General features: G+C 70.0%; 53 protein-coding genes and 1 pseudogene (1 of these 54 running past the window's edge). 16 read left to right on the top strand and 38 right to left on the bottom strand.

The window, feature by feature from the left end:
• Positions 1 to 145 carry the 5' end (the start) of an AfsR/SARP family transcriptional regulator gene (locus IE172_RS27225; RefSeq protein WP_190099958.1) on the bottom strand. It extends 1,925 nt beyond the left edge of the window, so the window shows 145 of its 2,070 coding nt (coding positions 1-145); it begins with the start codon at positions 143 to 145; its stop codon lies beyond the left edge, outside the window.
• Positions 146 to 307: 162 nt separating this feature from the next.
• Between IE172_RS27225 and IE172_RS27220 the strand changes: the two genes are divergently transcribed.
• The 4 genes from IE172_RS27220 (at position 308) to IE172_RS27205 (ending at position 5,716) form a co-directional block, all read left to right on the top strand.
• Positions 308 to 1,189 carry an alpha/beta hydrolase gene (locus IE172_RS27220; protein WP_190099957.1) on the top strand — a complete coding sequence of 294 codons (882 nt, stop codon included), beginning with the start codon at positions 308 to 310 and terminating at the stop codon, positions 1,187 to 1,189.
• Between the two features lie 288 nt (positions 1,190 to 1,477).
• Positions 1,478 to 3,946: an aminopeptidase N gene (pepN, locus tag IE172_RS27215; RefSeq protein ID WP_190099956.1), complete on the top strand. Its 2,469-nt coding sequence runs from the start codon at positions 1,478 to 1,480 to the stop codon at positions 3,944 to 3,946.
• Positions 3,947 to 4,208: 262 nt separating this feature from the next.
• Positions 4,209 to 4,409: a hypothetical protein gene (locus IE172_RS27210; protein WP_190099955.1), complete on the top strand. Its 201-nt coding sequence runs from the start codon at positions 4,209 to 4,211 to the stop codon at positions 4,407 to 4,409.
• Positions 4,410 to 4,411: 2 nt separating this feature from the next.
• A complete protein-coding gene (locus IE172_RS27205; RefSeq protein WP_190099954.1) occupies positions 4,412 to 5,716 on the top strand; it encodes an MFS transporter in 1,305 nt (434 codons plus the stop codon).
• A gap of 98 nt (positions 5,717 to 5,814) precedes the next feature.
• Here the strand turns inward: IE172_RS27205 and IE172_RS27200 are convergent, their stop codons facing one another.
• The 9 genes from IE172_RS27200 to IE172_RS27160 all read right to left on the bottom strand — a co-directional run bounded on the left by IE172_RS27200 (position 5,815) and on the right by IE172_RS27160 (position 16,035).
• The gene (locus IE172_RS27200; RefSeq protein WP_190099953.1) at positions 5,815 to 6,327 is read right to left on the bottom strand and encodes a hypothetical protein; all 513 of its coding nucleotides are present in this window, start codon (positions 6,325 to 6,327) and stop codon (positions 5,815 to 5,817) included.
• Positions 6,328 to 6,510: 183 nt separating this feature from the next.
• Entirely contained in the window at positions 6,511 to 7,128 is a 618-nt protein-coding gene (locus IE172_RS27195) for a dirigent protein (protein ID WP_190099952.1), read from the bottom strand.
• A gap of 243 nt (positions 7,129 to 7,371) precedes the next feature.
• Positions 7,372 to 9,714: a glycoside hydrolase family 84 protein gene (locus IE172_RS27190; RefSeq protein ID WP_229886463.1), complete on the bottom strand. Its 2,343-nt coding sequence runs from the start codon at positions 9,712 to 9,714 to the stop codon at positions 7,372 to 7,374.
• A gap of 230 nt (positions 9,715 to 9,944) precedes the next feature.
• On the bottom strand, positions 9,945 to 10,787 hold the full coding sequence (locus tag IE172_RS27185; protein ID WP_190099951.1) for a class II fructose-bisphosphate aldolase: 843 nt from the start codon (positions 10,785 to 10,787) through the stop codon (positions 9,945 to 9,947).
• Positions 10,768 to 11,700 (bottom strand): 1-phosphofructokinase family hexose kinase, encoded by a 933-nt coding sequence (locus IE172_RS27180; RefSeq protein ID WP_190099950.1) that lies wholly within the window; start codon positions 11,698 to 11,700, stop codon positions 10,768 to 10,770. The genes IE172_RS27185 and IE172_RS27180 overlap by 20 nt, the downstream gene beginning before the upstream one ends.
• Positions 11,701 to 11,886: 186 nt before the next feature.
• Positions 11,887 to 12,837, bottom strand: coding sequence for an SIS domain-containing protein (locus IE172_RS27175; protein ID WP_190099949.1), 951 nt, complete (start codon positions 12,835 to 12,837; stop codon positions 11,887 to 11,889).
• 55 nt (positions 12,838 to 12,892) lie between these two features.
• Positions 12,893 to 13,801: a carbohydrate ABC transporter permease gene (locus IE172_RS27170; protein WP_229886461.1), complete on the bottom strand. Its 909-nt coding sequence runs from the start codon at positions 13,799 to 13,801 to the stop codon at positions 12,893 to 12,895.
• On the bottom strand, positions 13,801 to 14,736 hold the full coding sequence (locus IE172_RS27165) for a carbohydrate ABC transporter permease (protein WP_190099948.1): 936 nt from the start codon (positions 14,734 to 14,736) through the stop codon (positions 13,801 to 13,803). The genes IE172_RS27170 and IE172_RS27165 overlap by 1 nt, the downstream gene beginning before the upstream one ends.
• 33 nt (positions 14,737 to 14,769) lie before the next feature.
• Entirely contained in the window at positions 14,770 to 16,035 is a 1,266-nt protein-coding gene (locus IE172_RS27160; RefSeq protein ID WP_190099947.1) for an ABC transporter substrate-binding protein, read from the bottom strand.
• A 305-nt stretch (positions 16,036 to 16,340) separates the two neighbouring features.
• On the opposite strand from IE172_RS27160, the gene IE172_RS27155 reads away from it, so the two are divergent.
• Positions 16,341 to 17,153: a DeoR/GlpR family DNA-binding transcription regulator gene (locus IE172_RS27155; RefSeq protein ID WP_190099946.1), complete on the top strand. Its 813-nt coding sequence runs from the start codon at positions 16,341 to 16,343 to the stop codon at positions 17,151 to 17,153.
• Between the two features lie 67 nt (positions 17,154 to 17,220).
• Here IE172_RS27155 and IE172_RS27150 read toward each other — a convergent pair whose 3' ends face one another.
• Together IE172_RS27150 and IE172_RS27145 are read right to left on the bottom strand one after the other, a co-directional pair.
• Entirely contained in the window at positions 17,221 to 18,219 is a 999-nt protein-coding gene (locus IE172_RS27150; RefSeq protein ID WP_190099945.1) for a beta-sandwich domain-containing protein, read from the bottom strand.
• 35 nt (positions 18,220 to 18,254) lie between these two features.
• The gene (locus IE172_RS27145) at positions 18,255 to 19,691 is read right to left on the bottom strand and encodes a Gfo/Idh/MocA family protein (RefSeq protein ID WP_190099944.1); all 1,437 of its coding nucleotides are present in this window, start codon (positions 19,689 to 19,691) and stop codon (positions 18,255 to 18,257) included.
• 389 nt (positions 19,692 to 20,080) lie between these two features.
• Here IE172_RS27145 and IE172_RS27140 point away from each other — a divergent pair.
• The 3 genes and pseudogenes from IE172_RS27140 to IE172_RS27135 form a co-directional block, all read left to right on the top strand.
• Positions 20,081 to 21,562 (top strand): annotated as a pseudogene (locus IE172_RS27140) (exo-alpha-sialidase); the annotation flags it as partial.
• Positions 21,560 to 21,925 (top strand): CLIPPER-2 domain-containing protein, encoded by a 366-nt coding sequence (locus IE172_RS35525; protein ID WP_435844378.1) that lies wholly within the window; start codon positions 21,560 to 21,562, stop codon positions 21,923 to 21,925. The pseudogene IE172_RS27140 and the gene IE172_RS35525, both read left to right, overlap by 3 nt.
• A 458-nt stretch (positions 21,926 to 22,383) precedes the next feature.
• Positions 22,384 to 23,886 (top strand): cryptochrome/photolyase family protein, encoded by a 1,503-nt coding sequence (locus tag IE172_RS27135; protein ID WP_190099942.1) that lies wholly within the window; start codon positions 22,384 to 22,386, stop codon positions 23,884 to 23,886.
• Positions 23,887 to 24,007: 121 nt separating this feature from the next.
• Here IE172_RS27135 and IE172_RS27130 read toward each other — a convergent pair whose 3' ends face one another.
• From IE172_RS27130 to IE172_RS35520, 11 genes are all read right to left on the bottom strand, one after another.
• Entirely contained in the window at positions 24,008 to 24,244 is a 237-nt protein-coding gene (locus IE172_RS27130) for a metallothionein (protein WP_189556849.1), read from the bottom strand.
• Between the two features lie 50 nt (positions 24,245 to 24,294).
• Positions 24,295 to 24,687 (bottom strand): SAV_915 family protein, encoded by a 393-nt coding sequence (locus tag IE172_RS27125; RefSeq protein ID WP_229886459.1) that lies wholly within the window; start codon positions 24,685 to 24,687, stop codon positions 24,295 to 24,297.
• Between the two features lie 27 nt (positions 24,688 to 24,714).
• The gene (gene thpD / locus IE172_RS27120; RefSeq protein WP_190099941.1) at positions 24,715 to 25,620 is read right to left on the bottom strand and encodes an ectoine hydroxylase; all 906 of its coding nucleotides are present in this window, start codon (positions 25,618 to 25,620) and stop codon (positions 24,715 to 24,717) included.
• 55 nt (positions 25,621 to 25,675) lie between these two features.
• Entirely contained in the window at positions 25,676 to 26,074 is a 399-nt protein-coding gene (locus IE172_RS27115; protein WP_190099940.1) for an ectoine synthase, read from the bottom strand.
• Positions 26,075 to 26,139: 65 nt separating this feature from the next.
• The gene (gene ectB / locus IE172_RS27110; RefSeq protein WP_190099939.1) at positions 26,140 to 27,435 is read right to left on the bottom strand and encodes a diaminobutyrate--2-oxoglutarate transaminase; all 1,296 of its coding nucleotides are present in this window, start codon (positions 27,433 to 27,435) and stop codon (positions 26,140 to 26,142) included.
• Positions 27,436 to 27,495: 60 nt separating this feature from the next.
• Entirely contained in the window at positions 27,496 to 27,987 is a 492-nt protein-coding gene (gene ectA / locus IE172_RS27105) for a diaminobutyrate acetyltransferase (RefSeq protein ID WP_190099938.1), read from the bottom strand.
• A gap of 338 nt (positions 27,988 to 28,325) precedes the next feature.
• The gene (locus IE172_RS27100; protein ID WP_190099937.1) at positions 28,326 to 29,591 is read right to left on the bottom strand and encodes a DUF6357 family protein; all 1,266 of its coding nucleotides are present in this window, start codon (positions 29,589 to 29,591) and stop codon (positions 28,326 to 28,328) included.
• Positions 29,592 to 29,691: 100 nt separating this feature from the next.
• Positions 29,692 to 30,345 carry a DUF6357 family protein gene (locus IE172_RS27095; protein WP_190099936.1) on the bottom strand — a complete coding sequence of 218 codons (654 nt, stop codon included), beginning with the start codon at positions 30,343 to 30,345 and terminating at the stop codon, positions 29,692 to 29,694.
• 313 nt (positions 30,346 to 30,658) lie between these two features.
• Entirely contained in the window at positions 30,659 to 31,033 is a 375-nt protein-coding gene (locus tag IE172_RS27090) for a hypothetical protein (RefSeq protein ID WP_190099935.1), read from the bottom strand.
• 377 nt (positions 31,034 to 31,410) lie between these two features.
• Positions 31,411 to 32,016, bottom strand: coding sequence for a dihydrofolate reductase family protein (locus IE172_RS27085; RefSeq protein WP_190099934.1), 606 nt, complete (start codon positions 32,014 to 32,016; stop codon positions 31,411 to 31,413).
• A 218-nt stretch (positions 32,017 to 32,234) separates the two neighbouring features.
• Complete coding sequence (locus IE172_RS35520; RefSeq protein WP_190099933.1) at positions 32,235 to 33,032, bottom strand: DUF427 domain-containing protein; 798 nt, start codon at positions 33,030 to 33,032, stop codon at positions 32,235 to 32,237.
• 374 nt (positions 33,033 to 33,406) lie between these two features.
• Between IE172_RS35520 and IE172_RS27075 the strand changes: the two genes are divergently transcribed.
• Complete coding sequence (locus tag IE172_RS27075; RefSeq protein ID WP_190099932.1) at positions 33,407 to 34,396, top strand: aldo/keto reductase; 990 nt, start codon at positions 33,407 to 33,409, stop codon at positions 34,394 to 34,396.
• A 93-nt stretch (positions 34,397 to 34,489) separates the two neighbouring features.
• Here IE172_RS27075 and IE172_RS27070 read toward each other — a convergent pair whose 3' ends face one another.
• The 3 genes from IE172_RS27070 to IE172_RS27060 all read right to left on the bottom strand — a co-directional run bounded on the left by IE172_RS27070 (position 34,490) and on the right by IE172_RS27060 (position 37,900).
• On the bottom strand, positions 34,490 to 37,030 hold the full coding sequence (locus IE172_RS27070; RefSeq protein WP_190099931.1) for a DEAD/DEAH box helicase: 2,541 nt from the start codon (positions 37,028 to 37,030) through the stop codon (positions 34,490 to 34,492).
• Between the two features lie 212 nt (positions 37,031 to 37,242).
• Positions 37,243 to 37,443: a hypothetical protein gene (locus IE172_RS27065; RefSeq protein WP_190099930.1), complete on the bottom strand. Its 201-nt coding sequence runs from the start codon at positions 37,441 to 37,443 to the stop codon at positions 37,243 to 37,245.
• 79 nt (positions 37,444 to 37,522) lie between these two features.
• Positions 37,523 to 37,900 carry a DUF6233 domain-containing protein gene (locus IE172_RS27060; RefSeq protein ID WP_190099929.1) on the bottom strand — a complete coding sequence of 126 codons (378 nt, stop codon included), beginning with the start codon at positions 37,898 to 37,900 and terminating at the stop codon, positions 37,523 to 37,525.
• Positions 37,901 to 37,989: 89 nt separating this feature from the next.
• On the opposite strand from IE172_RS27060, the gene IE172_RS27055 reads away from it, so the two are divergent.
• Positions 37,990 to 38,997, top strand: coding sequence for a DNA polymerase Y family protein (locus IE172_RS27055; protein ID WP_190099928.1), 1,008 nt, complete (start codon positions 37,990 to 37,992; stop codon positions 38,995 to 38,997).
• Between the two features lie 145 nt (positions 38,998 to 39,142).
• Here IE172_RS27055 and IE172_RS27050 read toward each other — a convergent pair whose 3' ends face one another.
• The 4 genes from IE172_RS27050 to IE172_RS35585 all read right to left on the bottom strand — a co-directional run bounded on the left by IE172_RS27050 (position 39,143) and on the right by IE172_RS35585 (position 41,505).
• Positions 39,143 to 39,613, bottom strand: coding sequence for a hemerythrin domain-containing protein (locus IE172_RS27050; RefSeq protein ID WP_190099927.1), 471 nt, complete (start codon positions 39,611 to 39,613; stop codon positions 39,143 to 39,145).
• Between the two features lie 350 nt (positions 39,614 to 39,963).
• On the bottom strand, positions 39,964 to 40,398 hold the full coding sequence (locus tag IE172_RS34855; RefSeq protein WP_229886457.1) for a hypothetical protein: 435 nt from the start codon (positions 40,396 to 40,398) through the stop codon (positions 39,964 to 39,966).
• A gap of 308 nt (positions 40,399 to 40,706) precedes the next feature.
• Positions 40,707 to 41,072: a hypothetical protein gene (locus tag IE172_RS27045; protein WP_190099926.1), complete on the bottom strand. Its 366-nt coding sequence runs from the start codon at positions 41,070 to 41,072 to the stop codon at positions 40,707 to 40,709.
• 109 nt (positions 41,073 to 41,181) lie between these two features.
• Positions 41,182 to 41,505: an alpha-amylase inhibitor gene (locus IE172_RS35585; RefSeq protein ID WP_355929165.1), complete on the bottom strand. Its 324-nt coding sequence runs from the start codon at positions 41,503 to 41,505 to the stop codon at positions 41,182 to 41,184.
• 108 nt (positions 41,506 to 41,613) lie between these two features.
• On the opposite strand from IE172_RS35585, the gene IE172_RS27035 reads away from it, so the two are divergent.
• Positions 41,614 to 42,630, top strand: a complete 1,017-nt coding sequence (locus IE172_RS27035; RefSeq protein ID WP_229886454.1) for an ArsR/SmtB family transcription factor — start codon at positions 41,614 to 41,616, stop codon at positions 42,628 to 42,630.
• A gap of 42 nt (positions 42,631 to 42,672) precedes the next feature.
• On the opposite strand, the gene IE172_RS27030 is transcribed toward IE172_RS27035, so the two are convergent.
• Together IE172_RS27030 and IE172_RS27025 are read right to left on the bottom strand one after the other, a co-directional pair.
• Positions 42,673 to 43,098 (bottom strand): hypothetical protein, encoded by a 426-nt coding sequence (locus IE172_RS27030; protein WP_190099924.1) that lies wholly within the window; start codon positions 43,096 to 43,098, stop codon positions 42,673 to 42,675.
• 193 nt (positions 43,099 to 43,291) lie between these two features.
• The gene (locus tag IE172_RS27025) at positions 43,292 to 43,747 is read right to left on the bottom strand and encodes a MarR family winged helix-turn-helix transcriptional regulator (RefSeq protein WP_190099923.1); all 456 of its coding nucleotides are present in this window, start codon (positions 43,745 to 43,747) and stop codon (positions 43,292 to 43,294) included.
• 64 nt (positions 43,748 to 43,811) lie between these two features.
• Between IE172_RS27025 and IE172_RS27020 the strand changes: the two genes are divergently transcribed.
• On the top strand, positions 43,812 to 44,642 hold the full coding sequence (locus IE172_RS27020; protein WP_190099922.1) for an alpha/beta fold hydrolase: 831 nt from the start codon (positions 43,812 to 43,814) through the stop codon (positions 44,640 to 44,642).
• A gap of 127 nt (positions 44,643 to 44,769) precedes the next feature.
• On the opposite strand, the gene IE172_RS27015 is transcribed toward IE172_RS27020, so the two are convergent.
• Complete coding sequence (locus IE172_RS27015) at positions 44,770 to 45,348, bottom strand: DoxX family protein (protein ID WP_229886452.1); 579 nt, start codon at positions 45,346 to 45,348, stop codon at positions 44,770 to 44,772.
• A gap of 103 nt (positions 45,349 to 45,451) precedes the next feature.
• Positions 45,452 to 46,327: a VOC family protein gene (locus IE172_RS27010; protein WP_190099921.1), complete on the bottom strand. Its 876-nt coding sequence runs from the start codon at positions 46,325 to 46,327 to the stop codon at positions 45,452 to 45,454.
• Between the two features lie 85 nt (positions 46,328 to 46,412).
• Between IE172_RS27010 and IE172_RS27005 the strand changes: the two genes are divergently transcribed.
• The gene (locus tag IE172_RS27005; RefSeq protein WP_190099920.1) at positions 46,413 to 47,363 is read left to right on the top strand and encodes an Lrp/AsnC family transcriptional regulator; all 951 of its coding nucleotides are present in this window, start codon (positions 46,413 to 46,415) and stop codon (positions 47,361 to 47,363) included.
• A 253-nt stretch (positions 47,364 to 47,616) separates the two neighbouring features.
• Here IE172_RS27005 and IE172_RS27000 read toward each other — a convergent pair whose 3' ends face one another.
• Positions 47,617 to 48,024 (bottom strand): hypothetical protein, encoded by a 408-nt coding sequence (locus IE172_RS27000; RefSeq protein ID WP_190099919.1) that lies wholly within the window; start codon positions 48,022 to 48,024, stop codon positions 47,617 to 47,619.
• 483 nt (positions 48,025 to 48,507) lie between these two features.
• Between IE172_RS27000 and IE172_RS26995 the strand changes: the two genes are divergently transcribed.
• Positions 48,508 to 48,729, top strand: a complete 222-nt coding sequence (locus IE172_RS26995) for a hypothetical protein (RefSeq protein WP_229886450.1) — start codon at positions 48,508 to 48,510, stop codon at positions 48,727 to 48,729.
• Positions 48,730 to 49,303: 574 nt separating this feature from the next.
• On the opposite strand, the gene IE172_RS26990 is transcribed toward IE172_RS26995, so the two are convergent.
• The 3 genes from IE172_RS26990 to IE172_RS26980 form a co-directional block, all read right to left on the bottom strand.
• Positions 49,304 to 49,657 (bottom strand): hypothetical protein, encoded by a 354-nt coding sequence (locus tag IE172_RS26990; protein WP_190099917.1) that lies wholly within the window; start codon positions 49,655 to 49,657, stop codon positions 49,304 to 49,306.
• A gap of 334 nt (positions 49,658 to 49,991) precedes the next feature.
• Positions 49,992 to 51,476 (bottom strand): carboxylesterase/lipase family protein, encoded by a 1,485-nt coding sequence (locus tag IE172_RS26985; RefSeq protein WP_190099916.1) that lies wholly within the window; start codon positions 51,474 to 51,476, stop codon positions 49,992 to 49,994.
• A 24-nt stretch (positions 51,477 to 51,500) separates the two neighbouring features.
• On the bottom strand, positions 51,501 to 52,415 hold the full coding sequence (locus tag IE172_RS26980; protein ID WP_190099915.1) for an MBL fold metallo-hydrolase: 915 nt from the start codon (positions 52,413 to 52,415) through the stop codon (positions 51,501 to 51,503).
• Between the two features lie 180 nt (positions 52,416 to 52,595).
• Here IE172_RS26980 and IE172_RS26975 point away from each other — a divergent pair, with 180 nt between their 5' ends.
• Positions 52,596 to 55,421 (top strand): helix-turn-helix transcriptional regulator, encoded by a 2,826-nt coding sequence (locus IE172_RS26975; protein WP_190099914.1) that lies wholly within the window; start codon positions 52,596 to 52,598, stop codon positions 55,419 to 55,421.
• A gap of 513 nt (positions 55,422 to 55,934) precedes the next feature.
• Positions 55,935 to 56,138 carry a cold-shock protein gene (locus IE172_RS26970; RefSeq protein WP_009192932.1) on the top strand — a complete coding sequence of 68 codons (204 nt, stop codon included), beginning with the start codon at positions 55,935 to 55,937 and terminating at the stop codon, positions 56,136 to 56,138.
• The last annotated feature ends 42 nt before the right edge of the window (positions 56,139 to 56,180 follow it).

Below are 56,180 nucleotides of genomic sequence, written 5' to 3'. Positions count from 1 at the left end.
CCAGCCGGCCGACCGGCACCACCCGGCCCCGGGCGATCAGCAGCCGCCCGAGCACCTCCCGGTGGCGGGGCGCACCGAGCGGGAGCGGCGACCCGTCGGCGTCCCACGCGGCCACCGGACCCAGCAGTCCGAACTCCACACCCACGTCGGGGTCCTTTCGCGGGCGGCCCGTCGCCCGCGGGTACCGCATGTCCACTCATCGATCGCTGATCCGGGGCCCGCACCCTGGGTGACGTCCCCGGACGACCCGGACCACCGAGGCCGGAGGTCCGGAGCATCCACTCTGTCACGAACCACAGGAGTCACTGTGACAACCCCGCGCATCCCCGGATTCACCGAGCACCGCGTGACCGTCGACGACGGCGTCACCCTGAACGCCGCCGTCGGCGGTGCGGGCGCCCCGGTCGTCCTGCTGCACGGCTTCCCGCAGACCCATCTGATGTGGCGGCACGTCGCCGTCGACCTTGCCGCCGACCACACCGTCATCTGCCCCGACCTGCGCGGCTACGGCGCCAGCGACAAGCCGGCCGAGACCGGCCCCGACGTCTACTCCAAGCGGACCATGGCCCGGGACGTCGTACGCCTCGCCGCCGGACTGGGCCACGACCACTTCACCCTGGCCGGCCACGATCGCGGCGCCCTGGTCGCCTTCCGCGCCGCCATGGACCACCCGGACACCGTCACCCGGGCCCTCTTCCTCGACGTCCTGCCGACCCTCGACATGTGGGACGCGCTGCGCGGAGTGAACGGCGCGGTCGGCTTTCACCTCTACCTGATGGCCCAGGCCCCCGGCCTGCCCGAGGAGATGATCCAGGCAGCCGCCGACAGCTTCTTCGGCTACTTCCTCGACGCCTGGACCGAGGACCCGGCTGCCATCCCCTCCGACATCCGCGCCCACTACCTCGCCGCCTCCGCGGCGGCTGTACCCTCCATCGTCGCCGACTACCGCGCCTCGGCCGGCGTGGACGTCGACCACGACACCGCCGACCGGGACGCGGGCAACACGCTGGCCATGCCGGTGACCGTCCTCCAGCAGGACTGGGGCGCCGCCCTCGGCTACCACGCCCAGGGCCTGTGGAGCGCCTGGACCGATGATCTGGAGCACCGCACGGTGTCCTGCGGCCACTTCATGGCCGAGGAGGATCCCCAGCTGATCGCCGACGAGATCAGGGCGCTCGCCCCCCGCTGAACGGATCCGCCGACGCACCTCTCCCCGCCGTTGCGCGAGGCCCGGACGGAGGGAGAGGAGCGCGCGGACGAGGAGGCGGGGCTGCCGCAGGAAGGCCGCCCACCGCCCGCGAGACCCGTGGCCGCCGGCGGACCCGCCCGGCATGACCGGCGGCGCCTTCACGGGCCCGGCGGCCGCTGTCGACATCGTGACCGCTCGGAAAACCGGAAGCCGTCCCGCTCGCGTCCTCCTACGCTGTGGTCTTTCGTGTCCCGGCACGCCGGGTGCGCCAAGAACGCAGGAGGATCGATGAGTGTCCGCAGTCTCACCCATGCCGAGGCGCAGGAGCGAGCCGCGCTGCTGACGGTGGAACGCTACGACGTGGCCGTCGACTTCACGGACCTGCCGGAGGGCCACGACGTGCGGTGCGTGTCCACCATCGCGTTCTCCTGCGCCGAGCCGGGCGCCGCGACGTTCGTCGACTGCGCGGCGACGGTGGTCTCCGCCACGCTCAACGGCACCGCGCTGCCCCCCGCCGTCGAGGGGCGCATCGCGCTGCGCGGCCTGGCCGCCCACAACACGCTGCGCGTGGAGACCGTCCAGTCGGACACGACCCACGGGCCGGGCGTGCACAAGGCCGTCGATCCCTCCGACGGCGAGGTGTACGTATGGACGTCGTTCGAGCCGGACGAGGCGCGTTTCGTGTGGGCCTGTTTCGACCAGCCCGACCTGAAGGCCCAGCACGCCTTCACCGTCACCGCCCCGGCCGGGTGGACCGTCACCAGCAACGCGGGGGCCGCTCGCACCGAGGCGTGCGACGGCGGGCGCCGGTGGGTCTTCCCCGACACCCCGCCGCTGTCCCCGTACAACACGGTCGTCAACGCGGGCCCCTTCCACGAGGTCCGCCGGGAGGTCGACGGGTACGACCTCGGCCTGTACGTCCGCCGGTCCCTCGCCGGTGTGCTGGAGCGCGACGCGCACGAGATCCTCACCCTCACCGCCCAGGGCCTGGCCTTCTACGCGCGCGTCTTCGCCATGCCGTTCCCGCAGCGCCGATACGACCAGGTCTTCGTGCCGGAGTTCGGCGGGGCCATGGAGAACTACGGCTGCGTCACCTGGTCCGACACCTTCCTGCGCCGCTCCGACCCGACGCCGGCCGAGCGGGAACTGCTCGCCAAGGTGCTGCTGCACGAGATGGCGCACATGTGGTTCGGCAACATCGTCACCATGCGCTGGTGGGACGACCTCTGGCTCAACGAGGCGTTCGCGGAGTTCGCCTGCCACTGGGCGGCCACCCGCGCCACCGCCTACAGGGACGCCTGGGCCGGGCACCTCGCCGGCGGCAAACTGAAGGCGTACCTCGCCGACCAGGGGCCGGCCTCGCACCCGATCCGCCAGCCCGTGCACGACGTCGCCGAGGCCGCCGCCGCCTTCGACGACATCACCTACCCCAAGGGCGCCTCCGTCCTCCAGCAGCTCATGACCTACGTGGGAGAGGACACCTTCAGCGCGGGCATGAGCGACTACTTCGCCCGGCACGCCTGGGGAAACACCACGCTGCAGGACCTCATCGACGCGCTCGGCCGGGCCTCGGGGCGGGACCTCGACACCTGGCGGGCCGGATGGCTGGACACCGCGGGCACCGACCGGCTGACCCTCGAACACGGGCCCGGCGGCGCGGTGCTGCACGCGGCCGGCCCGTCCGGCTCCGCGCCCCGCCCGCAGGTCCTGGCCGTGGGCGCCTACCGCCGCACGGCCACCGGCCTGGAACGCGCCGCCCGCGCCACCGTCGAGGTCCGCGGTCCCCGCACGCCGGTCGACCTGCCCTCCGGCGCGGACCTGTACCTGGTGAACGACGACGATCTGACCTTCGCCACCGTCCGGCCGGACCCGGCCTCCCGGGACGCCCTGCTGCGGCACGCCGCCGACCTGCCCGGCGCGCTGTCGCGTGGCGTCGCCGTGGCCACCATGTGGGACATGCTGGTCACCGGGCAGGCCACCGCGGCCGACGTCGCCCGCGGCACCGGCGCCGTCCTGGAGGCCGAGACCTGCGACGCGGCCGTCGAGCCGTACCTCACGCTCGCCGGGGACGTCGCCGAGCTGTGGGCGCCGCAGGACGAGCGGGCCGCACTGACCGCGGCGTTCGCCGCGACCTGCCGCCGGCTCGCCGATCGGGCCCGGCACCCCGCGAGGCGGCGCGTCGCTCTGCGTGCCCTGGCCCGCGCCGCGAGCGGCAGCGAGCTGGAGCGGCTGCGGGCCGAGGCGGAGGCGGGTGACGACCACGACCTGCGGTGGCGTGCCCTGGCCCGGGCCGTCGAGCTGGGCGAGGCCGCCGTGTCGGACGCGGCCCGCCTGCTGGCGTCCGATCCCGACCCGGACGCCTGGGTCCAGGAGCTCTGCGTGCGCGCCGGCGCGCCGGACGCCGGGACGAAGGAGGCGGTCTGGCACGTGCTGGCCGACGAACGGGCCGTGCCCGTCTCGTGGGTGGGCAGGGTGGCCACCGCGTTCTGGCGGCCCGGACAGGACGCGGTGCTGAGGCCGTTCACCCGCCGATACCTCGACCTCGTGCCCGGCCTCGACCGCGGCGGCATGATCCCCGCCATGGTCTACACGGGCCGGCTCCTGCCGAGGTTCGCGATCGACGAGGGCTTCCTCGACGAGGCACTGGAAGCGGCCGGGACGGCCGCCCCGGTGGTACGCAAGACGCTGACCGAACAAGCCGACGTCACACGCCGCATGCTCCGCTCGCGCGGCGTCGCGGAGCCCGATGCCGCGTGAGTCGGGCGGGCCATGGGCAGCTCGGTGCCGGGCGTGGGACGCCCGACGGGCGCGTTCCGTGCGTGCCGAGCATGCTCGCCCCGAGGTCAGGGAGCCGGACCGGTCGGCCGGCGACGCCCGCAGATGTCGGAAGAGCTCGATTGATCACCACATCGCGATTCTCTACTCTGTGACCAAGCCAAGCCTTACCTAAGTTACCTGTTGACCTTGCTGGAGTACGTCCGGTGCCCGGCATCCCGGATCACAAGTGGAGCACTTGTCGATGAGAACCCCACGTCCGCGCACGCTCGCCCTCGCGGCGGCCCTCGTGTCCGGACTCACCGCCGGCGGCAGCGGAGCCGGCGACACCGAGGACGCCGGCGTCTCCGCGGCCGACACCAGGACGGCGGACCAGTTCCCGGTGACGACCGAGCACGCCTCCCGGACCACGGTCGTCGCCGAGCGGGCGTCCGGAAGCCGCTGACCATGACCTCGAGACTCGCCGCCGTCCTGCCCGACCTCGCGCCCTGGCGTACCTCCCGGGACTTCCGCCTCCTGTGGGTGCAGGGCCTCATCACCTACCTCGGCAGCGTGATGGCGCTGATCGCGCTGCCACTGCAGATCAAGGAACTGACCGGCTCACCGCTCGCGGTGGGCGCGATGGGCGCCGTCGAACTGGTGCCGCTCGTGGTCTTCGGCCTGTACGGCGGGGCTCTCGCCGATGCCGCCGACCGGCGCAAGGTCATCGTGCTGACCGAGGCGGGGCTCGGCCTCCTGGCCGCCCTCCTCCTGCTGAACGCGCTGCTGCCGAGCCCCATGCTGTGGCCGTTGTACGTGGTGGCGGCCGGAGTGGCGGCACTCGCCGGGTTGCAACGCCCCGCACTGGACTCGCTGCTGGCCCGGATCGTCCCTCACGAGCAGCTTCCCGCGGCGGCGGCGCTGAACGCCCTGCGCTGGCAGGCCGGCGCGATCGCCGGACCTGCCCTCGCCGGACTCGTCGTGGCCTACGCGGGCAACGTCCCCGCATACGCCACCACGGTCGGCTGCTTCCTGGTCTCGGTGCTGATGTGCCGTCTGCTCTCGCCGATGCCGCCGGTCGAGCACGCGGCCAAGCCGTCGTTGCGCGGCATCGTCGAAGGGGCACGGCACGCGTGGTCGCGTCCGGTGCTCCTGGGCACCTACGCGGTGGATCTCGCGGCGATGTTCTTCGCGTTCCCCAACACCATCTTCCCGTTCCTCGCCGACGAACTCGACGCCGACTGGGCGCTGGGCCTGATGTACTCGGCGGGAGCCGTCGGCTCACTGCTGGTGAGCCTGACCAGTGGCTGGGCCTCCCGCACCCAACGGCACGGTCTGCTGGTGGTGTTCGGCGCGGCCGGCTGGGGCCTGGCCATGGCAGCGGCCGGCTGGACGTCGAACGTCTGGCTGGTCCTGGTGTGCCTGGGGCTGGCGGGTGCGGGGGACATGGTGAGCGGACTGGGCCGGTCGACCATCTGGAACCAGACCATCCCCGACCGGCTGCGCGGCCGGCTCGCCGGGATCGAGGTCCTCTCCTACAGCGTCGGCCCCCAGTTGGGTCAGGTCCGTGCCGGGGCGATGGCGGGGTGGACCGGCGCCCGCCCGGCGATCTGGAGCGGCGGCCTGGCCTGCGTCGCCGCGGTGGGTCTGCTCGCCGCGGCGCTGCCGGGCCTGGTCCGCTACGACGCCCGGACCGACCCGGACGCCCTCCGACGGGCCGGTGCGAGCACCGCGACCGCCCCGGGGCGGGACGGCGTGGCCGTCGACGGGTAGCCGGCCGTCCTGCTGCGCCGGACGCACCGCCCCGCACTGGCCGAGGACGACACGTCCGCGCGGGGCGGGGTCAGGGGCGGCTCCTGCCGGGGCCGTTGTCAGGCAGGGACGATCCGGCCGTTGTCGATGCGGAAGTTCTCGGTCGGCGAGCAGCCGATCGACGGCGTGATCAGCACGCTGACGGCAACCGGCGCGGGTTCCGTACCGGAGGTGGAGAACTCGCACACCGCGTGGCGGCCGGTCAGCGGGAACCAGAACCAGGAATCCGCCTTGCCGACCAGAGCGCGGTCCGATTCCCTCCACGCGCCGTTCTCGAAGGTGAAGACCTGGAGGCGCACGGATGCCGCGAGCGGGTCGGTCCGAGACCTCAGCGCGGTGAGTGTGAACTTGTAGTCCTCGTCCAGGACCGATGAGGCGATCCGCCGCCGCTCCGCCGGCCGGGACTCGGTGTGCGCTTCCTTCCCCTGACCGGCCGTCCGGCCGGCCTGCGGGTCGGTCGGCGACGGGTTCGGAGGGCCGCCGGCGGTTGCGCCGAGCGTGGCCGTGACGGCCGTGGCGGTGGCCGCCACGACGACACCCCAGCCTGTGAGCGTACGGAAGTTCTTGATCACGACGTCTCCACGTGTGGTGATGGGTGCGTGTTCCCGAGGTGCCGCGTCCCGCCTTCGCACCGGCGCGCCTCACGGTCGACCGGGGCTGTGCCGGCAGCACGGGCCTGAAGGACGTCTCTCCGCGGGGGGCAACGGTGGTTCCCGTCACCGCGTCGCGGGCGGCGTCGGGGCCGTTCGACGCGGTTACTTGCCGGGGAAGGAGGGACGCGCGGGAGTCGGCGTCTCGGCCGGACGGAGACCGTCATCGGGCCGGTGAGGCCGCACGTCGGACAGTGCGAACGTGAGTTGCCAGGTCGCCGGCGTCAACACCCGCTGCCGCACCTGACCGCGAGCCCTTCGGAACTCCCCGGTGCCTCCCGTGATCGCGTTGACGACCGGAGCCGGTACGGGAATTCCGGCTTGCTCGCCCTGAACGGTGATCTGGCCTTCCGGCAGTACCGCGGTCGACGCGCACGGTCCGGCGTTGCGTTCGAGGTCGGTGATGACACAGAACCCACCGATGCGCCCGACGACGCGTTCCTCGCTTCCCTCGGTCGATGTCAGGTTCCCGCTGAAGACGAACTGGTCGCCGACGCTGCGGCCCGCCGCCCCCAGATCGAGCTCTTCGCCGACCTGCAGCCGAGCTTCGACGTGGATGGCGCGGCTTGTCGTCGAGGAGCCGTCGTCAGGGCGGGGCGCCGCAGCCGGAGTTGTCTCCGCGGGGACCATGTCGGCCGACGCGGGCCCGATGAGGGCGAGCCCGGCAGAACAGCCGAGAACCGCAACGGCGAGGAATATGCAGGGTCGGCCGGCGAAGCCCATGGTCGCCTCCGTGTGTGGGGGAAGGAACAGGGCCGGTGCCGCCAGGCTCGACGGGCCCTCCATCTGGCGGAAACGCTAATGGCGGCCGTGGCGACATGCTCAGCGGAAGGACGGCAATGGGGCCATTGGGGTGCTTTTTCCTGAAGGAAGGAGAGAGATATCGCGATGCCCCGGGGGCTGGACGAGTGCGGGTGCCGTCCGGCAGGACCACCGGACGGCACCCGCACCACAGCGCACCGGTTCTCAGGGGGCGGGTGTTCCGTAGACACCCATCTCGTGGATCGAGTACCCCCAGGTCGTCCTCCGTTCCACTCCCTGGACGCGTACGTACCGCACCGCCTGGTCCTGGGTGACCCGGACCACGTCGGTGCCGCAGGTATCCGGCCGCTGTGTGGACACGGTTTCCCAGCTCTCACCGTCCTGCGAGGTCTGGACGGTGTACTCCACCGCACAGGCGTTCTCCCAGGCGAGGGTCACCGCGGCGACCTTCGCCGGGGTGGCGAGTTCGATCTGTACCCACTCGTCGTCGGAGTAGCCGGACGCCCAACGGGTGTTCATCCGACCGTCGTTGATGTGCCGGGGCGCCAGCCGGTCCAGGTCCTGTTCCACGCTGGACGCGGACGCGGTGCCCTCGAGGGCCAGGTTCTCACCGCCTCCCGCGGAGTCCCACAAGCGCAGCCGGATCTCGGCCTGCGCGAGGAAGGTGTCGAGCACTCCGTCACCGACCTTGGGCTGGACCTTGCCCCAGGAGTTGCGCGGAGGGTCGACCCGCAGGGCGTGTGCCTGTCGCTGTGACTCGCCGGATTCGGCCAGCAGCCGGTCCGAGGTCACCTTGTCCCCGGCCTGACGTGCCGCGAGCGCGTCGAGCATCTTCACCATGGCCTCGCCCCACAGTTCGGTGGCGTCCAGCCAGGACGCCGCGTCGGCGGTGAACCCCGCCTTCACCTCACCGGCGCGGATGGTGGCCGGGGCCCGCTGGACGGCGACTGCGTAGGAGCGCAGGGAACTGACGGCCGTGTCGCGGTCCGCCTCGTTCCACGTCTTCCAGAACTGCTCGACTCGGCGGGCCAGTTCGGGCGCCTGGGGCTGCCAGGGGGTGTCGCCGAAGGTGGGGGCCATGTGCTGGAGGTCGCCGAACACCAGCAGGGACTCCGTGGCCGCGGGGTCACCGCCGGCGAGGTAGGACATGGCGTTGCGCCAGTTCTTCCGGGCGTCGTAGGCGAGGTCGTTCCAGGCGAAGTCGGCGGCGCCGAAGACGGCTACCTTGCTGGCGTGCGGCTGGTTCATGGGGTTGGCCACGATGCCGGAGAGGTGATCGGACAGTCCGGCCTCGCGCTTGTCGTACGGCGCGAGCAGCAGGCGCCCACTGGTGTTGCCGAAGTCGTTGACCGGATAGTTGTCCCAGACGAAGACCTTGCGGCCGAAGACCCTCGCGGCCTGCTCGGCCTCCTCGTTGGTGATCTGTGTGGGTACCACACCCACGCCGGTCCACATCACCTCGACCGACGGGTCCAGTGTCTCCCGCAGGGCCCGCTTGTAGGCCGATTCGCTGTGGTTGTAGTACTCGGTGGGCACCATCTGCAGGGGCCAGGTGCCCTCGTGGGTGGCGACGAAGGTGCGCTGCACGTCATTGAGCAGGTCGACCTGTGCCTTCCCGGCGGCTCCCGCGCCGGGTTCGCCGTACGCGGCCCGGTCCGCCTCGCAGTTCCAGCGGGTGTAGTTGATGTCGTCGAGCGGGATGGAGAAGGCGCGGGTGCCCAGGTCGTACAGAGCCTTGAGTTTGTCCTTGAGGAGCTGGCGGTCGGCGGGGTCGGAGTAGCAGATGGACTCTCCGGGGGAGACGGCGAAGGTGAAGCGCACATGGTTCGCCGTGGCCCGGTCGACGAGTTCGCCCAGCTCCGCCAGCTTGTCCGCCGGGTAGGGGTCGCGCCACTTGCCCCGGTGGTAGGGGTCGTCCTTGGGCGCGTAGATGTAGGTGTTGGCCTTGACGTCCCCGTAGAAGTCCATCTGGTCGAGCCGTTCGGCGTGCGTCCAGGGCTGTCCGTAGAAGCCCTCGATGGTGCCCCGCAGCGGCATCGACGGGTGGTCGCCGGCCTGGACGCCGGCCACCTTCCAGCCGTCGTCCCCGGTACGGACGAACAACTGGCGCAGGGTCTGTACGGCGTAGAACTGGCCGGCGGCGTCGGTGCCGCCGAGGGTGACCCGCCCGCCCCGCCCGGCCCGAGTGACGCGCAGGGCGTACCCCTCGGCGTGGTCCGGCACCGCCGTGTCGCCGAGCGCCGCCGCTATGTCGGGGCGGGTGGCCGGCCCGAGCCGCACGGTGAGCAGGCCGGAGGCGGCCCGGGGAACGCTTTCGGGGGCGACGACGTCCACCCGGTCGGCGCCGTGCCCCTTCAGCTCCCTCACGAGACGGTCGCGGGCGGCGGGATCCGTCTCCTCGCCCGCCACGACGATCACCCTGCCGGTCACGACGGCGTCGTCACCGGCGCGGGTGAGGCTCTGCGGAGTCGGTGAGACGGGCGGAACCGCGGTGGGGGCGGAGTCCTCCGCGGCAGCTGCCGGCGGTGCTCCGATGCCGATGCTCATTGCCAGTGCGAAGGATGTGCCGATCGTGATGATGGTGTTTCGACGTCTCTCCATCGAGTCTCCGGAATTGGTGTAGACCATCAAATCTCCTTGGCATCAAGGATGATGCAGGCACTGACCGGGAAGAGGTAAGACGTATGGGGTCTAGACCTCTTCGTCGCATGCCTTTACTCTGGCCAACAGCGATCGCCCTCGTCAACGCTTCGGCGTGCCTTCCCGCGGACGCCATGTCACCCGAGCCCGCCGTGCAGCACCCTCAACAGGTGCGCCACTTGGGCCGCGACGGCGTCGCGTGCGGGGCCGAGGTATGTGCGCGGGTCGACGGTCGCCGGGTGCGAGTCCAGATGGGCGCGGGCGGCCCGGGTGAACTCCTTGTTCAGGTGGGTGGAGACGTTGACCTTCGTCATGCCCGCCCCGACGGCTCTGGCGAGTCCGGCGTCGGCCACCCCCGACGAGCCGTGCAGGACCAGCGGGACACCCACGGTGTCGCGCAGTTCCGCGATGAGGGCGAAGTCCACCACGGCGTCCCGGGTGGTCATGGCGTGGGAGCTGCCCACCGCCACGGCCAGGGCGTCGACGCCGGTGGCGGCGACGAAGTCCCGTGCCTCCGCCGGATCCGTACGCACTCCGGGAGCGTGCGCGCCGTCCTTGCCCCCCACCTCACCGAGTTCCGCCTCGACCCACACGTTCCGGGCACGGCAGTGTGCGGTGACGTCCCGGGTAGCCGCCAGGTTCTTCTCGTAGGGGAGCGTGGAGGCGTCGAACATGACGGAGGTGAAGCCGAGCCGGACGGCCTCGTGCACCAGGTCCGTGGACTGTGCGTGGTCGAGGTGGACGGCGACGGGCACCCGCGCCGCGCGTGCGACGGCCAGCGTCGCGAGACCGATCGGTGGGAGGGCGCCGTGGTAGCGGACGGTGTTCTCGCTGATCTGGAGGATCACGGGCCGCCGTGCGTCCTCCGCCCCGCTCACGATGGCTTCGGCGTGCTCGAGCTGCAGCACGTTGAACGCCCCGACGCCGACACCGGCTCGGAAAGCGGGCCCGACGATGTCGTCAGTGGGGCTGAGGGGCATGGACGTCCTCCACGGTCACGTTGGTGCGGATGTGTCGGTAGGTGCCGGCGTCGACGTCGCCGGCCAGGGGGCATGGGACGGCGGCGGCCGACAGCGCCACGGCCTCGCGCAGGATGTCGGGCCAGCGCCCGTCAGCGGCCAGACCGGCCGCGAGCGCGGCGACACAGGCGTCACCGGCCCCGGTGGGGTTGCCGGCGAGCCGCTTCGGCGGCGCGGCGCGCCAGCCGCCGTCGGGGCCGACGGCGTGGAGGCCGTCGGGACCCGCCGACACGACGACGGCACGGGCCCCGAGGGTACGCAGGCGCGCCACGGCGGCCGGGACGTCCTCGCAGCCGGTGGCGGCGAAGAGCTCGGCGGTGTTGGGTTTGACGACGTCCGGACCGGCGCGCAACGCGTCGAGCAGCGCGGGGCCGCTCGTGTCCAGCACGGTGACGGCTCCGGCCCGTGCGGCGATGCGGATCAGGTGCGCGTACGCGTCGGCCGGCAGCCCGGGCGGCAGGCTGCCGCAGAGCGTGACGACCTTGAAACCGCCCACCAGCGACGCGAAGTGGTCGGTGAAGGTCCGCCACTCCGGCGCGGTCACCCGTGGACCCTGTTCGTTGAACACGGTGGCGTCGCCGTCGTCGTGGGAGACCACGGTGACGGTCTGCCGTGAGTCGCCGGAGACGGGGACGAGTTCGTCCCGCAGGCCCGCGGCCCGCAGGTCGTCCCGCAGCACCACGCCGGTGGGGCCGCCCACGAGGCCGGTGACGGTGATGTCGTGCCCGAGTGCGGCGAGAACGCGGGCGACGTTGACGCCCTTGCCCCCGGCGCGTCGGTGAGTGGTCCGGACGCGGTGCGAGGTGTGCGGGTGCAGGCTGCCGACGCCGTAGGTGACGTCGAGGGCGGCGTTCGGGGTGACGGTGAGGATCAACGGTGCCCGGCCTCCTTCCGGTGAGCGGTCATGGTCCGGGGTCCGGTGCCGTGCCCGCCGGCCGCCCCGGCTCCACCACGCCCGGGCCGGCCCCGGCGCATCCGGTGGCCGCGCGGCAGGTCGTGGCGCGGGTGGGGACGCCGCTTCCCGAGGGGGCCGTCCACCGCGACCGGGGACGCGAACTCCTCAGGCATGGCCGTCCTGGAGGACGACGGAGCGGGTGAGGTTGCGGGGCCGGTCGGGGTCGTACCCACGCGCCTCGGCGCAGGCGACGGCGAGGCGTTGGGCGCGCACGAGGTCGGCGAGCGGGTCAAGGCCGGAGGGCGTGGCGGTCGAGCCCGCGACCAGGGTGCCGCCGACCCGGGCGATGTCGTCGGCCAGTCCGTCCGGGAGCTCGCCGAACGCCCACGTGATCCGTCCCGGACCGGCGATGCTGATGGGCCCGTGCCGGTACTCCATCGCCGGGTAGGCCTCGGTCCACGCACCGGCCGCCTCCCGCATCTTCAGAGCGGCCTCCAGTGCCAGACCGCAGGTCCAACCGCTCCCCAGGAAGGTGACCTGCTCGGCGTCCCGGACAGCGGCGTCGAGGGGTCGCGTGAGAGCCTGCTCGGCGTCGCGGACTGCGGCGTCGAGGGTCCGGACACCGGCGGGCAGGGCGCCTTCCGCCTCGAGGTGGGCGCGCAGCAGCGCGAGGTTGGCGGTGGCGAACCGGGTCTGTACGACGGACTCCTCGTCGGCGAAGTCCAGGACGGCGACGGCGTCGGCCGCCTGGTTCACGGGACTGGCGGGGTCGGCCGTGACGGCGCCGGTGACCACGGTGCCCTTGACGCGTCGCAGCAGGTCGAGCACCTCGGTGGTGGTGCCGGACCGGGTGATGGCGAGGACCCGGTCGTAGTGCCTGCCGTAGGGGAACTCCGAAGCCGCGTAGGCGTCGGTCTCGCCGTGGCCGCCGCTCTCGCGCAGGACGGCGTAGGACTGGGCCATGAACCACGAGGTGCCGCAGCCGACGACGGCCACGCGCTCCCCTCGTCGCGGCAGGACCGTCGCATGGTGCGGCAGCGCCAGGGCGGCCCGGCGCCACACGGCGGGCTGGGACGCTATTTCGGCTGAGGTGCGGGAGGAACTGGTGGCGGACAAGGCGGCGTACTCCTTCAGGCGACGAGAGGGGGCTGATGCTGTGGGCACGAGGCGTCTACTTGACCGAACCGGCGGTGAGTCCGGACACCACATGGCGTTCGATGAACGCGAAGAGCACGACGACGGGCACGATCGCGATCACGGACGCGGCGAACAGGTAGTTCCACTGGACGGTGTAGTTGCCGATGAAGCTGTTGATGCCGACCGTCAGGGGCTGGCTCTCCGGGACGGTGGACAGGGTCAGGCCCATGACGAACTCGTTCCACGCGGCGATGAAGGTGAAGATCACCGCGGTCACGACCCCGGGCAGGGCCAGCGGCAGCGTCACCCGGAGCAGCGCGCCGCCCCGGCCGAGGCCGTCGATCATGGCCGCCTCCTCCAACTGCACGGGTATGGCGGAGAAGTAGGCGGTGAGGATCCAGATCGCGAACGCCAGGTTGAACGCGGCGTTGCACAGCACCAGCGTCCACACCGAGTTGAGCATGTCCAGTTGGTGGAACTCGCGGTAGAGGCCCACCAGCAGGGAGGTCGGCTGGAACATCTGGGTGACGAGGACGAGCAGCAGGAAGAGCTTGCGCCCGCGGTACTTGACGCGGGCCGTGTAGTAGGCGGCCGGTATGGCGACGAGGAGCACCAGCAGCGTCGAGCCGCCGGCCACGAGGAGGGTGACGCGGAGGTTGCTGCCGAGGTTCGACTCCCGCCAGACGTCGATGAAGTTGGACCAGGCGAACTCGGTGGGCAGATAGGTCGCGTCGCGCAGTTCACCGGCCGGGCGGAGCGCGGTGATCACCATCTGCACGTACGGCAGCAGGAACACGGCGGCGATCAGCCAGGCGACGGCGGTGACGACCACCGTGCGGGGCCGCGGTGCGCGCCGCGGCCGGACTGTGCCGGCGGGCCGCCTTCCGTCCGGTGGGAGTGCGTCCGGGGCGCCGGGGGAGGGCTGGATCGTCTGCTGGGCCATCACACCTCCTCCTGGTTCCAGCGGCTGACCTTCAGGAAGGCCGCCACCATCACGACGACCAGGGCGAAGTTGACGACGGACATGGCCGCGGACTCCCCGATGTCGGAGCTCTTGAGCTGGTACATGAACACGGTGGTGGTCGCGGTGTCGCTGTCCGGGCCGCCCCGGGTCATGCCCCAGATGACGGGGAACGAGTTGAAGACGTTGATCAGGTTGATGACGACGCCGACCAGGAACGCCGGACGCAGGAGGGGCAGGGTGATGCGGCGGTAGGTCTGCCAGACCCCGGCGCCGTCGACCCTCGCTGCCTCGTACACCTCGCCGGGGACGGTCTGCAGTCCGGCCAGCAGCGTGTAGGTGGTGAAGGGGAGGGAGACGAAGACGGCGACGAACATCATCCAGGGCCAGGCGGTCGCGGGGTCGCCGAGCCAGTCCCTGGGGGTGTCGATGATGCCGAGATCGGTCATGACGGTGTTCAGCACGCCGGCGGTCCGGTCGAGCATCCACTTGAAACCTATGGCGGTCATCAGCACGGACGCCGCCCATGGCGCGATGAGCGCCCACCGGGTCACGCGCCGGCCGGGGAACCGCTGGTCGAAGAGCTGGGCCAGGGCCAGTGAGAGCACCATGGTCAGCGCGACCACGCCGACGGTCCACACGACGGTGGCGGTGATCACGGAGCCGAGGCCCGGCTCGTCGAACAGCTGCCGGTACTTGTCCAGGCCGGCCCAGCCCCGGACGAAGCCGCTGACGCTGATCTTCAGGAACGAGGTGCGGACCATCTCGTAGACGGGCCAGAGCACGACGACCACGATGAGCAGGACGGCGGGGCCGATCCAGGGCAGTGGCCCCAGCCGGCCGAGGCCGGAGCGCCGGGTGCCGCTCCGGCCCGTGCGGGGCGGCCTGCGGCCGCCGGCGGTGACTTTGCTGGACACGGGGGTGCCTTCCGTGTGTCGGTGCCTGCGGATCTACTGGTCGGCGGTGGCCTGTTCGGCCTTCTTCTGCAGGTCGCCGAGCACCTTGGCCGGGTCTTCGCCGACGGCGGTGCCGCCGCTCTTCTTGATCTCGGCGGAGACGGCGTCCCAGGTGGTGTCGCCGAGGGGGTAGAAGGACGCCTTCGGCAGCAACTCGAAGAACGGCTCGAGGTCCTTGTGCTTGCCGCTGGAGGTCATCTCCCGCAGCGTGTCCTCGGTGACGGGCATCAGGTTGTACATCTCGTCGAACTTCAGCGTGTTCTCCTTGGAGTACGCGAAGTCGAGGAACTTCCTGATCTCCTCCTGGTGGCCACGGTCCTTGAAGGCCATCATCCAGTCGGCCACGCCCAGGGTGGAGTCGAGCGCCGCGTCCTTGCCGGGGATGGGTGCGACGCCGTAGTCGACGTTGCCGTCCTTGGACATCTGGATCAGCGACGGGTGGCCGTTGAGCATACCGGCCTTGCCTGCGGCGAAGTCCGCGAAGGCCGTCTTCCGGTCGGTGGCGGCGGGATTGCCGTAGGTCAGGCCGGGCTCGACGAGGTTGGCGCGCAGCCACTCGAAGGTCTCGACGTTGGCGTCGCTGTCCAGGGTGTACTTCCCGTCGGCGTCGGTGTAACCGCCGCCGTTGCCGAGTTCCCAGATGAGGCTCTCGCCCTGTGCCTCTTCGGGGCCGAGCGGCAGCGCGTACGGGATGACGTCGGGGGCCGACTCGCGGATGCGCTCGGCGGCCGACTTGATGTCGTCCCAGCTCTTCGGCGGCTCGGTGACACCGGCGTCGGCGAAGATCTTCTTGTTGTAGAACAGCGCGCGGGCCGAGGAAACGAAGGGGATGCCGTACTGGACGCCGTCCACCTCGCCGGCCCGGGCGAAGGTGTCGACGAGGTTGTCGCGGGTGGCGGGGGACAGCACGTCCTCGGCCTTGTAGAGGAGGTCGTCGGCGACCTTGTCGGCATAGCCGCCGGTCTGCAGGACGTCGGGCATGTTGCCGCTCTGGATCATCGTCTTGACCTGGGTGTCGATGTCGTTCCAGTTGACGACCTGCACATCGACCTTGATCTTCGGGTTGGCCTTCTCGAAGCGCTCCGCCAGGTCCTCCCAGTAGACGGTGGAGCTGTTGGAGGCCTTGTCGCCGTAGTCGGCGGCGACGAGCTTCAGGGTCAGGGTTCCGTCCGCGGACTCCCCGCTGCCGCCGCCCCCGCACGCCGTCAGGACCAGAGCACCGGCCGTACAGGCCGCCAGGACGAGCGTTCTCTTCTTCACTGCCGTCTACCGCCTTGTCTCGTAAGAGATGAGCGAAGCTGCTCGGAAAATGTAGTCTGCGAGCATAAGTGAGCATGTGCTGCGGTGCGCAGTATTCAGGAGACGGGAGCCCTTGGTCTAGAGGGTTCGGCAGGAAACTTGCAGGAGAAGGGTCGTGAACTGTCCCTGTCTGCAAGGAACTAGGGAGAAACGCGCACCTGCGTGCGGCGGCGCGCGCACCTGCGCGCGCCGCCCTCGTTCAGCGCGGAGTCCAAGGTCCCTTAACGTGTCGAGAGCGCAGTACCGAGGCCGAGGGAGCCCGACACATGTCCAAGCACGATCGGTGGGGCAAGCTGCTGGAACTGCTGGCCGCCGAAGGCCGGCTCGACGTCGACGCGGCGGCCGCCGCACTCGATGTGTCGCCCGCGACCATCCGCCGCGATCTCGACGAACTGGCCGACCAGCAGATGCTGGTGCGCACCCGCGGCGGTGCCGTCGCGCACGGTGTCTCCTACGAACTGCCGCTGCGCTACAAGTCCTCCCGTCACGCCTCCGAGAAGCAGCGCATCGCGACGGCCGTCGCGGAGATGCTCGCCGACGGCGACGTGGTGGGCCTCAACGGCGGCACCACGACGACCGAGGTGGCGCGGGCGCTGGCGCTGCGCACGGGCGGCAGCCGCGGCGAACGGCAGCGCAGGGACCCGGCCGACTCCTCGGCGCCCCTGTTCACCGTCGTGACGAACGCGCTCAACATCGCCGGTGAGCTGGCGGTGCGTCCTCGGGTGAAGATCGTGGTCACCGGCGGGGTGGCCCGCCCACAGACGTACGAACTCGTCGGACCGCTCACCGTGGGTGTCCTCAACGAGGTGGTCCTGGACGTCGCCGTCCTCGGGGTCGACGGCGTCGACCCCCGGCTGGGGCTGATGACCCATCAGGAGGACGAGGCGAGCATCAGCCGCCTGTTCGCCGAACGTGCGCGCCGGGTGATCGTGGTCACGGACTCCTCGAAGATGGGCCGGCGTGCCTTTGCGAAGATCTGCGGACTGGACCGCGTCGACGTCCTGGTGACCGATTCCGCTCTGCCCGCGGAGACGGCGGCCCGGCTCACCGAGGCCGGGATCAAAGTACACGCCGTCTGACGCGAGGACCGGCGGCCCGCGAGGTCGCGGGCCGCCGGATTGGTCACGTGTGCGCCGCTCCCCTCCTTCAGGGGGCGATGGCCATGTCGAAGACGTGCACGTTCCTGTTGGACGGCAGCACCACGAACTCGACCTGCTTCGTCGCGTCCAGCGGGACGGAATGCGCGAAGACCCGGTAGGCGATGCCCTGGTTCCCGTAGCCGCTCTGCCGGTTGCGGCCGTCGGTGGAGGCCACCAGCGTCGCGCCGTGGGCATCGGCCGGGTCGAAGGACCAGTTGGGGAAGCCGAACGAGCCGCGGGTGCTGGTGCCGTCGGTGTAGTACACGGTGGCCGTGCCGGTGGCACCGCTGGTGACGCCCGATCCGAGGAGGACCAGCTTGCCGCCCTTGCCGCTGAGGGTGATCGCCTGACCGGCGCCGGAGACGTTGTCCTTGGTGCCGGCTGCCACGTCCGGCCACGTCAGTTCGGCTCCCAGGGCCTCGACCCGCCCGCCCGGTTCCAGCCCGGCCGCGGCCAGCTTCTGGGCGGAGAAGCTGTTGCCCTCACCGTCGTAGTCGCCCGGCTCGGTGTCGCCCTCGTCGGTGATGCCCACGTTGTTGTAGGCGGCCGCGAGGTCGGGGAAGGGGTCGCCGGCGGTCTGGGTACGGGTGGCGGTCGCCGTGCCCGCGCCGTCACCGCCGGTGTAGGCGGCCGTGGCGGTGAAGGTACGCAGGGTGAACCCGTCGCGCTTCTCGGGCACCTGGATCCTGAACTCCGCGGCGGCGGTCGCCCCCGCTCCGAACGTGCCGGGGACACTGGTGACGGCCGGCTGGACGGCCCAGCCGACCGGTCCCGCGAACGACACCTTCAGTGACCGCATCCGCTGCGGTCCGGCGTTCTTCACCGTCACCTTCACGGTCGAGATCGCAGGGCCGTCGAGGTCCACGGACGAGATCGCCACCTCGGTCCGCGCCGCGGGGGAATCGAGAGGGGGTTCGGCGGCGGTGGCGGCGGACGCGGAGACGATCACGGCCAACGCCGCGACCGCTGCGGCCGCGATGGATCTGAACTTCCGGACGGTTCTCACGGACTGCTCCTTCTGTCGGTCGGCCGGGGCCGGGCTCAGGCGACGGGGGGCATGCTCGACTCGCGGGAGTCCAGCCCCATGCGCAGGTTCACCCAGGAACCCCGGGTGAAGTCCGGTACCGCCACCGGACGGCCGCCCGCGGCGAGGGACTTGACGCTCAGCGGTACGGGCGCGCACCAGGACGCGGAGTCGTAGACGTCGATGTCGGGGACGAGTCCGGCCCGCATCGACTGGACGATCCGCCACTGCAGCACGTAATCCATGCCGCCGTGGCCGCCGTTGTTCGCCGCGTCGTCACCGATCTTCTTCCACAGCCAGTGGTCGAACTCCTTGCGGTAGGAGTCGAAGTCGCGCCAGGAGTGCCCGCTGTGGTCGGGTTCGACGTAGACGCGTCCGCCGGTCGACGACGTCCCCGCGTAGTCCTCGAAGATGCCGCGGCTGCCGGCCAGGCTGTTGATCCTGCTGTACGGACGGGGTGAGCTGACGTCGTGCTCCGCCCTGATGACGCGGCCCCGGGCGGTGTCGATCAGGCACGTGACCAGGTCGCCGTTGACGTAGGTCTCCTTCCACGACGGGTGGGACCTGTCGATGAACCGCTCCCGGTAGTCCGCGAGGCCCTTGGGCTCGGTGGCGGTGGCCCGCAGTACGGTCATGCGGTCACCGCGGTTGATGTCCATGGCGGCGGCGATCGGCGCGAGACCGTGCATCGCGTAGAAGGACGCGGTACTCCGGGTGTGCCACAGGCGGCGCCAGGAGTCGGTGTAGTAGGTGTCGGAGAACAGCAGCTCCCGCAGGTCGTGCAGATAACCGCCGTGGCCGTTGGTGACGTCGCCGAACAGCCCTTCGTGGGCCATCTTCAGCATCGCCAGTTCGTTGCGGCCGTAGGAGCAGTTCTCCGCGAGCATCAGATGCCGGCGGGTGCGTTCGGAGGTGTCGACGAGGTCCCACAGCTCGTCGAGTTCCGTGGCGACGGGCAGTTCGACGACGACGTGCTTGCCCGCCAGCAGCGCGTCCTTGCCCTGCTGGTAGTGGAACTCCCACGGCGTGGCGATGTAGACGAGATCGATGTCGTCGCGCCTCAGCATCTTCGCGTACGCGTCCGCGGAGCCGCCGTACTCGGCAGGGCGGGGCTTGCCCAGGGCGACGAGACGATCCGCCAGGGCCTTCGCGCGGTTCTCGCGTATGTCGCAGACGGCGGTGACCCGGCAGCCGGGGACGGCGGACCAGCCCTCGCCCATGCCGGACCCGCGGTTGCCGATGCCGATCACGCCGACGCGGACGGTCTCATGAGCCTCGTAGGGCACGCCGATCATCGACTTCTGGCCGTTGCCGCGCCGGGGGGTGGGAGCCGGCAGTGCCGCGCCCGGGTCGGCGGGATGCGCCCGCGCGGTGCCGGCGCCGACCGCCACCGCGCCAGTGGCCAGCGCACCTCCCAGGAGCAAGCGGCGTGAGACTGCGGGGATTTCGGGCATGAAGGAGCTCCTCTGATCCGCGACGGGCATCACTGGCGAGGACGACTTTGATGGCACGGACACGGCCATGTCAACAGTTGCTCGGATGGGCGGTTTTTCGATCAGAAACACGCAACTGAGTGCGCGTCAAGGGTTCGGAGTGGCTCCGGGGGCAGGGGAACGGGACGGTGACCAGCAAGAACGCGAGTGTGATCCGACGCGCCGATCGGCTCGGGCGGGGGAGGCACGAGCGATCCCCTTGACGGCCGCCAAGGGCCGACCTACTGTCCTCTCGATTTCATACATCAGACGTCTGCTGTCCTGTCCGGGTCCGGCAGGACCTCGAAGCGCAGGTGCCGTCGGCGAGCGGCAGCGCACCCGCCGGATCCTCCGTCTCCGAAAGGGATTCCATGCAGCGAAGAACCCTTCCCCTCCTGCTGTCCTTCACCGTCACCGCCGCACTGGCCGCCACCGGCACCGCGCACAGTGCCCCGCCCGGGCCTGCCGCACCAGCCGCGCAGAGCCGGACGGCCGCCGACGGTCTGGTCACCGTGGACCTGGCGACCCGGAACGACGGAGCCCCCGTCCACCGCATCCCGGCACTGACGAGGACCCTCAAGGGCACGCTGATCGCGGCGTACGACGCACGTCCCTCGATGGCCGATCTGCCCGGCAACATCTCGGTGGTGATCAGGCGGAGCACGGACGGCGGTGCCACCTGGCAGGCGCGGCAGACCGTCCGCAGCGAACCGGCACCCAACGGCAACGGAGACCCCAGTCTCCTCGTCGACCGTGAGACGGGCAGGATCTTCCTCTTCTACTCGTCCACCGTGAACCGGGGCTTCGGTGGCTCGGAGACCGGCAACGACGAGAGCAACCCCAACATCCAGCAGACCGACTACAGCTACTCGGACGACGACGGCCTGACCTGGAAGCACCGTCGGATCACCGGGCAGATCAAGAACCCGGCCTGGGCGGGCATGTTCGCGGCCTCCGGCGAGGGGATCCAGCTGCGGAACGGCCCCCACGAGGGACGACTGATCCAGCAGTACGCGGTGCGGGCCGACGGCGCCAACCGCGCGGTCAGCGTCTACAGCGACGACCACGGCGAGACGTGGAAGGCCGGCACGCCCACCGCGGGGGGAGGGGACGAGAACAAGACCGTCGAACTCTCCGACGGCCGGATCCTGCTCAACAACCGATCGGCGCCCTACCGTACGGTCGCCCACTCCACCGACGGCGGCGTCACCTACAGCACCTACCAGCGGGACACGGCGCTCCCCGACCCGGCGAACAACGGGTCGATCACCCGCTTCGCGCCGGACGTGCCCGCCGCTCACCCCAGGTCGAAGTGGCTGCTGTTCAGCAACACCGAGGACACCGGCATCCGGCGCAACCTCACGGTGAAGATGTCCTGCGACGACGGAAGGACCTGGCCCATCCGCAAGGTCCTCAACACGGGCGCCTCCGGATACTCCACGCTCACCCCGCTGTCCGACGGCACCGGATCCAACCCCCGCGTCGGCATGCTCTGGGAGCGTCAGGGCTATCAGCACATCTCCTACTCCTCCTTCGACCTGAAGTGGCTCGGCGGGGTCTGCGCCCCCGTCACGGTCACCGCGCCGCAGGCCGTGAGGGCGGGCGAGAAGGCGCAGTTCGACGTCCGTGTGGTCAACCAGAACGACCGCGCACTGCCCTCGGGCAGCGTGACCCTCGACATCCCCGAGGGCTGGGGCGTCACGGCAGCGTCGGTGCCCGCCCTCGAACCGGGGCAGGGTGCCACCGTGAAGGTGACCGTCGACGTCCCTCTCACCGCCGTCGGCGCCCAGCGTGCCAAGGGCGTCTACTCCGTGCGTGACGCGCGTTCCTACGGGACCGGCACCTTCAGCGTGGCCGCGGCGACCGGTGCCCCCGCGGCGCCCGGGGTCTCCGCCCTGCCCGTCCTGGACAACCTCCAGGCAGCGGGAGCGGCCGGCCCCGTCGGGGACACCATGGTGTACTGGACCCGCGTCTCCAATCCCGGCAACACCACGCTGACCGGCGTGAAGTTGAGCGGGGACCTCGCCGGACTCACGGCGTGCGCGACCGCGACACTGGCGCCCGGCGCCGAGTATGTCTGCAAGAGCGGCAGGCGGACCGTCACCCAGGCCGACCTCGACCAGGGCTTCGCACCGCGGCTGACGGTGTCCGCCACCGCCCCGGACGGGACGCAGGTGTCCTCCACCGTCAGCGGAGACCGCGTCGACATCCACTGACCCCGGCCGGACTCCCGGGATCCCGCCGGGTGACCGACCAGTGAGCCGGATCCCCGGCACCGCGGCCGCGGCGTTCCTCTCCAGGAGGGGGACGCCGCGGCCGTGGGCGTCCGGGCCGCGCGGGGGCGGCCGAACGACCAGCGCCGGTCGGCCGCCCCGGTGTCGGCTTCAGGGCTGCGGGACGAACGTCCACGTCTGGAGGGCGGTCGACATACAGGAGACGTCTGATGTCTAGGTCGCCAGGACGGTAGGAGACGTGTAAGGACACCGTCAAGGTGTGCGCCACCTCTCCGGGCCGCACACCCCGGCTTCCGCTTCCCCGAGTGCGGCCGCCGACCACCTCGAGTTCGACGGGCCCGTCACCCTGCCGGGTCCGTGATCTGGTGCGGAACCCCGCCCCGGCGGATCCTGGACGATCACCGCCGCTCTCCGCGGACGCGACCGGGAAAGGACCAGCAGTGCACTGGCTCTTCGGCGATCAGCTCGGTCCCCACTTCCTCCGCCCCGGTGAGGCCGGTCCGGGCCGTGACACCCCGCTGCTGATGATCGAGGCACGGTCGGTGTTCCGGCGCCGCCGGTTCCACCGGGCCAAGGCCCACCTCGTGCTGTCCGCGATGCGTCACCGCGCGGCGGAACTGGGGGACCGGGTGACCTACGTACGGGCCGACACCTACCGCCAGGGGATCGCGCGGAGCGTGGGTGACCGCCCCCTCACGGTCCACCACCCGACCTCGTACGCGGCGGCGCGACTGGTGCGATCCCTGGGCCAGGTGTCCGTGGGTCCCGCCCGGGGCTTCCTCGTGCCCAGGCCCGACTTCGAGGCGTGGGCGGCGGGACAGGGCGGCCGCAGGCTGCGGCAGGAGGACTTCTACCGGTGGGTGCGCCGCGAGCAGGGCCTGCTGCTGGACGGCGACACCCCGGCCGGCGGCCGGTGGAACCTCGACCACGACAACCGGCAACCCCCGCCGCGGGAGCACAGCACCCTGCCGGTACCACCGCCGTACCGGCCCCGGGAGGACGAGATCGACGACGAGGTCCGTCACGACCTGGACCGCTGGGAGCGTGACGGTGACGTGTCCTTCGTCGGGCGGGACGCCCCCCGCGTGTTCCCGGCGGACCGCGCCGAGGCGCGAGCGGCGCTCAAACGCTTCCTCACGCACCGTCTTCCCACGTTCGGCCCCTACGAGGACGCCGTACTGGCCGCCGACCCGGTGATGAGCCACAGCCTGCTGTCGTCCTCGCTCAACCTCGGCCTGCTGGACCCGGCCGAGTGCGTCGAGGGCGCGGAGGCGCAGTGGCGTGCCGGCCGCGCACCGCTGAACAGCGTGGAGGGGTTCGTCCGGCAGATCGCCGGCTGGCGCGAGTACGTGTGGCAGCTGTACTGGCACTTCGGTGAGGAGTACCGGCGCTCCAACGTCCTGGACCACACCGCCCCGCTGCCCGGCTGGTGGAACGAGCTCGACGCCGACGCCGACGCCGTGCAGGCGCGGTGCCTGCGCACGGTGCTGGCCCAGGTGAGGGACACGGGATGGACGCACCACATCCCCCGGCTGATGATCCTCGGGAGTTATGCCCTGCAACGCGGCTGGGATCCCGCTGCCATGACCGACTGGTTCCACCGCTGCTTCGTGGACGGGTACGACTGGGTCATGATCCCCAACGTCATCGGCATGTCGCAGTACGCCGACGCCGGCCGGATGACGACCAAGCCCTACACGTCGGGCGGCGCCTACGTGCACCGCATGAGCGATCTGTGCGGACCGTGCCGCTACCGGCCGGGCGACCGGACCGGCGAGCAGGCCTGCCCCTACACCGCCGGCTACTGGACCTTCCTCGACCGGCACCGGGAACGGCTCGGCCACAACCACCGCACGGCCCAACCGGTACGACAGCTGCAACGGCTCCACGACCTCGACGAGGTGCGCGGGCAGGAACAGGCCCGCGGTGACGCACCGCCCTGACCCCGGCCACTGCCTGGACGGGCACCGAGCGGGACCGGGTGGGGGACTGAACGACCTCCGCACCGCCCTGGGGAACGCCTGTGGCCGCCGTCGTCGCCGGCGCCTCGGCCGCGCCGCCCGGTTACGCGCTGTCGGTGAGGGTCTCGTAACCGCGTGCCCGGGCACAGTGGGCGCAGCAGAAGAACCGCCCGTCGGCCTGGTGCCCGTGTCCGAGGACCTTGCACTGGCAGTTGTCGCAGATCGGCGCCAGCCGGTGGGCGGCACATTCGATGCTGTCGAAGGTGTGCACGCCGTCACCGGCCGTGTGCACCTCGAAGGACAGTGCGTAGTCGTTTCCGCATACTTCGCAGACCGCCATGTCGTGCTCCTTTCCTAGTGGCAGCCGGCCTGACCGGCTGTGCTGGTCGTCTATGGGCCGCTCGCCGCGCGGGGGCCGTGTCCCGCCACCGGTTCGGCCGTGCCCCCGGGCAGCAGGCTCGTACCGGAGCCTGGACGGGGCTTGAGGGAGGCGCTGCCCGGGCGGACCGACGCCTGTGGGTCGACGGTGATCGTGGTGCACCCGAGGGGCGCGGTGAGGGCGCGCAGCGCGGTGACGGAGAGCCTGATCCACGGGTGGTCCTGGCCGAGGGTCGCCAGCAACCGTGCGCAGGAGGTGAACGCGACGGCGGTGCGTCGACCGCTGGGGGTGCGGAAGAAGCACGTCACGTAGCAGCGGTGTTCCGGCCGGACGGGTACGTACAGCAGATCGGTCGGCGCATGTCCACCGGGCGTGGGTTCCCCGCTCCGTCGAACATCAGCCATGGTGGTCTCCGGTCACCCCTACGGCCTTCACCTCACCGGGGTGAAATCGCGCGCTCCGACGAACGCGGGTCGCCGTGCCGGTGCCGCGAAGGGTTCCTCCGCCCTGTTCTCGACGCTGTTGAACACGAGGAACACGTTGCTGCGCGGGTACGGTGTGATGTTGTCGCCCGAGCCGTGCATGCAGTTGCAGTCGAACCAGGTCGCGGAGCCGGAACGGCCGGTGATCAGCCGGATGCCGTTCGGTTCGGCCAGCGCGGTGATGGCCTCGTTCGACGGTGTGCCCGCTTCCTGCATCCTCAGCGACGTCTTGTAGTTGTCCTGGGGCGTCGCGCCCGCGCAGCTCAGGAAGGTCTGGTGCGAGCCGGGGATGATCATCAGGCTTCCGTTGGTGGCGTGGTTGTCGGTGAGCGCGATCGACACCGACGCGGCCCGCATGCGGGGCAGGCCGTCCTCGGCGTGCCAGGTCTCGAAGTCCGAGTGCCAGTAGAAGCCGCTCGCCCCGAAGCCGGGTTTCACGTTGATGCGGGACTGGTGGACGTACACGTCCGAGCCGAGGAGCTGGCGTGCCGCTCCCACTACGCGCTCGTCACGGACGAGGGAGGCGAACACGTCGCTGATCCGGTGCACTTCGAACACCGACCGGATGTCGCGGGAGGTGGGCTCGACGACGGCGCGTTCGTCGGCGCGGATGGCCGGGTCCCGGACCAGCCTGTCCAGCTCGGCGCGGTACAGGGCCACCTCGTCCGAGCTCAGCAGTGCGTCGACGGTCGTGAAGCCGGCGCGTTCAAAGTCCAGCAGCCCGGCCCGCCCCAGAGGGCCGGGCGTGCCGGGCGGCGACCAGACCACGGGGTCGTGACGCGGCATCATCGCCTCGCTCGTGCCGCGGGTGGGGTACAGGTCGGTGGTTCGGCGGTGGTTGTACAGCGTCGTCATGGTCGTCCTCACGCTTCGTCGGTCGCGGATTCACCCGGCTCGGCTCGGGATGTCCTCAGGCACTGGGCTCCGGGGGAGGGTAGGCACCGTTGTCGTCGTGGTCCTCCCGGCCGGTCAGGGGCGGGTTGAACACGCATACGCAGCGGAAGTCGGTCTTCGGCCGCATGGTGTGCCGCTCATGGCCGTCCAGGAGGTACATCGTTCCCGGCGTGATCCAGTGCTTCTCGCCGGTGTCCTCGTCGGTCAGTTCGGCCTCGCCCTCGACGCAGAGCACGGCCTCGACGTGGTGGGCGTACCACATCGTCGTCTGCGTACCGGCGTAGAGCGTCGTCTCGTGCAGGGAGAAGCCGACCTGTTCTCGCGCCAGGACGAGCCGTTTGCTCTCCCAGGTGCCGGACGCGGCCCTGACGTGCCGGCCGGTGTTCTCGATCTCGTTCAGGGAACGGACGATCACGATGGATGCCACCTCTCTGCCCGGCGTGGGCATGTGCGCCCACGGTCGCCGGTGTGCTCGTGTCGTCAGCGCGGCCCGGCGGACCGCGGCGGCCGCCCGGTCTCCCGCACCGCACGACCGAACAGGGCGAGCCCTTCCTCCAGTTCCTCGTCGTCGATGGTCAACGGCGGGAACAGCTTGACGACTTCGTCCTCGGGGCCGGACGTCTCCAGCAGCAGGCCCAGTTCGAAGGCACGGGCGCACACGGCGGTGGCACGCGACGGGTCGGCGAACTCCACACCCCACGCGAGCCCGCGGCCACGCACGGCCGGTACGGGACCCGGCAGGCCGTCGGCGAGCGCCTGCAACGCCTGCTCGAGCTGCTCCCCGCGGGCCAGGGTCTGCTTCTCCAGCCGGCCGTCGCGCCAGTACTCGTCCAGCGCGGCGGTGGCGGTGACGAAGGCCGGGTTGAAGCCGCGGAACGTGCCGTTGTGTTCGCCGGGCTGCCAGATGTCCAGTTCGGGACGGAACAGGGTCAGCGCCATCGGCAGGCCGTATCCGCTGACGGACTTCGAGAGCGTCACGATGTCCGGGGTGATGCCGGCCTCCTCGAAGGAGAAGAACGCGCCGGTGCGGCCGCACCCCATCTGGATGTCGTCGACGATCAGCAGCATGTCCCGGCGCCGGCACAGTTCGGCGAGGTCACGCAGCCACTCGGCCCGGGCCACGTTGATCCCGCCCTCGCCCTGCACGGTTTCCACGATCACGGCCGCCGGGGCGTCCAGGCCGGAGCCCTCGCCGGCCAGCAACCGGTCGAACCAGCGGAGCGCGGGTTCCCCGTCGTCCGCCCGCTCGTCGTAGGGCATGGGGGTGGCATGCACCAGGGGGACTCCCGCGCCCGCACGCTTGAAGGCGTTGCCGGTGACGGCGAGGGAGCCCAGCGACATGCCGTGGAAGGCGTTGGTGAAGAAGACTACGGCTTCCCTGCCCTTCACCTTGCGGGCCAGTTTCAGGGCGGCCTCCACGGCGTTGGTGCCGGCGGGCCCCGGGAACATCACCTTGTACGGCAGGTCACGCGGTTCCAGCACGGTCTCCTGGAAGGTCTCCAGGAGAGTGCGCTTGGCGGCCGTCGACATGTCGAGGGCGTGGGTGACACCGTCGCGTTCGATGTAGTCGACAAGCGCGCGCTTGAGTACCGGGTTGTTGTGTCCGTAGTTCAGCGTCCCGGCACCGGAGAAGAAATCCAGATAGGGACGGCGGGTCTCGTCGTACAGCCGGCTGCCGACGGCCCGGTCGAAAAGGGCGGGCCAGCCCCGGCAGTAACTGCGGACCTCGGACTCGAGCCTCTCGAACACGTGAGAGGCAGAATGGGTAACCGTCATGATGCTCGATCCTTACGGGGGACGAACGGACTGTGTTCCCAGTTCCTTCGAGGGCGCCGGTCATCGGGGCAGCGGCCCGATGCGGTACAAGAACTCGGCTTCATGCGTGTCGGGGAAGAGTTCCGCCGAAAAGAGGAGGTCCCTTTCGAGCGGTGCCGCGTGCCGTTGGGCGAAGGACCGGAACAGTCGGTGGGACGCGGCGTTGTCCGGACTGATGGTCGTCTCCAGGTGCCGCAGGCCGCCGTCCGCCGCCAGTCGGGCGGTGAGATGGTCCAGCATGGCACTGGCCGTGCCGCGTCCGCGCTGCCCGCGGTCCACGGCGATCTGCCAGACGACGAGGGTGTCGGGCTGCTCGGGACGGCAGAATCCGGTGACGAATCCGACCGGCACGTCGCCGGATTCCGATGCCACCACGGAAGTACGGGCGAAATCCCTGAACCACAACAGATAACTGTAGGAGGAATTCGCGTCGAGTACCCGGGATTCGCGGGCGATGTGCCACGCTGCGGCCCCGTCCTCGACCGTGGGAATCGCCATGACCAGTGTGCCCATCGAACACACCTCGCTCTCGCTGCGCGAACCACCGTGCGCATGTAATCAAACGGACCTCGTGCAATCCGTGTTCTGCGCGCCCGACAGACGACCGCTCGACCCGCTGGGTCACTGACTTCGGTGCCCATCTCTCAGGATTCAGTTGTCCGCGCGGAAATACCGCTGTAACCACTCGGTTCGATGCTACGTCCGCCGGGCCGCGCATGCCTAGGTGAACCCGCCTGTTTAGGAGCGGAGAAAGGTGGAAAGTCCCCCGATCCGGCAAGAGAATCCGACACGTTGATTCCGCCCTCTCAACCCCCGCGTCAGGGGCCGATACCGGCAGCTGACCGGCGCCCTCACCGGCGCTCGCGCCGCTCTCGGCGGGCGCGCTCGAACGCGGCGACGTCCGATATCCAGGGACCGTGCGGTTCAAGTGCGGCGCAGCCGCCGCCGACGAAGGCGTTCACCAGGTTCCGGTACGCGCCGAGTCCCTCGACCAGGCTGTATTCGACCCGGTACTCCGGATCCGACCCGTCCTTCCCCGCTCGCAGCGTCGTGATCCGGGCGATGGAGTCCGCGTAGAAGTGGAGTTGGATTCCCTCGCCCATCTCCTCGTCCTCGATCGTGAACACTTCGTTGTCCGCGGCGGAACGATCGCCGACGAATTGCCAGAACTCCGCGGAGGCGCTGCGAGGGCCGCCCTCCAGCCACTTCTTCTCGGCGCCTTTGTCATCGGTGAACGACAGGGCCGTCTTTCTCGCACTCCCACCGAGGCCGGCGCGGTCGTCAGCAGCCTCCGTGTCATCTTCCTCTGCTGTGTTCCTTGAGCGGTCCGCGGTCTCCGAGCACATCAGGAAGCTCACCGTACGCACCGCGTCGTCGCCGAGTCCGGGGTACGCACGGCGGACAGCCGAACCGACCGTCGTCGCCACCCGATCCCAGTCGCGCTTGTCCGTGGCGCGTTGTCCCCGTCGTGGATCCATGCCGATCCGCATCCCGGCACACGCCCGCTCCGCGGTGGCGATCACACGCATCACTTCCTGCAACAGCGCGGTGTCGACGGCACCGGGCATCCGTCTGGGAACCGTCGCACCGTGCGCGTACTGGCCCGTGTACCGCAGAATCGCGGCGTCGAGAGGGCCGTGGACTGCTCCGCGCTCGGCGCGACGGCGGTCCGCGAGATGCTCTTGGGCACGTTCCTCGTTCGATGTCACGGTCGCCGATCGCATTGCCGCGCAGACCTGTCCGCGCTCGAGCGCATCGATGTCGGCCCCATGGGCAACGAGCCGGCTCCTGTCCCACCGGATACGTCGGAAGAGCGCATCGACGTCCGCGGGCGACGAGAGGAGGACCGGGTCCAGGAGCGCGACGGCGGCGCTCTCGTCGAGCCGGCCCGCAGTTCCGGCGGCGTCGCACAGGGGAAGGACCGCACTCCACAGCAGCAGGTGCCTGGACAGGTCCTCCCGGATCACTGCCAGATGGGCTTCCTCGATGGGGAACGTGAACGTGCGAGGCTCGTGGTTGGCGTCGGCCCCGGCGCCGAGCATCAGCTTCAGCCCGCCGTCCTCGCTGATCACGTCCGGGAGCCATCCGCTGCTGCGGGTGAACACGATGTCTTTCATGGGCTCGATGTCTCTCCGGAGCGGCACCGGCTGGGCGTGGTCGCCTCGGGTGCGGGGCGAGCACCACGGGGGTGTTGCGACCCTGCCCCGCGCCGCCTGTTCACGACCACCGTGCGCATTCCGCGTCGAGGCGTGCGTCGGTGCGTACCCAGACTTCGCCGCCGGCGGCCTCGGTCGGGGGGTCGACTCTTTCCATACCGAGGAACTCGATCAGCTTGAGCAGTTCGGCTCGTTCGGCCTGGTCGTCGTCGACATCGTGGGAGTCGAAGAAAACGTGGTAACGGCCGCTCGGGTCCACGATGCCCGAAGCCGCCCAGATCCGAGCGACCTCTTCGATCGCCGCTCGTTCCGTCGTGAACGTGGCGGCGCGGGCGGCGCCGCGAGTCTCCGGTGATGCGGCGAGGTCAGCGAGGTCGGAGAACCACTGGCCGAAGCGGTCGAGGCCGGCGTATCCGTTCTCGAAGAACAGCATGGCGCTGGGAAGGTAGCGATTGGCCCGGTCGACCAGGAGGTATTCCGATCGAGGCCGGGGCGCGCCCTTGACCCGCGCGATCACACCCTGGCCGGGCATGAGTACCAGACTCTGCCCCGCCGACTCGTCACCGACGGTGTAGGTACCGGAGTTCCGCCCCCGGAAGAACGCAGAGAACGCCACGTAAGCTTCCTGAGGGTCGGCCACGGAGACCTCATGGTCGCTGCCGTCATCGGCGGCGAAGACGAACTGCTTCGGTCCGGGGTCGTACGGGCGGGCCATGATCGTCCTTCGTTCACGTGGTGACTCCGACAGCTTGAGGTCCTGTCCGGGGGATCATATGACTGCTCGTGCGACGGTCGGCCTTGGTGATCCGACTCAGATACCGTCGATCAGCTGCCGCCGTGGCTTCAGCCTGCTGTCGGGCTCTCCCTTCGCGTGAACTCGTGGCTTCGCTCCACTGTCGCCACATGCAGCGTGTAGCTCTCGCACCACTCCGCTCGCCCACGCTGTCGTGCCACCCGGACTCGACGTCTCACCTCGTACCGCGCACGAGCCCGTGGCCCGTCATGCCCGGGGGAGTGGAGCGAGGGCATCAGGACAGCAGCATGCGGGTCCACGCCACGGCCAGGAAGGTGCAAGCGAGCGTGAACAGGCCCTGGACGACCGCGGTCACCGGCATCCTGAGCCGGGCGTGCATGACGGACTCGACCGCCGCCACGACCGGAACGCCCCAGACGGCGAGCCACATCAGGAACGGGACGTCGCGGGAGCGTGCGGTCGCGGAGGAGTGCGGATCCTGCGCGGTTCCCATGCCCACCGCCACCAACAGGACCGCGCCGGTGACGATGATGACCGCATCCGCAGCCACGAGCAGCAGGGCGAGCGCGATGTCGGTCAGGCGGGAGGGTCGATCGCGGGTCCGGGCAGACGCCGGAAACACTTGATCGTGCGCGGGCGGCGGAACCATGACTCGACTGCACCACGAAACCGCGGCTTCGGCACCGCACGGGAACACAATGGAGCCCGACCGTGACCGAAGAGGAAGACGAGGGCGATGTCGATGGAAGCGGCCAAGTGGCCAGTGGACCGTGAATGCTTGACCCAGTGGGTTCCCGAGGGTGAGCGTGGGACGCGGTACATGCCGAGGCTCTGTATGCGGCGTTCCCTCCTGGGAGCAGCGCCCCGCGGTGACGTGACAGCGCCCCGGCGTCCTCATGCAGCCGCCTCTCGTCCTGGCGCTCTCCGTCAAGTGTTCGCCAGGTCAGCGGACCGCCGGGCGCGGGACCGGTGCACGCCCGCCGGCGCCGGCATGGCGGACGTCCGGACCGGCGGAAGGGGGCGACATCACGCAGGGACGCCGAGCGGTGGGTGCTCCAGCACACGCGGCTTGTACTCGACCAGCTGGATGCGACCGTCGAAGGTCCGGTGCTCAATCATGTCGAGGGCAACATCCGGATAACCGTCGTAGATGCGCTCTTCACCCGTGGCCCCGGTGATCACCGGGAACATCACGACCCGGAAGCGGTCGACGAGTCCGGCTCGTAGCAGGGACCGGCACAGGCTGAGGCTGCCGATCGTACTGAGAAGCCCCGAGCCACTCGACTTCATCGCGCGGACCGCCTCGACGGCGTCGTCGCGGACCAGTGTGGAATTGGCCCACGTCAGTGGCTCTTCCAGCGAGGAGGAGAACACCACCTTGGACGCTTGGGTGAGCTCGTCGACGGACGCCTCTTCCTCGGGCCGGAACTCGTCCTGGCCTTTCGGAACCTCGCCCGATGCGAAGCCCGACATCAGGCGGTAGGTGTTCGCCCCCATCAGGTAGGTGGCCTCGGGCTGCTCCCCGAGCCAGGCGAGGTACTCCGGGCCCTCGAGCCCCCAGAACCCGGGCCAGCCCTCTCCCGATGCGTAGCCATCGAGGGAGGTGATGAAGTCGACGAGAAGCTCCGACATGGCAGTCTCCTTTCCTGAGATGTCACGAGCTTGGACCGGCCGGGAGCCGCAAAGTCATCGGTCGCGCCGTGAGATGAAGAGAAGGCCATGCCACCCGGCCGACCTGTCCCTCGCCCCGCCCTCTTCTGAAGGTCTTACGGTCAGTCGCGCATGGGTCTGTCGAGCCGGATCCAGTCCTCGGCTCCGACGATGTCCTGGCCGGCCGGCTTTTTGCCGCCTCACCACAGCTGCGTGCCCGGGGCGCCCTTGAACGGCCCATGGACCTCCGCGGTGATCCAGCCGCCGTAGAAGTCTCCCTCCTGCGCCGTGACCTCCTCCCCGTCGACCGAGCAGCGGTCCATGCGGCTCGGGTAGAAGGCGAAGAAGTCGGCGAGCGGTGCGTAGCCAGGCTCAGGACGGGGATAGCTCCAAGCGGCGCGAGCGCGCACGTCGTCTCCCACGATGACGTCCCAGTACCGGGCCGGCCCCTTCCATTCGCACCAGGTCCGGCTCGCGACCGCCGGGAACAGAAGCTCCGTACGGACGTCCTGCGGAGGGATGTAGAACACGGGGGGATGACTGGTCTCCAGTACCCTGACGGCCCTGCGGGTCTCGGCCACCACCTGTCCCGCGCACTCCACCCGCACGTGACGGTCGTCCTCCCGCATGGCGGGCGGCCGCGGGTAGTCCCAGACCGACTCGGCCGTCCGCGGGGTGAAACGCGGCACGGGCTCGTCCAGCGGGTCGAGATACACCTCGTCCTCGTAGCACCAGGCCCATTCCCGGTCGCTCGCGAGGGTGCGTGCCACCGGGTGCGCGCTGGAGTCGAAGTGGGCCGTGGCGTGAGCACCGCGAGAGCTGTCACTGCAGCCCACGTGGCCGCAGGTCAGGCACAGCAGCAGGTCGGCCGGTGCGCGTTCGTGCGCTGCGCAGGATGCGCACGTCTCAGTCAGTGGGGGTGGGTCCGCCGTGCAGGTGTGGGAGCAGTCTTTCCCCGCGGGCCGTCCGCCATCGGGCCGGGGTGTCCATCTCGTCATCGGTGATCACCGCCCTGTCCATCCGGCATCAAGGCTTTCGGCAGCAGTGCGCCCGGTCCCCCGCCCGTGTCGGTCACGTTCTCTCCTCCGTGGTCCTTGCTCTCCCCACTGTTTCGCCGCGGCTCCGCACAGGAGATGCAGCTGGTCGAACACTTCGTCGTCCAGTGGCAGGACCAGATGCCGGACCTTCCTCACCTGTCACCTGCCATGGAGTGCGCTCCAGGTCATGGCGTCGAGGACGCAACGGCGCACGAGGTCGTCGCAGGGCCCGCCCCTCCTGAGGATGCCGGCTGGTGGCATCTGTGCCTGGATGGACGGGAGGCTTCGTGCCGCCCGAAGGATGATCAAGCGTGCAGGGAAGGCTGGGACACGACATGCAGAAGCGTAGTCTGCGGGAACTGCAGGTATCGGCCATCGGCCTGGGGTGCATGGGCATGTCCGCCTTCTACGGAACCGCCGACGAGGAGGAGGGCGTCGCGACGATCCGGCACGCCCTCGACCTCGGGGTGAACTTCCTCGACACCGCGCAGATGTACGGCCCGCTCACCAACGAGTCCCTCGTCGGCAAGGCGATCCGGGGGCGCCGCGACGAGTATGTGATCGCCACGAAGTTCAACTATCGGATGGATGAGGCCGTACCGGGCGACATGAGCACGGTCGGCCCGCAGGACGGTTCGGCCGAACACGTCCGCAGTTCCGTGCACGGTTCCCTGGAGCGTCTGGGGACCGACCACATCGACCTGTACTACCAGCACCGGATCGACCCGAACGTGCCCATCGAGGAGACGGTGGGCGCGCTGGGCGAACTGGTCACCGAGGGCAAGGTGCGCTACATCGGTCTGAGCGAGGCGGGCGACCGGACCATCCGGCGTGCGCACGCCGTGCACCCGATCACGGCTGTGCAGAGCGAGTACTCGCTGTGGTCGCGGGACGTGGAGGCCGAGGTGTTGCCCGCCTGCCGGGAACTGGGCATCGGCTTCGTACCGTACTCACCTCTCGGCCGCGGCTTCCTCGCCGGGCGGTTCACCTCGCCGGACGACTTGGACGTCGACGACTGGCGCCGCCAGAACCCGCGCTTCCAGGACGCCAACCTGGAGGCGAACCTGCGGTTGGCGGCGAAGGTGAAGGAGATCGCCGCCGAGAAGGAGGTGACGCCGGCCCAGCTGGCCATCGCATGGGTGTTGGCCCAGGGTGACAGCCTGGTGCCGATCCCGGGCACCAAGCGCCGCACCTACCTGGAGCAGAACGCCGCCGCCGTCGACGTCGACCTGACGGAGGACGACTTGGCCCGCATCGACGCGGAGCTGCCCGAAGCGGCCGGTGAGCGGTATGACGAGGCAGGCATGCGGTCCGTCAACCGGTAGGCGGAGGAGTCGCACACACCAGCGTGCCGCAGCCGGCCGGCCGGCCCGGGCACCCTCGAAGAGGAGCACAACGTCTTTCTGAACGGGCGCCGACTACATCCAGCGCATGCCGATGGCGGACAACTGCTCGATCCGCTCTGGTGACAGCGTGGCGGCCCGGCTTCGCTGGTTCCCGATCCAGGACCCAAGGCGAAACTCCTGCACGTCCTGGGACCCCCCGTTCCCGTCCCCAGTGTCGCCGACGAGGCGTTCGATGTGTTTCCTGGGGACGCGCAGATGTCCTTCGCGCTCGTAGAACTGCTTGGCGGCGGTGTAGTTCATGGCCCATTTGTCAGCCTGGGTGCGGCGTGGGGGCGGTTTCTCGTCCTGGGGTGCGGGCTCGATCCCGAGGATGTGCTCGCACATCCACTGCTGCACGGTCGTCAGCCTGTCCCAGCCGAGCCGGACGGAGCGCACCCATCGGCCGAGGTCCTCGCCCTGGTGCGCGACCTCGCCCGGTGCCAGGGGAAGCGCGCCGCCGGCCTCCAGGTGCAGTCGGGTGAGGTGGAAGCTTCGCTGCCACTCCACCGGCCAGACCGGACACCAGGAAGGGTCGATGTCCTCGAGTTGCTCGCGCCGCTCCTGGGACATCGCCCCGGCCGCGGACGGAACGGGCAAACCCTGGGCACGCCGCTGTTCGATCTCGGCGGCCTTCCGGGCGGCGGCCCGCTGATTCTTGAGCCAGATCCCCACCCGGTAACCCTGGTAGGTGGCGTCCAGCGGTGCCAGGAGGTGGCCGTTCCCGGCTGCCCATCCGCGGGCAGCGGCCAGCCCTTCTTCCCACGCGAGGTCGAAGTGCGACCAGACCATGCCGAGTTCTTCCAGCTGCTCAACGCGGTCGCTGCCCAGGCGGCCGCGGGCGTAGGACCTGCGAGCCTCGGCAATCCACTGCCCCAGCGGGAAACCGGCGAGTGCCGCCGGCCACCCGTGATCATCGGCTTTCTGATCGTCGCGGCCGGGCACGCGGTAGGTGAACGGCACGCGCAGACCGCGGTGCTCACGGGCGTAGATGACGGCGGCCTCCACACCCCGCCGCCAGTGGGCGTGTTCGGGGTCGAGGACCCGCAACGTCATGAAGGCGGCCAATTGCGCGGGGTCGCGCGGGGTGGAGAACTTCAGCAGCGACCGGGCCGGCACCGACAGCCCACGGTCGCTTCGGTCGCCGTCGGCTCCCTCCTCCTCCTCCTCCTCCTCCGCGCCGCTCGAGCGGGACTGGACGCCCCTGACGCTGCTTCGGGACTGCTGCTCGGCGAGCTGCTCGACGACTCGCGCGTCGTGGGCCCGGAGCGCCTCGAGCAGCTTCGCGAGCCCTCCGTACGCGCGGGAGGTGAGCATGTTGTCGGCTGTCTCCCCGGGGCCGAGCAGGACCGGCACGACGAGTGAGGCGATCTTGCCCTCGCCGGGCTGCATGCGCAGCGCCCGCCCGACGGCCTGGACCAGGTCCGGCATCGAGCCGCGCACGTCCGCGAAGTACACGGAGTCACAATGCCGGGTGTCCACACCTTCGCCGAGGACTTTGACGGACCCCAGAAAGCTCTTCTCCATGACGGTACCGTCGGTCGCGATTCCGTCGGCGAATTCCTCGAGCACCCGTCGCCTGTGGTGGGGCTTGTGGTCGCCGCACAACCAGTCGGCCCAGACGGTGGCTGGATAAAGCTCCGGGGCGGTGTCGTACAGCCGCGCGGCGACTCCGGGGAGGCCGGCAGTGAAGGCCTCGGCTTCCTTGACGACGTGGTGAAAGGTGAGGGTTCGGCGGAAGCCCTCCTCCGAGGCCGCCTTGATCAGTGCCGTCTGGAGCGCGGCGAGCCGGGCCCCGCGCACCTGGTCCGACCGTCCCTCGGCACCCAGCAGCATGGCCGCCTGGAGCTGTGTGTCGGTGACGTCGACGCACACCACCTGGTACGGCGCGCAGATCCCTCGGTCGATCGCCTCGGACAAGGTGAGGGTGTAGCAGCGGGCCCCGAACGGCCCGTCGGGGTCGTCGTCCATGGAGGCCACGAGGTCACCCGGTGTGCCCTGGCCGTTGTCGTCGTCCAGCTGCCACAGTCTGGGCGTGGCCGTCATGTACAAGCGGCGCAGGGACGGGATCCGCTGGTTGTCGTGGACGACTGCCCACGGTTTCCCGATCCGGCCGGAACACCGGTGGGCTTCGTCCACGACGACGAGGTCCCAGCCCGGAAGGCCGGCGGCGTGGGCGCGCTCCAGTGTGCCCAGCCCGAGCGAGGCGTAGGTGGCGAACACGGTCACCTTGTCGAAGGGGCGTACCCAGGAGGCCAGCTCCTCCGCGTCCGTGGTGTTGGGGAAGGGCACCTGGTCTCCGTGCAGGGAGGAGACCCCGATCATCGGGCCCCTACGGCCTGCCGCGCGCCAGGCGGCCTCGGTCTGGGCGAGCAGGTCCAACGAGGGAACGAGGACGAGCACCCGGCCGGCCCGGAGTTCCTGTGCGCTGCGGGCGGCGACGAGCGTCTTCCCGGATCCGGTCGCCATGATCACCTGGGTGCGAAGCCCTTGCTCAGACACCAGCGACCGGGCGGGTAGGTCCAGGGCGCGGACTACCGCGTCGACTGCTTCGCGTTGGTGGGGTCGGAGCTCCACGCTGGTCCTTCCGTCCGTGCAGGGCTGGAGTGGCAGTGAGGCGACGTTCGCACTGCTCTGTCGTCATTCTCGATCACGCGCACAGGAGCGGGGCCGGTAGCCCTCCACGACAAGTAGGCGGAGTCCGCGATCCTCGGGCTGCCCTCGCGCGGACGCAAGCCTTCCAGCGGACCCGCACCATGCCATGGACGAGCGGGGCCCAGGGCTCGAGGTCAAGGGCGGGCGTTGTTCCAGCGCACGCCTGGGCCCCACTTGTCCCGTGCGGCGGTCACGCACCATCCGCACAGGGGGTTGCCTCCGAGGCCGTAGCGCTGGGTCTTGCGCCGGCAGACGGCGCAGGGGCCGATCTTGTCGCCGGGGCAGGTCAGGGCGGAAGGATCGGGCTCGGTGATCGGTGGGGGAGGGGTGGTCATGCACTCGGTCCTGTTCTCGGGCGATAGATGGCGTATCGCCGTCCATGCAGAATATCGACCGAATGCCAGGAGTGTTCGATCACTGTGCCGCGGCGGCGGTGAGGGCGGGGCGGCCGGATAACTCGGTGATGCCGAGCGCGCTGTCGGGCCGGCAGTGTCCGCACGCCTTGAGTCCTGCGGCGAGCAGGCGGCGGGCCTCGTTCCGGTCGACGGGGCGGCGTCGCTTGCCGGCGATGTAGCAGTCACCTGCGTGGACCTGCAGGGGCGGGCGCCGGTCCCCGATACCGAGTTCGACGACCCACTCCGGCGGCGCCGGCCGGCTGCGGCGTCCGTGACCCTCTTCCGCCTGCCGCCTGGTGAGGGCGGCGATCTTGGCGTCGATGCGCTGCAGCCACATGGCGTGCCAGACCCGCAGGGTGTGCAGGCGGTCGAGGTCAGGCGGCAAGTCATCGAACATATTTTTGATTCTATGCTCATGATCCACGGTCTGCGTACTCGCATGTTCGATTTTCCGTTCGATAATGTGGGTGAGGGGAGGTGGCCGTGATGACAGGAAGGGCCGCGTCAGCGGATGTGGTGCCGACGGTGATGCACGTGCGCTGCCCGGACCGGCTGCCCGTAGAGACCTACCGTCAGGTTCTCGAAGAGCTCACCGAGCTGTCACCGGTGGTGCAGGCCCTGCCGCCGTCGGCTGCTCTGGTGGAGCTGAAGGGCGCTCTGCGCTACCACGGCACGGACACCCGGCGGCTGGGGGAGATGCTGCGGGTCCGCATGATCTCCCGCCTCGGAGTCGACGTCCGTGTCGGGCTCGGCCCGTCGATCACCGTCGCGGCGACCGCTTCGGCCCAGGTCCCCGAGCCGGGCGGAGTCCTCGCCGTCGTGCCCGGCCAGGTGGCCGACTGGCTTGCCCCGCTGCCGGTGGAAGCTCTGCACGGCATCGGCCCGCGCCAGGCCGGAGCCCTGCACGAGTACGGCGTCCACACCGTCGGCCGGCTCGCCGCCGTCTCACCCTCCACCGTGCAGCGCCTGCTGGGAGGCAAAGCCGGCCGGACGGCATCCGACCGGGCCCGCGGCATCGATCCGCGCCCCGTCGTCCCTCGCGCCCTCCCTTCGTCCGCGACCGTCCGCCGCACTTTCGACCGCCACACCCTGGAGGGCGCCATCGTCCGCGCCACCCTCCTCGACCTCGTCGTGCAATTGGGGCGGCTGCTGCGCCGTCGCGGACAGGCCGCCCGCGCCCTGACTCTCACCCTGCGCTTCACAGGCGGCACCAACTGGGCCAAGACCCGCCGCCTCACCGAACCATCCGCCCACGACGACGACCTGCGCGCCCTCGCCTACCAGCTGATGGACGCCGCCGGCCTGCAACGCGGCCGCCTCACCGGCATCGCCCTGCAGGGCGAGGACCTCGTCGACGCAGAGCAGGTCGCTCAGCAGATCAGCCTTGACACGGCCCGCGAAGCCCGCCTGGTCGCCGAAGCCGCCATGGACCGCATCCGCGACAGGTTCGGACCCGATGTCATCGGCCCGGCGGCCACCCGCCGCGTGTCGTGAACCCTTCCCGTGACCGCTCGTGAGGAAGGTTCGTGCCCGCAGTACTCCAGCCGGTGCGCAGCACGTACAACCAGTGCTCACAACGCGCAACAGGGCTGGTCGATCCGCAGGGCCGTCACCACCGCCCCCACTGTCCGCTTGAAGGTCATAGCGGGCCCAATACCTCTCCGGGTGCGGCCGCCAGTTCAACGGTTTCGAGCACGGTGAGCAGTTGCCGCTCCTCGTAGCGAAAGTGGTTCTCCATGATCGCGGCAATGCCTTCGAGGTGGTGGTCGAGCTCCTCAGGCGGCGCGGCCCGCTCGACAGCGGCACGCAGGCTGCCCAGCAGGTGGGCGATCATCGAGTGATCCTGTTCCAGCGATCGCAGCACCGGGCGCAGCTCCGGGTGCGCGGCTGCGACGGCCGGGAACAGGGTGCGGTCTTCGCCTTGGTGGTGGCTGTCGAGAGCCGTGCAGAAGCCATGGCAGTACAGCAGCAGTTCACGGGTGGCTGATTCACCGGGGGTGCCATCGGCAAGGGACGCGCGGGTCATGGACAGCGCTTCTCGCAGTCGGCCGTGCACCCGGCGGAGTTCTTGGCTCCAGGCAACGAGCCTGGTCGTCTCGCGCTCAGTCACGCGAGAACGAAGGGTGCGACGAACGCATCGTCGGCCTCCTTCGATCCGGCGCCTCCATGCCTGACACAGTCTGCCACCGGCACGCGACGCTTCCCACACACTACCGTGCCCGCTGCCGGCCCACATCACTGTCGTCCCGCACCCCGAGTGCGTCACAAGACAGGGGCTTCAGCCCGACAGGTGTCTTGCTCCTCACAGCAACGAGCAGTTGCCGACCGTGCGAGCCCCACCGGCTCCTGCCGCACTTCCTCGTCGGACGCACCGTGCTCATCTTCGCGACCCCGGGGGCGGCTCGAAGGCGCTCCCACTGCCTTGGCAGCAGTGGCTGTGCGCCCTCCAGTTGTTCTTCGTCACGGATCCGTCGTTGTCGTAGCCGGCCTCGGACACGTGGGGCCGGTGGCCTCGGCTTGCGCGGCGGCTACCGCCTCCAGCAGGCGCCAGCCGTCGATCTCCACTACCCGTCGCCCCTCCGGCTGCCACCCTGAGGCCGACGCCGCGTCGAGGAGAGCTCGGACGGCGCCGGGTTCGTGCAGGTTCAGGGAGGCGCCACGGACGAAACCCACGTCTCCAGAGCCCAGGGGAGCTCCGCCCGGGACGTACCGGCCCGGGCCCCCGGCGAAGACGATGCGTAGGGGGCCGCAGACGCCGGCCGGCTGCGGGTACAGCGTGAGGGTCTCGCGGCATGACCTGCCGCTGTCCACCACGCTGTGGCGGTGACGCAGCGTCCACAGATACGCGCGCCCGTCTGCAATCAGCAGGCGAGGCTTCTTCGGATGGCGGGGCACGGGTCCGAGCGTACGTGGCCTTAACTCCGTTTGCTGTAAACAAAGTTCGGTTGGACGAGCAAGACGGCAGTCACACTCGGTGAGCTCGGCGCGACCGCGCTTCCACCGGCGTCCGACAGTTGACGAGTTCGTTCTGGCGGAACCTGGTGGAGCGGTGGCTCGCCGAGCTCACCGGAAGACGCTGAGGCGCGGTGTCCACCGCTCCGTCCAAACCCTCGAACGCCCTATCTGCGTTCGGCTCGCCCGGACCGCCGCCGAGGCCTCGACCCAGTCGCCGCCTCCTGCCGACGACTCTTCGCCTCAGGTCACTAGGAGGGCACGGGCCAGTAGTCGCACAGAGGACCGGTCACCTGGTCCTCGCAGAGTTCCACCCCGATGATGGTGCCGGCGAACCGCGCGTTTCCGCAGCCGCCTGACGATCCGTTGCCGTCACGCACCGTCCCCGCATAGCCCCCGTACTTGACGTAGAACGCGGCGTAGACACCGTTTCCGTCTCGTTCGATGTCGCAGACCTCGACCCACTCGCGGTCTGCGCCCACACCCGCGTAGTTGCTCCCAAGATACGCCCGGAAGTAGCTCGCCGACTGAGCCGGCAGGGTGGCGGCGAGAACGAGCATGAGAGAGCCTGTGAGCACCGAGGCCAACCTGACGAGGCTCGTTTTACCGATCTTCATCTCTCCTCTTTCGGTGTGCGGCTGTGGTGAGTCGGGCCTCATGCGGCCCTGGTGGTGTGCGGCCGGCGCGAATCCGTGACTGAACCCGCCTGTGTGCACGCCCTGGACGTCAGCACGTGGCCAAGTGGCTGTACGACCCCGTGACCGTCTCCTTGAACCAGTACTTTCCCTGCCCGGGGGCCAGGGTCCAGCACGGGCTGTCGGTGCCCCAGTCGACAATGACCTTCACCCGCACGGTGTAGGTGCAGTTGTTCTTGATGTTCACACCGAACCCGGACGGGTCGTTGTCCCAGTACCGTGAGACGCACGTGGGTGCCTCGGCCGTGGGCGCCGGTGTCGGAGCCGCAGCAGCCGTAGGAGACGAAACGGCCAGTGCGCCGCATATCGCCGCCGTGGTGACCGCGACAGTGGTCGACTTCCTGGAAACTCGCATGCCGTGTTCCCCCTTTCGTGTGTGTGGTTTCAGGATGCGAGAGGGCCGGGACTGAAGCCAGGTCCTTTCATGTGAGCCGAAAAACCACTGCTCAAGACGGCGTGAGGCATGCAGAATCCGAACCTGATCGGTGGGAGGTCTGTGATGCTCAGGGTGCACTTCACGAGCGAGGATCTGCTCCGCACCAGACTCGCCGCGGGACCGCATCCCTTATGGGAGGCGATACTCAGCGCCACCCTCCTGGGCAACCGGGACGGCCAGGCGGTCTTCGACGGCTGGCGCCTGTGTGCCCGGTCCGCGCTTCGCCACCTCCCACCGGAACAGATCCGGCTCATTCGGTGCCTCGCTCCGCCCAGCGGTGATTTTCCCGACTTCCTCACCCCTCCCCAGGAAGCACAAGACCTGGCAGCGGGCATCGAAGGCGTCCTGTCCACTCCCTCACAGCGAATACGACAGGAGTTGGCCGTCCTCCCCAGATTGCCGATGTGGACGCGACCGTTGATGGACGGCGAACCGGGTGCGTTGCGGGCGCTCGGGCAGTCACTTCGCGCGTACTACACCTGTGCCGTCGGAACGCACTGGCAGCGCATTCAGGCGCTCACCGACGCCGACCGCGGGGTGCGCGCACGAGCCGTCCTGCACGGCGGGGTCGAGGCGATGCTTGAGAGTTTCCGGCCGACGTTGCGGTGGAATCGGCCGGTGCTGGAGGCCGACTACCCAACCGACCGCGACCTCCGACTGGCGGGCCGGGGACTGCTTCTCGTCCCATCGGTGTTCTGCTGGCGTACCCCGGTCACCTTCATCGATCCGGGGCTCCCCCCGACGCTGGTGTATCCGGTGAACCGGGGGCCGCGGTGGTGGGCGGGCCACCAGACGGACCCTCGTAGGGGCCAGGCGCTGCGGCGCTTGCTCGGGGAAAGCCGAGCCATGGCTCTGCGTGCTGTCGAAGACGGTTGCACGACCGGAGAACTCGCCAGGCGTACCGGGCTGGCCCTACCCACTGCCAGCCAACACGCCACCATCCTCCGCGAGGCAGGATTGATCGCGTCCACTCGGCGAGGAAACACGGTGATTCACACCCTCACCCCGTTGGGAAGGGACGTGCTCACCGCGAACCCCGGGTAGCGCAGTCGGCCTCGGGGGGGGGTGGGGTGAGGATGCTGACGGTCACGACGTGGCTCCATGATTTCCGCGGTGGTCCGGTATGTCTGCCAGGTTCCGGCGAGATGCGAGCGCCAGCACGCTCAGCCCGAACATCAGCACACCCAGGGGCAGGTGCACCGACGGAACGTGGGCGATGCCGAGCACGACCTGAGCAGAAGCGAGGACCAGGAAGCCTGAAGCATGCCAGACGGGCCGCGGCGAGCCGCCGCCCGGTTTCCACGCCAGCACCGCCGCGAGTACGTACAGCATCGTCGAGCCGTACATCACGCGAGCTCCGACACTGTGCAGCGTCTCTCCGTAGGCGGAGGTCATCAGCAGGCCGGCGGAGACGGCCTGCAAGAAGATGGTCAGGGTCTGTAACGCGATCGTGGTCCTGAGGAATACGGAGTGGCGGTGTCCGTTTACGGCCGTCGGCGCTTGACTAGCCATGGCATGGTCTCCCGTTCTGCTCGAGGTGTGTGGTCGTTCCGGTTCTGGCCGCATGGCGGACAGGGCCCGCGCGAGGGGACGGGAAGCGGTCGGCAACAGACAGTCGGCCACGGTCCCGTCCGTACCGGTGAGGGCGGCAGCAGGTGACCCGCCGCGTCGCCCCGTCCTTCACGGCCGTACAGAGTGGCGCTGGTCAGTCTGTTCGTGCCTGTTGGGCGGATCCCAGCACCGCGGTCAGGAAGCGGCGCACGGTCTCCACTTCGCCCGTGTCGAAGTCTTCCGCGACCGCCACCACGTCGGCGATCAACGGCCCGAAGAAGGACCATCCGAGTTCGATGGCCTTCTCCTCCACCTCCAGCAGCACGCGTCGCCGATCGACGGTGTCCTTGGTGCGCCGGACCAGTTCGAGTCGCTCCAGCCGGTCGATCAGGGCGGTGGTGCCGGCCGAGTTCAGGCGCAGCTGGCGACCGAGCCACCCCGGCGTGGCGGGGGTGTCGTCCCGCGCCGCGTCCAGCAGATGGATCAACGCGCGTACGTCGGTGGGGTGCAGCCCGTGGCGCTCGGCGAACTCGGAGCCGAGCAGGTCGAACTCGACGGTCACCGCCCGCAGCAGGTGGACCAGTTGCATGACCGGGCTTCGGTCGTTCATTCACGCTCCCTGGAACCCATGCGTAGTATCTCTCGCTGAACGAGAATATCGCTGAACGAGAGGAATGCCAGTGTCCCGGACAGCTTTCGATCTCGCCTATGACGAACTCCGCGCCCAGTGGCCGGACTCCACCGAGGACCGCGACATCGACACCCCCTACGGGCGAACCCGGGTCCATGTGTACGGTCCGGCCGACGGCGCCCCGCTGGTGCTGCTGCACGGCGGTTCCGCCACTGGCCTGGTCTGGTTCGCCAACGCACCGGCTCTGGGCCGGCGCCACCGTGTCCATGCCGTGGACATCCTGGGTGACGCCGGCCGAACCGTACGCGGCGGCACACCCCTGAGGACCGCCGACGACCTGATGGGCTGGATGGACGCCCTGCTGGACGGCCTCGGCCTCGCCGCTACGCACCTGTGCGGCCACTCCTACGGTGCCTGGCTGGCCGTCAGATACGCACTTCACGCACCCCGGCGGATCGACCGCCTCGCCCTTATCGACCCCACCCAGGTCTTCGCCGGCTTCCGGCCCCGCTACTTGCTGCGCGCGCTTCCGCATCTCGTCCGCCCCAGTCAGGCCCGCGCCACCGCCTTCCTGCAGTGGGAGACGGCGGGGGCTCACCCGGACGAGGCCTGGCAGCGCCTGTACGCCCTGGCCGCCACCGTTCCCGGCCGCAAGCTGATCGCCGGCTCCCGCCCCCGGGTGGCCGGCCTCCGTATGCCCGTCTTGGTGATGCTCGCGGAACACAGCCGCGCCCACGACGCCGGGAAGGTCGCCGACCGCGCCCGGAAGCTACCGCAGAGCACCGTGGTGGTACTGCCCGGAGCCACCCACCACTCGCTGCCTCTCACCGCGCCACAGCAGTTGAACGAGCACCTGATGGCGTTCCTGGACTGACACGGTCCGCCTCACCGCCGCTGCCAGGGCCTCCGAGTGGAAGACGGTCTGTCCGACCGCCACCGAAGCGGACGCTCCGCACCCACCTTCCACCAGGCTGCCCAGCACAAAGACGGCGGATGGCCGATCACCGTCCGGATCCCAGTGAGCCTGTATCAGTCCAGCGCGCATGACCACTGCCGGCTCCGAAGCCCTCGCCTTCGCCGGATCGCTCATCAGTCACGCGCCGGGGGACCTCGCGGGCAGTGGTGGCGGCCCACAGGGCGAGGACGATGAAGAGCAGCTGCTCGGGAATCCTGAACCACAAGGGCGTGGCTGGGGCGCCGTTGAGCGGAATGTCTTCGAGGGCTGCGTAGATGTTGGCCGGCAGCATGAGCGCAAAGAGCAGGGCCAGGGAGATCCCGGCCGCCGGCCGTGTCGTGGCCCGAAGGAGCCCGGCGGCACCGAGGAACTCAAGTGCCCCGGTCACGTAGACCATTGCGTGAGGGAATGGTACGAACGGCGGCACCATGGCTGAGAGATCGTCGTGACTGGGGATCATGGTGACGCTCGGTGGCGTGAAGTGCGCGGTCGCGGTGGCCACGAGCATGACTGCCAAGCCGTGCGTGAGACTCGCTCGCCAGGTCGCGAACCGTCTGATCCCCAGGCAGCCGAGCAGGCGAAATCCCAACGCAGGGCCGACGAGGATCATGAGAGTACCGAGCATGGTCTCCTCCGAGGAGAGTGAAGACGTGTAAGGGAGCGGCAGCCTTTTCCACGGGTCGGCCGTTCGAAGGCCGGGCGCGCGGAAGCAACAACCGCCGGGAGGTTCAGCCGCGGCTGAAGAAGAGGCCGGCTCCATACGTGTGGCGGGCGGAAACGAAGAATCCGCCACCAACGGGCGCGGTTGCTGTCCCGCCGCTCTCGACGATCTTTCGGGTGTCATCGACGTCGTCGACCAGAACGGTCATCGCGGCCAGGTACGAGGAGGCCGGGACGGGTTCGCCGGGCAGTATGTCACCGGCGTGCGAGGCACGGACGATCTCCAACCGTGCGGCGGCCGTCTCCAGAACGGCGACCGGGCCCTCGTACCTGAAGGTTGTCTCCACGATGCGGGTGTACCGGTTCGTGATCTCGTCGAACTCGGTGTCGGCGGCCACGATCAGTACGGCGCCGAGACCCCGGGCGCCGTTCGGGTGGCTGAGATAGCGTGGCTGGTGCACATACCGGCGAGTGAGATGCTGGGCGATTCCGACATGGCCCTCAGGAGTCGAACGCGGATCGATGTGTACGGCGCGGGCGCGCACCGTGCGCGGTCCCTCCTCCGTGTCGACGTCTCGCTCCAGTTCCAGCACTCCCGAGGTCCGCAACCCGGCGTCCGTCAACCGACGGTCGGCGCTTTCGGCGTCGTCGGTGTCGAGGTTGAGCAGCCGGAAACCCTCGTACTCGTCGGCCATCGCCTTGGTGTGCCAAGGATCGGGTGCGGATTCGTCCACGATCCCGAGCAGCTCTATGTACGACCCGCCGAACAGCGCGCACCGGTTGGCCGTGCAACCGGGCACCGGCGGTTGGCCCGGCTGCCCGCCGAGCAGGTGCCGGGAGCGAGGACTGAGGGTGAACCCGAGGGAGAGATAAGCCCGTTCGAGCCCATCGAGGTCGCGGGTCAGGATGCCGGTGTGATGGATCCCTTGGACGTCGCGTGTCATGAGGCCGATGGTTCCTCGACCGTCCGCGCGTCACCTCCCACTGCCGCCGCCACGCCGCTATCCGACACTGGCCTACACTGACCCGGTGGATTCGGTCACGCTGGACGTCCTCGATCTCCGACTCCTGCACGCGCTTCAACTCGACGGGCGCGCCCCCTTCAGCAAGATCGCCGATGTTCTCGGTGTCTCCGACCGGACCGTGGCCCGCCGCTTCGGTCGGCTCCGCAGCACGGGGAGCGCCCGCGTGACCGGCGTACCCCACAGCCGGCGTACCGGCCACGCCGAATGGCTGGTGCGTATGCGGGGCCTGCCGTCAGCCACCGCACCGCTGGCCCGTGCGCTGGCGCGCCGCCCGGACACAGCCTGGGTCACCGTTCTCTCCAGCGGTACTGAGATCGTGTGCATTTTCCGCGTCGCCGAGGAGGGACCGGCGCCCTTGGAAGGGCTCGGCCGCCTGCCACAGATCACACAGGTCGACGCCCAACGACTGCTGCGTCCGGTGATGGACCACCGCTGGAGCGGGCGGACATCAGCACTTACCGCGGAGCAGATCACCGCGATGCGGCCACCTCCCGCTACGGACGGTGGTCCCTTCCGCCTGACCGAGTTCGACCGCCGCCTGCTCCCCGCCCTTGCCGCAGACGGCCGTGCGGCCTACCCGGACCTCGCCCAACAGGTCGGCTGGTCGGAATCCGCCGTCCGTCGTCGCCTGAAAGAACTCCGCACCGCGGGCGTGCTCCAGCTGGACGTCGAGGTGGCCCCACGCCTCTTCGGATACTCCGCCCAATGTCTGGTCTGGCTGACCGCCACCCCCGCCCGACTGGGCGGTGTCGCCCAGGCCCTGGCCGCCGACCCCGAGGCAGCCTTCGTCGGCACCACGACCGGCGCCCACAACCTGATCGCCATCGTCGTCTGCCGGGACGCCGATGCTCTCCACACCTACCTCACCGACCGCATCGGCTGTCTTGACGGCGTCGACCGCATGGAAACTGCCATGGTCACCTCCTACACCAAGCGAACGGCCCCCTTGCCGTGACGACGTCGAGGCCACGGAAGAGCCGCCGCGTACGCCCCGGGGGCTGCGTTCGGTGAGGAAGCCGCAGTCGCCGGTGGCGGGTGGCCGTGATGAGGTCCGCACCGGCGGCCCGGAGCAGGGCTTCCCTCACCGGGGATCCGTCGGCCGGGCCCCGGGCAGCCGGTTCGAGCGCGGCGGCGTGCAGCCTCAGGCCCTCCTCCCAGCCGGCCGGTCGGCCACGCGCGAGATCTCAGGTGGCCGATCCGGCCATGCGTCAGCTGGCTCCGCAGCCGACACGCGGAAGGCAGGCACGGAAGGCCAGGTCCTTGAGGCCGGTGTACGGCGTGTAGTCGTGCGTGCCAACTGCCACCTCGTAGCCTGCGTGCCCGATGGCGCGCCAGGTGTTCGGGCTGATCCTCGCCTGGAGGTACATGATCCCGTTCGAGCGCGACTGGTCGTTCCACTTGGCGTCGATGACACCGTTGTAGGCACCGTGACCGTCCGGGGTCCAGTTCCAGCAGACGTAGGCGGAGGCGCGGTAGCCCGAGACCGCCGGAGTGTAGAACGTCTTGCACTTGTCGCCGTTGGCCGCCGCTGCTGCCGGGCCGGCCGTCGCCACGCCGATTCCGACGGTGAGCAGTGCGGCCGCGAGTGCGCCGCCGATGGTTTTCCCGAGTGCCATGGCTGATCCTCCCGTTGGTTCACGTCGCCTCGTGGCGAGTCCCGTTCACCTGAGAGTCGCAGGAGTCCCAGGCCCTGTCGTTCTCAGGCAGGTTGGTTTTCCGGGTAAACCTGCGCGGTAGCGCCTCTGCTCGGTTCCACCCAGCGCGGTACGGCTGCCTGACGCTGCCTGCCCGGTCGTCGCAGAGGTACGAACTCCTCGTGACCGCTGCGGGCGACGCCCGTTTGCACACGGGCCCGGCGAGCTCGGCGAGCCCAGGCGGTCGTGGCCGTGCCCCCTGTCGAACACCCAGACGTAGGCGGCAGACCCGTCCCTCCCTGGGCCCCCTTTGCGCATCTTTGCAGCCGGTGGTGACGTCCGTTTTCGGCCCTCTCCCAGGGGTCAGGAGGCAAGGGGCGGGCTGGGGGTAGGCGGATAGGTATGAATGGCACACGATTGCGACAGGACGAGCAGAGCACGCAGGAAACCCGTGCCCGAGGAACGATGCGGATCTGGCAGTGGGCCCGATGGGCGGCACTTGTCCTTGCCGTCGGCTGGGCGGTCAGCTGGGTCGGCAGTCTCATCCGGGGCGAGGGCGGACGGGACTTGTGGTGGCCGCTGGTCAGTACCGTCATCTGGACGGGAGTGGCCGTGAACGGCTTCGTGACCTATCGCCGGATCAGGACCACGACCCTGCCGGCCATCACCGGCCGCCCGACTGCCTGACCACCTCGGCCGGCCCGCTCCCGGTAAGGCAACGACGTCTCGGTGTACGGCCGGAGCCACGCCGAAACGCGAACCGTCAGGCTCCGTGGAGAGTCACCTCAGACCCGCCCCGCCCGCAGAGAGCGCGTACCGGACAACGGTCTGTCCGTCGTACGTCCTGTCCGCCTCGAAGAGGGCGCAGGCATTCCGGACCAGCTTGTCGGCGGCGGCTGAACTCGCCGAGGGGTCCCCGCTCCTCGCAAACCCGCCCGTACTTCGTCGGCGGTGGGCGCGGACTCGGGGTCGGTGAGGTGCTGCATCATCAGGCCGCTGACAAGAGCGAGCTGCACCGAGCCGAGGGTGCGGATCTCCGCTTCGGAGAGCTCGGCCTCGGCGGTTCCGGTGACCCGGAAGTCGAAGCGAGTGAGCTCCATGCCGTCGCCTTTCATGTCCACACAGCGGCAGAACTTGGACCGATCGTCAGGATCGGGGAAGAAGTCCTCCTCTGTACAGGCAGGAGGCGCTGCTGCAGCAGACTGGGTGCGACGCGAACGGCAGGCCGGCCCGGAAAGGACCGGCCTGCCGCCGTCAGCGATTACCTGACGTGGAAACCGTAGACGTGGTACGTGTCAGCGCCGGTGAAGGGGGCCAAGGTGTGAGGCGGGAGCACTTCGACGTCCCATCCCAAGCTCGTCCTCCAGAAGACGACCACTTCGTGGGCGCCCGAGGAGAACGAGGTGACACCACCCTGCTCGAGCGGGACGTCGCCAGGGCCGGTCCAGCACCGGGTGCGCTCCGTGCCGTTCTCCAGGTACGTCACCTTCACGGCATCCGTGCCGGCGCTGCAGTCGACCTCCTCGGTGGCTAAAGCGGGGGCTGCCGGGAGTGCGATGGTCACTGCGACGGCCGCCATGGCAGCCAGCGCCAGTTTCTTGGGTCGGCTCTTCATCGTGTCGTGGTTCCTTCCGGTCAGGGCTCCTGGGGACGGAGCTTTAGATGAACCATCAACCACCAACCGGCTTTGCTTCAACGTTTCAGTCGAATATTTCTGCGAGCCGGGCGAAGGTGGTGTGCCGTGGGTGCCCCGGCCCGGCACCCAGGCATCGTGAGGAGCACACTGGCCGAAGCCGCCGTTCGGGGCGGGCTGTTTGGCTCTGGTCAACCGCCCGCCGCTGCCAGGTGTCGACCTCGACGAGCAGTCCCGGCGGAAGCTGTAGGTGGACGGTGGTGCGGGCCGGGGGAACGGCTCACCGACCGCCGCGGCGCACGCCTGCACGACAGGTTCAGATCCACGCCTGCCGTTCCTCGCTGCGCGGGTCGTCGACCTGGAGCCACTCTGCGTCGATACGCATGGTGGCCCGGCGTTCGTTGTCGTAGGGGTCCCAGCCGGGGTCGCCGGTCCTGGCGAACCGGACCCAGACCTCGTGCACGCGGGCGGCAAGATCCGCTGGGGGCTTGTCGGGGCCGAGCAGGGCGACGGGGCCGGACAGTCGGGGTAGGTGCGCGACATCGAAGACGAAGGGCAGCTCCATGGCGTGGGTGGCGCCGAGCTGTCCGTCGAGGGCATGGGAGCGCCAGGCGAACTCGTAGTGGAAGGTGACGGATTCGGGATGGGCGGCATGAGCACCGGCCAAGGCCCGACTGCCCGCGCCGAACAGCGCGTCGCCCATGACGGCAGAGCGCAGCTCGCCGAAGGACGCCTCGGGGCGGGCCTTCCGGTACGTCTCGACGAGCTGCGCCGGGTTCGGGTGCGAACGTGCCGCCGCGTCGTCGACGTCCCAGGCGGTTGAGGTGGCGTACTTGTCCACGGGGACCAGGTAGAGGTTGCCCTCCTCGGTGTTGGTTCCGATGAGGAGATCGACGTCGGCGCTCAGGCCGGCGGCGACGGACTCGGCGGGCTGTGTGTCGAGGACCAGGCTGAAGGGGCTGAGTCCGATCAGCGGATCGCGGGCCGTGTCGGTCCGCAGGTCGATGCCCACGAGCCGCGAAGCGGCCTCGACCAGGCGCTCGTCGGAGATGTTCGCGAAGGCGTCGACGTCGGTCCCGACGCCCAGGGCACCGGCCGCTGCCTGGGTGACACGGGCAGCCTGCTCGGTGGTGAACGCCCCCAGGCCGCTGCCGCTTTGGACGATGGCCCGACGGAAGAGACCCGTGGCTTCGGGGGTGGCGAGGACGCCGCCGATGATGGTCGCCCCGGCCGACTGGCCGAAGAGGGTGACGTTGTGCGGGTCGCCGCCGAAGACGGCGATGTTCTCCCTCACCCAGCGCAGCGCGGCGACGACGTCGAGCAGGCCGCGGTTGACGGGAGCCCCGGGGATGTCGAGGAACCCGGCGATGCCGAGCCGGTAGTTGAGGGTGACGAGGACGACGCCGTCGCGGGCGAAGGCGGAGCCGTCGTACATCGCGGACCGTGTCGATCCGGCGACGAATCCGCCGCCGTGGACGAACACCATGACGGGCAGGTCGCCGGCCTGGGGCGCGAAGACGTTGACGGTGAGGTAGTCCTCCCCGCGGCTCCAACCGGGCCCGAAGTAGGGGGACATGTCGATCCTGCCGAGCTTGCGCTCGGACTGTGGTGCGGTGGGCCCCGGCACGGTGGCGTCCCGTACGCCGTCCCACGGCTCGTGCGGCTGCGGCGGGGCGAACCGGCTGGCGCCGCGGAGCGGGGCGGCGTAGGGGATGTTGAGGAAGACGCTGATGTCTCCCTGGCGCAGGCCGCGGACGGCCCCCTGCGCGGTGGTCACTATGGGTCCGGGGTGGTGGTTCACGGGTGCCTCTCCGCTCTGCGGGCTTCAGCCCAGTTCGGTGTACGGGGCGAAGGGAGCCCAGCCCTTGACGGCGAACTTGTTCCCGTCACGCGCGACCTCGGCGGCGCCGTGACCCCCCAAGTGCGCGGGGATCACGAGTGCGTTGTTGTCGGCGGCCCAGCCCAGCACCTTGCGACGGGTGGCGCGGGCGCCCGCGGGGTCCTCGCAGAAGCAGCTGTTGGCGTCCGGTTCGAGGATCTGCACCGGGTTGTGCAGCATGTCGCCGACGAACACCGCGCGGTCCGTCCCGGAGGTGAGGGTCAGTACGGAGGAGCCGGGGGTGTGTCCGGGAGCCAGGTCCAGGCGCAGGGCGGCGTCGATCTGGTGTCTGCTCTCCCACAGCACCGTCTGGCCGGCCTGGTGCACCGGTGCCACGCTGTCCTCGAAGACGTTCTGGTTGCCGCGGCCGAGCCGCGACTGGTGGCCGTTTGCCGGGTTCCAGAAGTCGAAGTCGTCCTTCGGCATCAGATAGGTGGCGTTGGGGAATGTGGGCACCCATTTTCGGCCGTGCAAAGAGGTGTTCCAGCCGACGTGATCGATGTGGAGATGCGTGTTGATCACGATGTCCACGTCCTCGGGTTCGACGCCGGCGCGCGAGAGATGGGCCAGGAAGTCCGTCTCGAGGCGATTCCAGACCGGTGCGTACGGACGGTCCTTGTGGTTGCCCACGCCGGTGTCGACGAGGATGGTCCTGCCCTCGCTGCGCAACAGCCAGGTCTGGATCGCGGAACGCACGCTGTGGGTGTCGCGATCCAGGAAGTGCGGGGTCAGCCAAGGGGCGTTGTCGTCCCACACTTCCTTCGGGCTCTCCGGGAAGAAGGCGTCGGGCGTCATTTCGACGGAGCCGTAATACTCCCGGACCCGGGTGATCGTGACGTCGCCGAGTTCGATCTGTTCCATGGGAATTCCTCAGCTTCAGGAGGCTTTCCTGGAACCGTACGAGCGGCCCCGGTGCACGCGGTATCCGTCACGTGACTGCACCGATCCGCGTGTCCCGGAGCCCGGACCAGGCCGCTTGTAGCCTGGGCGGCGACAAGGCGAGACGGCTCCGCTCGAAGAGCCACCATTCCTGGAGATCCCGTGGACGATCACGCAGGCGGCCCCCGTGCGGTCGCTGGGCCGGAACCGGGCGCGGGCAGGCCGATCGTCGGCCGGGACGCGGAACTGGCGCGCCTCTTTCGTGCGGTGGACCCGGTGTCGGCCGACCCGGTTCTGATGCTCCTCGGTGACATAGGTATGGGAAAGAGCGCGCTGCTGGACCGTGCGGTGCGTCGGGCTGAGGCGAGCGGTGCTCGTGTCCTGCGCGCCGAGGGCAGCGAGACGGAGTCGAGCCTCGCGTTCTCCGCACTGCATCAACTGCTGTGGCCGGTCAAGTTTGAGGTGGACGAGTTGCCGGAGAGGCAGCGCGCTGCGCTGCACGGCGCGTTCGGCGCGGGATCGGCAACAGCGGAAGCCGACCTGCTGCTGATCGGGGTTGCGGTCCTGGGCCTGCTCTCAGCCCTGGGGGACCGAAGGCCTGTGCTCGTGGTTCTGGACGACGCGCAGTGGTTCGACCGTGCGTCCCTGGACACACTGTCCTTCGCGGCCCGACGGCTGGCAGGCGAACCGGTCACGATGCTGATCGCAGCCCGCGTCGGCGACCACCTCCCCGGGTTCGACCGGCACGCGGCGACGCTCACCCTGGGACCGCTCGACAAGGCCGCGGCCGGCCGACTGCTGGACCTGCAGCCGCAGCGCCCAACCGGCCGGATGAGGACGCAGATCCTCGCCCAGGCCGACGGCAACCCGCTGGCACTGACCGAACTGGCGAAGACGACCACCGCACACGAGACGGCCGCGGGGCCACCGTGCGCCGGTCCGCTCCCCGTCACCGATCACCTGGAGCGGGTCTTTGCGGATCGTTTGAACGGCCTGCCGGCTTCCACCACGCGCTCCCTGCTGCTCCTGGCCGCCATGGACACCGTTGACTTCGCCATCGCCGTACCGGCCGCGCTGCCCGGCGCCGAGGACGACGCATGGCGGCCTGCCGAGCAGGCCGGGCTGGTCCGGCGAACCGGCCGTGGCCTCCGGTTCAGCCACCCCCTGGTCCGGTCGGCCGTGTATCACGCCGCGTCCGTCGATGCCCGGCGCGCGGCCCACCTCGCACTCGCCGAAGTGCTGCGGGCCGAGCCGGACCGGCGAGCCTGGCACCTCGCCGCCGCGACCACACCCCCGGACGCGGCCGTATCGACGCTGCTGGAAGAGACCGCCGAGCGGGCCCGGCGCCGCGGCGGCCACGAGGCAGCGGCCAAGGCCCTGCAACGCGCCGCGGACCTCGCACCGCGCGAGGACAGTGCCCGGCTCCTGGTCGAGGCCGCCGAGCAGGCCGTCCTCACCGGTGACCTCGCCTGGGTCGAGGAATTTGCCTCCGCCGTACGGGCACGTACCGACGACGCGTCGCTCCTGGCGGGTGTCGCCGCGCAGGTCGGACGACTGGCAGCACTCACCGTGCGCCACACCGTGGTCTTCTCCCGACTGGCCGACACCGCCGAGGAGTTGGCCCCCACACAGCCGACCACCGCGCTGGACCTCCTGGCCGGCGCCGCCGTGGTCCGCTTCTACTGCGGGGAGGACGCTCAACAGCACCGCATCGAAGCCCTCCTGCAGAGCCTCCCCGAGGGCGCGTCACCTGCGTGGCTGCGCACCTGGGTAAGGGCCGTGACCGACCCCTTCAGCAACAGGGCCGAACTGCTCCTGCTGCTCCCACAGGTCGCAGGCGAAGCGCAACGCCACCCCGACCGGCTCACCGCCTTCGCAACCATGGCGTGGCTGCTGGATGAGACCCCACAAGCCGTCCGCGCCTTCGATCAAGCCTTCGACCACTGGGGCATGCGGGGACCGCTGCCTGAGGGGCTGGGCGGCGCGGCCGCCTGGAGCTACGTGGAGCAAGGAAAGTGGGGGCGGGCCCGAGAGGCATGCGCCCGCAGCAGCGCGCTCGGCTCGACGACCGGCCTCGACCACGCCGTGGCATGTGCGGCCGCCGTGGACGCCACCCTGCTGGCCTACCAGGGCGACACGACGGCAGCCCGCGCCCGGGCCGAAGACGCACTCGCCCTGATCGACCCGCTGGAGAGCCGCTCGGTCTTCGTCTACGCCCGTCGTGCACTGGGCGCCGCGGCCCTCGCGGAAGGCGCCCACGAAGCGGCGTACGACCAACTCCGCACGATCTTCACGGCAGAGGGCGCACCCGTGCACTACCACGCCTGCTATCCGGCCCTCGCGGACTTGGCCGCTGCCGCCGCGCGCAGCGGTCGGCGCGAGGAGGCCGCCGCGATCGTCGAGCGTGCCGCCCGCGCCCTCACGGCGGGTGCCTCACCCCGCCTGCGCGCGCTGATCAGCCGCGCCCGTGGCCTGCTGGCGGACCCCGAGGATGCCGAGCCGCACTTCCGGGCGGCCCTGGCCGACCCCGTGCTGGAACACTGGCCCTTCGAACGCGCCCAGACTTTGCTCGACCTCGCCGAATGGCTGCGCCGCCGCCGACGCGTCGCAGAGGCGCGAACACCACTCACCGAATCGTTGGCGACCTTCCGGCGTCTGGGCGCGCGCCCATGGATCGAGCGCGCCCGGACCGAATCGCGCGCCGCCGGCCTCGACGTCACGGACTCCACCCCCGACGCGCTCGCCGGACTCTCCCCGCAACAGCAGCAGATCATCCATCTCGCCGCCCGTGGACTGACCAACCGCGAGATCGGCGAGAAGCTCTTCCTCTCCCCGCGCACGGTCAGCTCGCACCTCTACCGCACCTTCCCCAAGCTGGGCATCACCGCCCGCGCCCAGCTGCGCGACCTCATCGAGGACCCCCGCACTGAAACACACCGCCATGGCAGTGAACTGCGTGAACGACTCGATACTGGCGCCAACCCATGACGGAGAGAAGAGACACGACGAGCGCGAACGCCTACGGGCACGAGGATGAAGCCTGCCGCAGCGCCGTCCCGGACCGAGGGCCCCGCGGCGGCACTCGACAACCGGCTCCCGCAGGAGTTCGGCGCGACCGCTGAAAGGCACTGTCCCGGTGGTACGGGGGAGACCACCGGGACAGTGAAGCCCATCCTATGCAGCCATCCCTCACCCGCGTGCGGAGAACGTAAGAGGTGTCCGAGAAACAGCCCTCTGCGCGCGGATCCGGCACCGGCTCGGCAAGCCCAGCCTCCGCTGAGCCGTCAGGAGCGGCACCGATCGGGGGAGGGAAGCCGGCCTCGAGCGTGACCCACGGCGTGCATACCCCTGCCGGTCCGGGCCGCATCCGACTCGCGGACGGATGATCGAATGACCGGGCCCTTGGCGGGGTAGAACGGATGCTGGACGTCTTCCCGCAACGGAAGACGCAGCTACTCACCCCGGCCGGGGCTTTCCCGGCAAGATCGAAGGACACGCAGTATGGCCAGCGGCACCGTGAAGTGGTTCAACTCCGAAAAGGGCTTCGGCTTCATCGCCCAGGACGGCGGAGGCCCGGACGTCTTCGCCCACTACTCCAACATTTCCGGCAACGGCTACCGCGAGCTGGTCGAAGGGGAGCCGGTCACGTTCGACGTCACCCAGGGCCAGAAGGGCCCCCAGGCCGAGAACATCGTCCGCGGCTGACGTCTCCGCCGGCTTCTGGAGCTCCGTGTAGAGTGGTCTCAC

It is taken from the genome of Streptomyces griseoflavus, from assembly GCF_014649995.1.
Lineage (GTDB): Bacteria > Actinomycetota > Actinomycetes > Streptomycetales > Streptomycetaceae > Streptomyces > Streptomyces griseoflavus.
The sequence above is the reverse complement of the archived record's forward strand: the minus strand, read 5'-3'. Positions and strand labels throughout refer to the sequence as shown.

What these genes read in the sequence shown, in the direction of transcription:
- IE172_RS27130 (WP_189556849.1), bottom strand. Translation starts at nt 24,244, where the DNA reads ATGGCGGTCTGCGAAGTATGCGGAAACGACTACGCACTGTCCTTCGAG.
- IE172_RS27075 (WP_190099932.1), top strand. Translation starts at nt 33,407, where the DNA reads ATGCAGAAGCGTAGTCTGCGGGAACTGCAGGTATCGGCCATCGGCCTG.
- IE172_RS27195 (WP_190099952.1), bottom strand. Translation starts at nt 7,128, where the DNA reads ATGGGCTTCGCCGGCCGACCCTGCATATTCCTCGCCGTTGCGGTTCTC.
- pepN (WP_190099956.1), top strand. Translation starts at nt 1,478, where the DNA reads ATGAGTGTCCGCAGTCTCACCCATGCCGAGGCGCAGGAGCGAGCCGCG.
- IE172_RS27205 (WP_190099954.1), top strand. Translation starts at nt 4,412, where the DNA reads ATGACCTCGAGACTCGCCGCCGTCCTGCCCGACCTCGCGCCCTGGCGT.
- IE172_RS27035 (WP_229886454.1), top strand. Translation starts at nt 41,614, where the DNA reads ATGCAGAATCCGAACCTGATCGGTGGGAGGTCTGTGATGCTCAGGGTG.
- IE172_RS27085 (WP_190099934.1), bottom strand. Translation starts at nt 32,016, where the DNA reads ATGTCGGAGCTTCTCGTCGACTTCATCACCTCCCTCGATGGCTACGCA.
- IE172_RS27010 (WP_190099921.1), bottom strand. Translation starts at nt 46,327, where the DNA reads ATGACACGCGACGTCCAAGGGATCCATCACACCGGCATCCTGACCCGC.
- IE172_RS27065 (WP_190099930.1), bottom strand. Translation starts at nt 37,443, where the DNA reads ATGACCACCCCTCCCCCACCGATCACCGAGCCCGATCCTTCCGCCCTG.
- IE172_RS27145 (WP_190099944.1), bottom strand. Translation starts at nt 19,691, where the DNA reads ATGCCCGAAATCCCCGCAGTCTCACGCCGCTTGCTCCTGGGAGGTGCG.
- IE172_RS27185 (WP_190099951.1), bottom strand. Translation starts at nt 10,787, where the DNA reads ATGCCCCTCAGCCCCACTGACGACATCGTCGGGCCCGCTTTCCGAGCC.
- IE172_RS35520 (WP_190099933.1), bottom strand. Translation starts at nt 33,032, where the DNA reads ATGACGAGATGGACACCCCGGCCCGATGGCGGACGGCCCGCGGGGAAA.
- IE172_RS35585 (WP_355929165.1), bottom strand. Translation starts at nt 41,505, where the DNA reads ATGCGAGTTTCCAGGAAGTCGACCACTGTCGCGGTCACCACGGCGGCG.
- IE172_RS27000 (WP_190099919.1), bottom strand. Translation starts at nt 48,024, where the DNA reads ATGGCACTCGGGAAAACCATCGGCGGCGCACTCGCGGCCGCACTGCTC.
- IE172_RS27190 (WP_229886463.1), bottom strand. Translation starts at nt 9,714, where the DNA reads ATGAGCATCGGCATCGGAGCACCGCCGGCAGCTGCCGCGGAGGACTCC.
- IE172_RS26990 (WP_190099917.1), bottom strand. Translation starts at nt 49,657, where the DNA reads ATGAAGAGCCGACCCAAGAAACTGGCGCTGGCTGCCATGGCGGCCGTC.
- IE172_RS27025 (WP_190099923.1), bottom strand. Translation starts at nt 43,747, where the DNA reads ATGAACGACCGAAGCCCGGTCATGCAACTGGTCCACCTGCTGCGGGCG.
- IE172_RS27090 (WP_190099935.1), bottom strand. Translation starts at nt 31,033, where the DNA reads ATGGTTCCGCCGCCCGCGCACGATCAAGTGTTTCCGGCGTCTGCCCGG.
- IE172_RS27170 (WP_229886461.1), bottom strand. Translation starts at nt 13,801, where the DNA reads ATGGCCCAGCAGACGATCCAGCCCTCCCCCGGCGCCCCGGACGCACTC.
- IE172_RS27100 (WP_190099937.1), bottom strand. Translation starts at nt 29,591, where the DNA reads ATGAAAGACATCGTGTTCACCCGCAGCAGCGGATGGCTCCCGGACGTG.
- IE172_RS26970 (WP_009192932.1), top strand. Translation starts at nt 55,935, where the DNA reads ATGGCCAGCGGCACCGTGAAGTGGTTCAACTCCGAAAAGGGCTTCGGC.
- IE172_RS27030 (WP_190099924.1), bottom strand. Translation starts at nt 43,098, where the DNA reads ATGGCTAGTCAAGCGCCGACGGCCGTAAACGGACACCGCCACTCCGTA.
- IE172_RS27015 (WP_229886452.1), bottom strand. Translation starts at nt 45,348, where the DNA reads ATGCTCGGTACTCTCATGATCCTCGTCGGCCCTGCGTTGGGATTTCGC.
- ectB (WP_190099939.1), bottom strand. Translation starts at nt 27,435, where the DNA reads ATGACGGTTACCCATTCTGCCTCTCACGTGTTCGAGAGGCTCGAGTCC.
- IE172_RS26980 (WP_190099915.1), bottom strand. Translation starts at nt 52,415, where the DNA reads ATGGAACAGATCGAACTCGGCGACGTCACGATCACCCGGGTCCGGGAG.
- IE172_RS26995 (WP_229886450.1), top strand. Translation starts at nt 48,508, where the DNA reads ATGCGGATCTGGCAGTGGGCCCGATGGGCGGCACTTGTCCTTGCCGTC.
- IE172_RS27020 (WP_190099922.1), top strand. Translation starts at nt 43,812, where the DNA reads ATGCCAGTGTCCCGGACAGCTTTCGATCTCGCCTATGACGAACTCCGC.
- IE172_RS27095 (WP_190099936.1), bottom strand. Translation starts at nt 30,345, where the DNA reads ATGGCCCGCCCGTACGACCCCGGACCGAAGCAGTTCGTCTTCGCCGCC.
- ectA (WP_190099938.1), bottom strand. Translation starts at nt 27,987, where the DNA reads ATGGGCACACTGGTCATGGCGATTCCCACGGTCGAGGACGGGGCCGCA.
- IE172_RS27210 (WP_190099955.1), top strand. Translation starts at nt 4,209, where the DNA reads ATGAGAACCCCACGTCCGCGCACGCTCGCCCTCGCGGCGGCCCTCGTG.
- IE172_RS27045 (WP_190099926.1), bottom strand. Translation starts at nt 41,072, where the DNA reads ATGAAGATCGGTAAAACGAGCCTCGTCAGGTTGGCCTCGGTGCTCACA.
- IE172_RS27055 (WP_190099928.1), top strand. Translation starts at nt 37,990, where the DNA reads ATGACAGGAAGGGCCGCGTCAGCGGATGTGGTGCCGACGGTGATGCAC.
- IE172_RS27060 (WP_190099929.1), bottom strand. Translation starts at nt 37,900, where the DNA reads ATGTTCGATGACTTGCCGCCTGACCTCGACCGCCTGCACACCCTGCGG.
- IE172_RS27125 (WP_229886459.1), bottom strand. Translation starts at nt 24,687, where the DNA reads ATGGCTGATGTTCGACGGAGCGGGGAACCCACGCCCGGTGGACATGCG.
- IE172_RS27155 (WP_190099946.1), top strand. Translation starts at nt 16,341, where the DNA reads ATGTCCAAGCACGATCGGTGGGGCAAGCTGCTGGAACTGCTGGCCGCC.
- thpD (WP_190099941.1), bottom strand. Translation starts at nt 25,620, where the DNA reads ATGACGACGCTGTACAACCACCGCCGAACCACCGACCTGTACCCCACC.